Annotated in this window: 52 protein-coding genes, 14 tRNA genes, 2 rRNA genes and 1 pseudogene (1 of these 69 running past the window's edge); 47 read left to right on the top strand and 22 right to left on the bottom strand. The window is 37.8% G+C overall.

Annotation, left to right across the window (positions count from 1 at the left end; genetic code table 11):
* The 31 genes from LD272_RS11295 to LD272_RS11445 all read left to right on the top strand — a co-directional run.
* Positions 1-124, top strand: a 23S ribosomal RNA gene (locus LD272_RS11295); the annotation flags it as partial.
* Between the two features lie 141 nt (positions 125-265).
* Positions 266-381: ribosomal RNA gene (gene rrf, locus LD272_RS11300) — 5S ribosomal RNA — on the top strand.
* A 10-nt stretch (positions 382-391) separates the two neighbouring features.
* Positions 392-466 (top strand) — tRNA-Asn (locus LD272_RS11305).
* A 4-nt stretch (positions 467-470) separates the two neighbouring features.
* A tRNA-Ser gene (locus LD272_RS11310) sits at positions 471-562 on the top strand.
* Between the two features lie 14 nt (positions 563-576).
* Positions 577-651: transfer RNA gene (locus LD272_RS11315), tRNA-Glu, on the top strand.
* Positions 652-660: 9 nt separating this feature from the next.
* Positions 661-736 (top strand) — tRNA-Val (locus tag LD272_RS11320).
* A gap of 34 nt (positions 737-770) precedes the next feature.
* Positions 771-847: transfer RNA gene (locus tag LD272_RS11325), tRNA-Met, on the top strand.
* 9 nt (positions 848-856) lie between these two features.
* Positions 857-933, top strand: a tRNA-Asp gene (locus tag LD272_RS11330).
* A gap of 25 nt (positions 934-958) precedes the next feature.
* Positions 959-1,034, top strand: a tRNA-Phe gene (locus LD272_RS11335).
* Between the two features lie 12 nt (positions 1,035-1,046).
* Positions 1,047-1,132 (top strand) — tRNA-Tyr (locus tag LD272_RS11340).
* Between the two features lie 37 nt (positions 1,133-1,169).
* Positions 1,170-1,240: transfer RNA gene (locus LD272_RS11345), tRNA-Trp, on the top strand.
* A gap of 14 nt (positions 1,241-1,254) precedes the next feature.
* Positions 1,255-1,330, top strand: a tRNA-His gene (locus LD272_RS11350).
* Between the two features lie 6 nt (positions 1,331-1,336).
* A tRNA-Gln gene (locus LD272_RS11355) sits at positions 1,337-1,411 on the top strand.
* An 8-nt stretch (positions 1,412-1,419) separates the two neighbouring features.
* Positions 1,420-1,494 (top strand) — tRNA-Gly (locus tag LD272_RS11360).
* A gap of 6 nt (positions 1,495-1,500) precedes the next feature.
* Positions 1,501-1,574: transfer RNA gene (locus tag LD272_RS11365), tRNA-Cys, on the top strand.
* A gap of 11 nt (positions 1,575-1,585) precedes the next feature.
* Positions 1,586-1,666 (top strand) — tRNA-Leu (locus LD272_RS11370).
* A 152-nt stretch (positions 1,667-1,818) separates the two neighbouring features.
* Positions 1,819-2,790, top strand: coding sequence for a tyrosine-type recombinase/integrase (locus LD272_RS11375; RefSeq protein ID WP_226036728.1), 972 nt, complete (start codon positions 1,819-1,821; stop codon positions 2,788-2,790).
* Positions 2,791-3,390: 600 nt separating this feature from the next.
* Positions 3,391-3,774, top strand: a complete 384-nt coding sequence (locus LD272_RS11380) for a hypothetical protein (protein WP_226036729.1) — start codon at positions 3,391-3,393, stop codon at positions 3,772-3,774.
* Between the two features lie 1,471 nt (positions 3,775-5,245).
* A complete protein-coding gene (locus LD272_RS11385) occupies positions 5,246-5,854 on the top strand; it encodes a hypothetical protein (RefSeq protein ID WP_226036730.1) in 609 nt (202 codons plus the stop codon).
* Positions 5,855-6,141: 287 nt separating this feature from the next.
* Positions 6,142-6,399, top strand: coding sequence for a hypothetical protein (locus LD272_RS11390; RefSeq protein WP_226036731.1), 258 nt, complete (start codon positions 6,142-6,144; stop codon positions 6,397-6,399).
* Between the two features lie 119 nt (positions 6,400-6,518).
* Positions 6,519-7,358: a hypothetical protein gene (locus tag LD272_RS11395; RefSeq protein ID WP_226036732.1), complete on the top strand. Its 840-nt coding sequence runs from the start codon at positions 6,519-6,521 to the stop codon at positions 7,356-7,358.
* Positions 7,359-7,603: 245 nt separating this feature from the next.
* A complete protein-coding gene (locus tag LD272_RS11400) occupies positions 7,604-8,662 on the top strand; it encodes a DUF3102 domain-containing protein (RefSeq protein ID WP_226036733.1) in 1,059 nt (352 codons plus the stop codon).
* A gap of 325 nt (positions 8,663-8,987) precedes the next feature.
* Entirely contained in the window at positions 8,988-10,253 is a 1,266-nt protein-coding gene (locus tag LD272_RS11405) for a YonV family putative phage-derived protein (RefSeq protein ID WP_226036734.1), read from the top strand.
* 103 nt (positions 10,254-10,356) lie between these two features.
* Positions 10,357-10,569 (top strand): hypothetical protein, encoded by a 213-nt coding sequence (locus LD272_RS11410; RefSeq protein WP_226036735.1) that lies wholly within the window; start codon positions 10,357-10,359, stop codon positions 10,567-10,569.
* A 209-nt stretch (positions 10,570-10,778) separates the two neighbouring features.
* A complete protein-coding gene (locus LD272_RS11415) occupies positions 10,779-11,516 on the top strand; it encodes a hypothetical protein (RefSeq protein WP_226036736.1) in 738 nt (245 codons plus the stop codon).
* A 219-nt stretch (positions 11,517-11,735) separates the two neighbouring features.
* Positions 11,736-12,053 carry a hypothetical protein gene (locus LD272_RS11420; RefSeq protein WP_226036737.1) on the top strand — a complete coding sequence of 106 codons (318 nt, stop codon included), beginning with the start codon at positions 11,736-11,738 and terminating at the stop codon, positions 12,051-12,053.
* Positions 12,054-12,083: 30 nt separating this feature from the next.
* A complete protein-coding gene (locus LD272_RS11425) occupies positions 12,084-12,824 on the top strand; it encodes a hypothetical protein (RefSeq protein ID WP_226036738.1) in 741 nt (246 codons plus the stop codon).
* Positions 12,825-12,960: 136 nt separating this feature from the next.
* Positions 12,961-13,272 (top strand): hypothetical protein, encoded by a 312-nt coding sequence (locus LD272_RS11430; RefSeq protein WP_226036739.1) that lies wholly within the window; start codon positions 12,961-12,963, stop codon positions 13,270-13,272.
* Between the two features lie 13 nt (positions 13,273-13,285).
* Entirely contained in the window at positions 13,286-13,468 is a 183-nt protein-coding gene (locus LD272_RS11435) for a hypothetical protein (RefSeq protein WP_226036740.1), read from the top strand.
* A gap of 297 nt (positions 13,469-13,765) precedes the next feature.
* Positions 13,766-14,887 carry an adenine-specific methyltransferase EcoRI family protein gene (locus LD272_RS11440; protein WP_226036741.1) on the top strand — a complete coding sequence of 374 codons (1,122 nt, stop codon included), beginning with the start codon at positions 13,766-13,768 and terminating at the stop codon, positions 14,885-14,887.
* 13 nt (positions 14,888-14,900) lie between these two features.
* A complete protein-coding gene (locus LD272_RS11445) occupies positions 14,901-16,070 on the top strand; it encodes an HNH endonuclease family protein (RefSeq protein ID WP_226036742.1) in 1,170 nt (389 codons plus the stop codon).
* Between the two features lie 914 nt (positions 16,071-16,984).
* On the opposite strand, the pseudogene LD272_RS11450 reads toward LD272_RS11445, so the two are convergent.
* Together LD272_RS11450 and LD272_RS21635 are read right to left on the bottom strand one after the other, a co-directional pair.
* Positions 16,985-17,188: pseudogene (locus LD272_RS11450) on the bottom strand (ATP-binding protein); the annotation flags it as partial.
* 231 nt (positions 17,189-17,419) lie between these two features.
* Complete coding sequence (locus LD272_RS21635; protein ID WP_226036743.1) at positions 17,420-18,646, bottom strand: AraC family transcriptional regulator; 1,227 nt, start codon at positions 18,644-18,646, stop codon at positions 17,420-17,422.
* Positions 18,647-18,876: 230 nt separating this feature from the next.
* On the opposite strand from LD272_RS21635, the gene LD272_RS11460 reads away from it, so the two are divergent.
* From LD272_RS11460 to LD272_RS11480, 5 genes are all read left to right on the top strand, one after another.
* Entirely contained in the window at positions 18,877-20,301 is a 1,425-nt protein-coding gene (locus LD272_RS11460; RefSeq protein WP_226036744.1) for an MFS transporter, read from the top strand.
* 78 nt (positions 20,302-20,379) lie between these two features.
* Positions 20,380-22,143 carry a glycoside hydrolase family 3 protein gene (locus tag LD272_RS11465; protein ID WP_226036745.1) on the top strand — a complete coding sequence of 588 codons (1,764 nt, stop codon included), beginning with the start codon at positions 20,380-20,382 and terminating at the stop codon, positions 22,141-22,143.
* An 82-nt stretch (positions 22,144-22,225) separates the two neighbouring features.
* A complete protein-coding gene (locus tag LD272_RS11470; protein ID WP_226036746.1) occupies positions 22,226-24,526 on the top strand; it encodes a glycoside hydrolase family 2 protein in 2,301 nt (766 codons plus the stop codon).
* A gap of 234 nt (positions 24,527-24,760) precedes the next feature.
* Positions 24,761-25,369, top strand: a complete 609-nt coding sequence (locus LD272_RS11475) for a TetR/AcrR family transcriptional regulator (protein ID WP_226036747.1) — start codon at positions 24,761-24,763, stop codon at positions 25,367-25,369.
* A 154-nt stretch (positions 25,370-25,523) separates the two neighbouring features.
* Complete coding sequence (locus tag LD272_RS11480; RefSeq protein ID WP_226036748.1) at positions 25,524-26,540, top strand: zinc-dependent alcohol dehydrogenase; 1,017 nt, start codon at positions 25,524-25,526, stop codon at positions 26,538-26,540.
* 373 nt (positions 26,541-26,913) lie between these two features.
* On the opposite strand, the gene LD272_RS11485 is transcribed toward LD272_RS11480, so the two are convergent.
* From LD272_RS11485 to LD272_RS11545, 13 genes are all read right to left on the bottom strand, one after another.
* Positions 26,914-27,714: an ABC transporter ATP-binding protein gene (locus LD272_RS11485; RefSeq protein WP_226036749.1), complete on the bottom strand. Its 801-nt coding sequence runs from the start codon at positions 27,712-27,714 to the stop codon at positions 26,914-26,916.
* Positions 27,714-28,745: a FecCD family ABC transporter permease gene (locus LD272_RS11490; RefSeq protein WP_226036750.1), complete on the bottom strand. Its 1,032-nt coding sequence runs from the start codon at positions 28,743-28,745 to the stop codon at positions 27,714-27,716. Before LD272_RS11490 ends, LD272_RS11485 begins: the two co-directional genes overlap by 1 nt.
* Positions 28,742-29,782 carry a FecCD family ABC transporter permease gene (locus LD272_RS11495; RefSeq protein WP_226036751.1) on the bottom strand — a complete coding sequence of 347 codons (1,041 nt, stop codon included), beginning with the start codon at positions 29,780-29,782 and terminating at the stop codon, positions 28,742-28,744. Before LD272_RS11495 ends, LD272_RS11490 begins: the two co-directional genes overlap by 4 nt.
* On the bottom strand, positions 29,775-30,851 hold the full coding sequence (locus LD272_RS11500) for an iron-siderophore ABC transporter substrate-binding protein (RefSeq protein ID WP_226036752.1): 1,077 nt from the start codon (positions 30,849-30,851) through the stop codon (positions 29,775-29,777). Before LD272_RS11500 ends, LD272_RS11495 begins: the two co-directional genes overlap by 8 nt.
* Before the next feature lie 291 nt (positions 30,852-31,142).
* The gene (locus LD272_RS11505) at positions 31,143-32,192 is read right to left on the bottom strand and encodes an NAD(P)/FAD-dependent oxidoreductase (protein ID WP_226036753.1); all 1,050 of its coding nucleotides are present in this window, start codon (positions 32,190-32,192) and stop codon (positions 31,143-31,145) included.
* A gap of 459 nt (positions 32,193-32,651) precedes the next feature.
* Positions 32,652-32,831, bottom strand: a complete 180-nt coding sequence (locus tag LD272_RS11510) for a hypothetical protein (protein WP_226036754.1) — start codon at positions 32,829-32,831, stop codon at positions 32,652-32,654.
* A gap of 395 nt (positions 32,832-33,226) precedes the next feature.
* Positions 33,227-33,793, bottom strand: coding sequence for a hypothetical protein (locus LD272_RS11515; protein ID WP_226036755.1), 567 nt, complete (start codon positions 33,791-33,793; stop codon positions 33,227-33,229).
* A 114-nt stretch (positions 33,794-33,907) separates the two neighbouring features.
* Positions 33,908-34,093, bottom strand: a complete 186-nt coding sequence (locus LD272_RS11520) for a glycine zipper domain-containing protein (protein WP_226036756.1) — start codon at positions 34,091-34,093, stop codon at positions 33,908-33,910.
* A gap of 132 nt (positions 34,094-34,225) precedes the next feature.
* Positions 34,226-34,624, bottom strand: coding sequence for a YhfM domain-containing protein (locus LD272_RS11525; protein ID WP_226036757.1), 399 nt, complete (start codon positions 34,622-34,624; stop codon positions 34,226-34,228).
* A 269-nt stretch (positions 34,625-34,893) separates the two neighbouring features.
* Positions 34,894-35,115, bottom strand: a complete 222-nt coding sequence (locus tag LD272_RS11530) for a hypothetical protein (protein ID WP_226036758.1) — start codon at positions 35,113-35,115, stop codon at positions 34,894-34,896.
* A 664-nt stretch (positions 35,116-35,779) separates the two neighbouring features.
* Positions 35,780-36,514, bottom strand: coding sequence for a glucose 1-dehydrogenase (locus LD272_RS11535; RefSeq protein ID WP_226036759.1), 735 nt, complete (start codon positions 36,512-36,514; stop codon positions 35,780-35,782).
* Between the two features lie 45 nt (positions 36,515-36,559).
* Positions 36,560-36,994 carry a MarR family winged helix-turn-helix transcriptional regulator gene (locus LD272_RS11540; RefSeq protein WP_226036760.1) on the bottom strand — a complete coding sequence of 145 codons (435 nt, stop codon included), beginning with the start codon at positions 36,992-36,994 and terminating at the stop codon, positions 36,560-36,562.
* Positions 36,995-37,020: 26 nt separating this feature from the next.
* Entirely contained in the window at positions 37,021-37,776 is a 756-nt protein-coding gene (locus LD272_RS11545; RefSeq protein WP_226036761.1) for an SDR family NAD(P)-dependent oxidoreductase, read from the bottom strand.
* 333 nt (positions 37,777-38,109) lie between these two features.
* Here LD272_RS11545 and LD272_RS11550 point away from each other — a divergent pair, with 333 nt between their 5' ends.
* From LD272_RS11550 to LD272_RS11570, 5 genes are all read left to right on the top strand, one after another.
* Positions 38,110-40,152, top strand: coding sequence for a peptidoglycan D,D-transpeptidase FtsI family protein (locus LD272_RS11550; RefSeq protein WP_226036762.1), 2,043 nt, complete (start codon positions 38,110-38,112; stop codon positions 40,150-40,152).
* 603 nt (positions 40,153-40,755) lie between these two features.
* On the top strand, positions 40,756-41,460 hold the full coding sequence (locus LD272_RS11555) for a response regulator transcription factor (RefSeq protein ID WP_226036763.1): 705 nt from the start codon (positions 40,756-40,758) through the stop codon (positions 41,458-41,460).
* On the top strand, positions 41,457-42,458 hold the full coding sequence (locus tag LD272_RS11560) for a sensor histidine kinase (protein WP_226036764.1): 1,002 nt from the start codon (positions 41,457-41,459) through the stop codon (positions 42,456-42,458). Before LD272_RS11555 ends, LD272_RS11560 begins: the two co-directional genes overlap by 4 nt.
* Before the next feature lie 83 nt (positions 42,459-42,541).
* The gene (locus tag LD272_RS11565; protein WP_304511984.1) at positions 42,542-43,306 is read left to right on the top strand and encodes an ABC transporter ATP-binding protein; all 765 of its coding nucleotides are present in this window, start codon (positions 42,542-42,544) and stop codon (positions 43,304-43,306) included.
* The gene (locus LD272_RS11570; RefSeq protein WP_226036766.1) at positions 43,281-45,173 is read left to right on the top strand and encodes an ABC transporter permease; all 1,893 of its coding nucleotides are present in this window, start codon (positions 43,281-43,283) and stop codon (positions 45,171-45,173) included. The genes LD272_RS11565 and LD272_RS11570 overlap by 26 nt, the downstream gene beginning before the upstream one ends.
* 77 nt (positions 45,174-45,250) lie before the next feature.
* Here LD272_RS11570 and LD272_RS11575 read toward each other — a convergent pair whose 3' ends face one another.
* The 7 genes from LD272_RS11575 to LD272_RS11605 form a co-directional block, all read right to left on the bottom strand.
* The gene (locus tag LD272_RS11575) at positions 45,251-45,610 is read right to left on the bottom strand and encodes an SDR family NAD(P)-dependent oxidoreductase (protein WP_226036767.1); all 360 of its coding nucleotides are present in this window, start codon (positions 45,608-45,610) and stop codon (positions 45,251-45,253) included.
* 389 nt (positions 45,611-45,999) lie between these two features.
* On the bottom strand, positions 46,000-46,500 hold the full coding sequence (locus LD272_RS11580; protein WP_226036768.1) for a PadR family transcriptional regulator: 501 nt from the start codon (positions 46,498-46,500) through the stop codon (positions 46,000-46,002).
* A gap of 14 nt (positions 46,501-46,514) precedes the next feature.
* A complete protein-coding gene (locus tag LD272_RS11585) occupies positions 46,515-48,983 on the bottom strand; it encodes an ABC transporter permease (protein WP_226036769.1) in 2,469 nt (822 codons plus the stop codon).
* Positions 48,952-49,665, bottom strand: coding sequence for an ABC transporter ATP-binding protein (locus tag LD272_RS11590; protein ID WP_226036770.1), 714 nt, complete (start codon positions 49,663-49,665; stop codon positions 48,952-48,954). The genes LD272_RS11585 and LD272_RS11590 overlap by 32 nt, the downstream gene beginning before the upstream one ends.
* Before the next feature lie 10 nt (positions 49,666-49,675).
* Entirely contained in the window at positions 49,676-50,314 is a 639-nt protein-coding gene (locus LD272_RS11595) for a hypothetical protein (RefSeq protein WP_226036771.1), read from the bottom strand.
* Between the two features lie 257 nt (positions 50,315-50,571).
* Positions 50,572-51,798 carry an ABC transporter permease gene (locus LD272_RS11600; protein WP_226036891.1) on the bottom strand — a complete coding sequence of 409 codons (1,227 nt, stop codon included), beginning with the start codon at positions 51,796-51,798 and terminating at the stop codon, positions 50,572-50,574.
* Complete coding sequence (locus tag LD272_RS11605; RefSeq protein WP_226036772.1) at positions 51,791-52,717, bottom strand: ABC transporter ATP-binding protein; 927 nt, start codon at positions 52,715-52,717, stop codon at positions 51,791-51,793. Before LD272_RS11605 ends, LD272_RS11600 begins: the two co-directional genes overlap by 8 nt.
* Before the next feature lie 345 nt (positions 52,718-53,062).
* Here LD272_RS11605 and LD272_RS11610 point away from each other — a divergent pair, with 345 nt between their 5' ends.
* The 6 genes from LD272_RS11610 to LD272_RS11635 form a co-directional block, all read left to right on the top strand.
* Entirely contained in the window at positions 53,063-53,260 is a 198-nt protein-coding gene (locus LD272_RS11610; RefSeq protein WP_226036773.1) for a helix-turn-helix domain-containing protein, read from the top strand.
* On the top strand, positions 53,257-54,045 hold the full coding sequence (locus tag LD272_RS11615) for a DnaD domain-containing protein (protein WP_226036774.1): 789 nt from the start codon (positions 53,257-53,259) through the stop codon (positions 54,043-54,045). The genes LD272_RS11610 and LD272_RS11615 overlap by 4 nt, the downstream gene beginning before the upstream one ends.
* The gene (locus LD272_RS11620; RefSeq protein ID WP_226036775.1) at positions 54,042-54,377 is read left to right on the top strand and encodes a replicative helicase loader/inhibitor; all 336 of its coding nucleotides are present in this window, start codon (positions 54,042-54,044) and stop codon (positions 54,375-54,377) included. The genes LD272_RS11615 and LD272_RS11620 overlap by 4 nt, the downstream gene beginning before the upstream one ends.
* On the top strand, positions 54,364-55,659 hold the full coding sequence (gene dnaB / locus LD272_RS11625) for a replicative DNA helicase (protein WP_226036776.1): 1,296 nt from the start codon (positions 54,364-54,366) through the stop codon (positions 55,657-55,659). Before LD272_RS11620 ends, dnaB begins: the two co-directional genes overlap by 14 nt.
* Positions 55,646-56,176, top strand: a complete 531-nt coding sequence (locus tag LD272_RS11630; RefSeq protein ID WP_226036777.1) for a thermonuclease family protein — start codon at positions 55,646-55,648, stop codon at positions 56,174-56,176. The genes dnaB and LD272_RS11630 overlap by 14 nt, the downstream gene beginning before the upstream one ends.
* Positions 56,177-56,959: 783 nt before the next feature.
* A protein-coding gene (locus tag LD272_RS11635) for a 5'-nucleotidase C-terminal domain-containing protein (protein ID WP_226036778.1) crosses the window boundary here: on the top strand, positions 56,960-57,671 show its start. It continues 4,760 nt past the right edge of the window; only the first 712 of its 5,472 coding nucleotides appear in the window; its start codon is at positions 56,960-56,962; the stop codon falls past the right edge of the window.

Below are 57,671 nucleotides of genomic sequence, written 5' to 3' on the forward strand. Positions count from 1 at the left end.
GATGAGACTTCCCATCATTTTAAATGAGTAAGATCCCTCAGAGACGATGAGGTTGATAGGTTCGAGGTGGAAGCGTGGTGACACGTGTAGCTGACGAATACTAATAGATCGAGGACTTAACTAAAAATTATAAAGATTGATGTCTTGTTCTTCTTATCTAGTTTTGAAGGTGTAAATGAATTTACCCCTTGATTTTTATTGAAAAACAGGTATAATATTTGTTGTCACTAAAAATTAAAAATGCATTTGGATGTAACTCAATTAGTCTGGTGGCAATAGCGGAGAGGTCACACCTGTTCCCATGCCGAACACAGTAGTTAAGCTCTCCAGCGCCCATGGTAGTTGGGGCTTTGCCCCTGCGAGAGTAGGACGCCGCCAGGCATATATCCATTCCACAGTAGCTCAGTGGTAGAGCTATCGGCTGTTAACCGATCGGTCGTAGGTTCGAATCCTACCTGTGGAGCCATAATGGAGAGCTGTCCGAGTGGCCGAAGGAGCACGATTGGAATTCGTGTAAACTGCTAACGTGGTTTCGAGGGTTCGAATCCCTCGCTCTCCGCCACTTTTAAATATATCGGCCCGTTGGTCAAGTGGTTAAGACACCGCCCTTTCACGGCGGTATCACGGGTTCGAATCCCGTACGGGTCACCAATTTAATATGGAGGATTAGCTCAGCTGGGAGAGCACCTGCCTTACAAGCAGGGGGTCGTAGGTTCGAGCCCTACATCCTCCACCATTTAAATTATTATTGTAGGTTATTCCCACATTATCGCGGGGTGGAGCAGTCTGGTAGCTCGTCGGGCTCATAACCCGAAGGTCGCAGGTTCAAATCCTGCCCCCGCAACCAAAAAAAATTGGTCCGGTAGTTCAGTTGGTTAGAATGCCTGCCTGTCACGCAGGAGGTCGCGGGTTCGAGTCCCGTCCGGACCGCCACTTTTTTATATATCGTAACAATTATGGCTTGGTAGCTCAGTCGGTAGAGCAACGGACTGAAAATCCGTGTGTCGGCGGTTCGATTCCGTCCCGAGCCACCACTTTTAAATAGTGGAGGGATAGCGAAGTTGGCCAAACGCGGCGGACTGTAAATCCGCTCCCATCGGGTTCGTAGGTTCGAGTCCTACTCCCTCCACCATTTATTTTCTCATATATTTTAGTTTTTTAATTATCATAGGGGTATAGTTTAAAGGTAGAACAGAGGTCTCCAAAACCTCCGGTGTGGGTTCGATTCCTACTACCCCTGTTTTTTTAATTATGGCGGTTGTGGCGAAGGGGTTAACGCACCGGATTGTGATTCCGGCATACGTGGGTTCAATTCCCATCAGCCGCCCCATGAAATTGGGCTATAGCCAAGCGGTAAGGCAACGGTTTTTGGTATCGTCACGCGCTGGTTCGAATCCAGCTAGCCCAGCCATTTTTCCTGCGGAAGTAGTTCAGTGGTAGAACATCACCTTGCCAAGGTGGGGGTCGCGGGTTCGAATCCCGTCTTCCGCTCCAAATTATGGCGGTATAGCCAAGTGGTAAGGCAGAGGTCTGCAAAACCTTTATCACCGGTTCAAATCCGGTTACCGCCTCCATATAGTATTATGCCGGTGTGGCGGAATTGGCAGACGCGCACGACTCAAAATCGTGTTCCTCTGGAGTGCCGGTTCGACCCCGGCCACCGGTACTAGATAAACGTTATTATAGCGGCGTTCTAGCGAGTTAATCCTCGTTGGAACGCCGCTATTTTTTGTTATATTTAACGTAAATTAGTCGTGCAACCATACGAGCAACCTTAGCGTCTCTTTCCGAAACTTACGGAAGGGGGCGCTATTTTTATTGACTAGACGCAAGAACGAATTACAAGGTGCTGAGTTAGACGTTATAGAAAAGACGTTGACAAGCGAAATTTTGCCATTTGATAAGGCTATGACGATATTTATTAAGGACGCTAAACGGAAGGCGTTACGCGAGTTTACGATTAAATATTACTTGCGAGAGTGTAACGATTTCAGAAACTACCTAGCGCGCGAAGAACACTCGCTCATTATTAACGAGGTCTTACGTCGTCATATTGATGAGTTTATCGAAGACATGCAACAACGGCGGCACTTGCAGACCGTAACAATAAACACGAAACTACGGGCAATCCGTACACTATTCAATTTTCTATACGATAGAAAGTTTATTTCGGAAAACCCTATGCAAAAGTATCCGCTATTAAAAGATCGTAAAGCGAACATATCAACGTTTAGTAATAAGCAATTACGGCAGTTATTCAACGCGCCAAATATGCGGACTTTCACGGGTCAACGTGACTATACGTTTATGTTGTTGTTATTAGATACGGGTATCCGATTAAACGAAGCAGCCGGGATATTGGTAGAGGACGTAAAGTTGTCGGAAGGTTCTCTATTTATCCGAAATACAAAAAACCATTTTCATAGATACGTACCGATTACGGCAAAAACAAAAGCACAGTTGAGCCGTTACTTAAAATTACGGGGTACATGCGAAACGGATCATTTATTCGTAACCATAGACGAAACGGCACTCACTAGAGCCGGCCTTCAAAAGGTTATCCCGAAGTATGGGAAACTAGCCGGAATAAAAGGCGTTCGATGTAGCGCCCATACCATCAGGCATACCTTTGCTAAGTTAGCGATTATGAACGGGGCCGGAATCTTCGAAGTCCAAAAAATACTTGGTCACTCGTCAATGGAGATGGTTCGAGTTTATGTAAATTTATTCAGTAGTGAAGTAGCAGAAAAACATAAGGGGTTTAGTCCGTTAAATAATTTTGATTTTTAGACAAAAAAAGAGTGCATGCAACGAATATAATTCGATACACACACGTACTGGTAACGTTATTGTATCGAAAAAAGAATCGGAATGCAAGGCTTATTTCGTTATATGCCTTAAACCGAACGTATATTCGTGTGATTGCGCCTCTTATAAATCGGAGGTATGAACGACATGAAATTTAGTTTTCTAATCGACAACACATCGAAATTTAAGCAGTATTCAAACTTTAAAAGCGTTAAGGACTTTAACAATAATATCGAACAACACTTAGCGGTCCATAAAGCGATGTTTACGAAATCAGAACTAATCGCATTCAAACGCCTTGTTCGCTTGTCGGTTAAGGTGCCGGGCGTTGCAACCGCAAGCAAACGATACATATTAAAAGCAATCAACGACATAGGCAACGGCTACGGCGTAAGCGAAAGCACGTTTGACCGTATGAGACGTAAAGCCGTAAAGCTAGGCATACTAAAAGTAGAAACATCGGAAAGGCACGACGGCAGCCAGTCGAGCAACGTTTGGATCTTTCAACGGGTGCAAGTGGGCGAAGTTGTCGTAAATAATAACACTAATGACACCCCCACGGAATCGGAGAAAACGCCGGAAGTGGCAACGGTAAAGGAAAAAGTTGTTTACCGATTGAAGCCCCGTAAAGCTAGTATTATTCTTAAAACTAGCAAGCATTTAAGTAATACGTATTCAAGCACGCCGTACAATCGATTCAAGACGGCGGTAATGCAATTTATAGGTAACGACAACCACAGAGCCCAGTCGACCGTATCAAAGCTATATGGCGTTTATTTAGGGCAGACAAAGGCACTACGCAAGGCATACGAGGACGACGAGTTAATGAACGTTGCTATCCGTGCAATCTATACGACTTTTAACGCTACCAAGACAAAGAAGATCCGTAATATTCCTGGATACTTTAACGGTGTTTTTGACAGCTATTTAGACGATATGTACGACGAATTAATGACGTTGAGTTAGCTCGGAGAGTTGTTGACATTTACAGTTGCGAGCGTTGTTTACGTATTGGCTTAATATTATTTATGTTTTGTGGTAATAGCACATATAGCCATAATTGAAAAGTAATCAAAAATATAAAAACTTTTTTCTTGATATAATTAAAATCTTAACAAAGATAGAGTAATATAATAGTAACGATACATATTTTGTCGAATTTTGTCGGAATTGTCCACGTAACAATATCTAAAGTTGTATTGTATAATAGAGTTTAGAGAGGGGATGGACAAGCATAGTAAAACGGAACTATAAACGAAATACTGTAGGGAGAGGATGGCGAAGTTGGTTGATACACTAAATATCGTAATCGATTTATTAATGCTAATAGTCCAGGTTGTGCTAGTGTGTGTTACCGCAGTTGCTACAATAAAAATAAAAAATGACTCCAACAGATAGTCGGAATCACTTTTTAAACAGATGTTTTGAGTCGTCCAGTTGGAGCTGGCGACTTTCTTTTTTAATTATAACAATTCATATATACGGATGTAAACAAATAGTTAACGTTGTAACTGGTGGTCCTCCTTACCAATTATTTCCTAATTATAGTAATTTAACGTCATAACGCACAAAAAATTCGACTTGTTTGTTGATTGTGGTGGCATCGGTTAACCCAGCAGTCGAAAAGCTAAACGAAATGACTAATCAATAGGACATGGCAGAAAACGAAAAGTTTACGAGTGGCTATTGGCAGTAATTCCGTTTACCCTCGGTTTCTTAAATTTTGTAAGAATTGATTGTTCGCCCGCAGGCGGTCGGTTGAAAATATGCCCCCTGGGGTTATTTTTGATGTTCAGATATACTGTATTTATACATTCCGCATACATAACGACAGTGAATCGGTTATACATTTCTTGGCGATTTCACATGTAGTAACAGACGCTAGAAACGGCGGTATATATACGATGTATAAAAACGTGCATAAATGATAATTTTCGGGTAGTTGTGAAACGTTGTTATATAAATGTTTATAAGATTGGTTAACTACCAATAACTTTGATTATGTTAACTGTTTTTGAATAATATATACAACGATATACATTGCGTCATACAGTCGGATGAATGAATACTCGGAGTCTTGGCCGTGAAATCAAACAAACGATTGCCACTTGAATGGCAAGGTTATGTTCTATCCCCTCGATGTTTCCGGTGGCTGTGCATCGTGGACGGCACGTCCGGCAAAAATTGCACCCTAACCGCCACTCATTCGCAACCCTAACATTGCATATACGTGTAATTATGTGTACGTATTTTTACGTCTATTTTTTACAAAAACTATCGACATATTATAGTAGAAAGTCGTCACAGAATACGAAAAAGAAAGATTCATGACGTGAAGTTAGCTTTACACATCAATACGAAAGAAATTTAATAAATAAAAGGTATTAACTCTTTATTTGTCGAAAGTATAAAAAAATGATAAGGGAGTTGAATGAATTTGGGGTACTTTGATGATATTGCCAATAGAAGTTATGAAGAGGATGAGATTAAAGAAATTGAAAGTGAAATAGTTTCCTTGTATCGACAATATTTACAAGAATTTAGGATGCTAGAAAGATCACCATTGTATCAAAGTAGGCATAAGGAGGCCATGGACCAGGGTATTAATGATTTCACAAATTTCTTTGAGGGAAAAGGACTAAAAACTATATTTCAAAAGCAATCTAATTTTGATAATGTTACAGTATTTGCTAAAAAAGAGGATATTGTTGCTGAACTCCAAATACATAACAATGAATTTATTCTCAATTTACCTAAGAAATTATATGAAAGTATAGTTGTAGAAGATAATAATAGTGGAACACCAAACTTCAACGGTATAGTGAGTAAAAACGGTGATATACAATTATTAAACCGTTTCGATGAAAAAGATAAACTAAGTGTCTATAAGAAAGCAGTAGAGAATATTAAAAAAGATATTCAAATAGTGCAGAAGAAAGTTGAAGATAATTATGAACCGGATTTTATTTACTATTTAGCAGAACGTCAAGATTACGTTAAAAGTATAAGAGAATTCTTGGGGATCCTTAATCAGGAATTGAAATAATCACTTAATATAGTTTCTATTTTCCAAGATACAGAGAACTTGAAGATAATATCTTTTAATTTAGTTATTTTAATGCTATTTTTATGTAAGTTTTACCTGCCGTAATTCACGGTGGTTTTTTTTTGTCGTGCAAAAGGTTCTCCGTTATTACTCCGACATGTTAACGTCCTTTTTCTTCTCTCAACGTCAGAGAATCGCCTATATTCGTAAATTTTGTGGTATTGAAAGGAAATAAAAGGGGTTTGTAGTATTTTTGTCGAAATAAGTGACAGAAGGGAGTGGATATATTGAGAGATAAGGATAGAGATACTGGTACTGAGGAGTTTATCAATTCCTTGCCGATAGTACAAACTAAGGTCTATAAGTATATGCGTTCTAAGTATGAAGAGTTAACTAATGATGGAGATAACTATGAAGTGGAATCGGTTGATTCGCTAGTGGCTCTAATGGCTAGTAAAGAATTTAGTATAACGGAAGAAGAAGCTGCAGACCTCTATATTAAAACAGAAAATCAAATTCATAAATTCCACATAAAGAGGCTATAGCAAAATTAGAATAATGCTTTGACACTCTTCGCAGGGTGTCTTTTCTATTTCGATAAGTGTTTCGTTTGTTTTCGTACTGTGCTAAAAATAATTATTTGAAATTTATAGGATGTGGTCAAATGATTGAGGTACACATATATATAGGGGTTGCTGTTGATCCTCAAAACAAAAAATCTGCCCACGCAACTTTGTTAAGGGCGTTAAAAGACGGAAAAATTGCAAAAGAAGAGCGAGTGACGGGCATAACCAATCCTGGCGCGGTAAAAGCTGCTCTTATCCAAGGCGTTATTGATTCTGTCAGAAAATTGACTAAGCCGTCTACCGTGAAAGCTTTTGCTTTGCAGCAAGGTATGGATACCTATTTTAATAAACCTGTAAGGAAACCTAATAGGTATATTTCGCAGGAACTTTGTGATGGAGCAAAAGAGATCATGAATAAAGAACATCAAATTTCATTCTCTGTTTGTTTGGACAATGATGAAGGTACAGTGATAATTAGAAGGCTGAAGAGAGAGGCAAAAAAGATACTTCTAAATGATAATGATGATAGAAAAATAGTAATAGCTAATTTATCCAATAACCTCAAAAATGTGATAATTATTGTTAGTGGACATCAATACTTTCTTGAAGATGGAAAACCAAGTTCCTATGACTATGTACTAATTGAAAGGGATACTGGAAGAACTCACAAGGACTCTTCAATGAAGATGAAAGGTGAAACTTCTAATCGTGCCATGATTATCGGGATGATGGATGCCATAAATACACTTAGAAAAGACGAGAAATACAACATCCAGATTTACACAAAAGGTTCTTGGGGATTTGTTAGCATGATAAAGAAAAAGAGTAAAGGAATTAACGGTGATCTTCTTGAAACGTTAAAGAAACTAATAGATGATAGAGAATACACAGTAGAAGCATTTGAGGACGCTAATTTAGTAAATAAGTATATTCCTTAACTAACTATCTTACTAATTACTCAGTTTGCTCAATTAAATAGAACTAATATGGAAAGCTCGATCGGTTAGCGACGGTCGTGTTTTTTTGTGTCTCACGAAACAGGTAGAAGGGCTCAATCTTATTAACATAGGATTGAGCTTTTTTGCGTTTGATGTCCCACAAATAGTGTTCGATTGGTATTAGTTAAGTAAAGAGGACGGTATTAGTTCTTAAAAAAGGAAAAACAAAAAGGGGATGTTACGAATTGATTAATCTTAATGAATCTAAAAAAGAGTTGATTGAATGGCAACAAATTGAAGCCGGCGCAACGTTTGAAATAGGTCGCATATTAAAAACGGTAAGAGACAGCGAAATTGAACGCGGAGAGTGGACGAGATGGGTTGAATCGGTCGGATACAATCCACGTACGGCACAACGCTATATACAGATATATGAACGATTTAACGGAATCCCACAAGCAGAGGGCATACCTATTAGTAAACTAACGGAATTACTTTCGTTACCTATCGAAACGGATCCGACTTCACTGTTAAGCGAAGCAAAAACGGCCACAAAAAAGGTTGTTAGGGAACGGGTGAAGGAATTTAAAGGAAAAGCAAACCCGTCGCCAGCGACGGAACAGAAGGCCAAAAGAAGTCGTAAGCAGTCAAGTTCGTCGAAGATAAAGAGTGCTGTAGAGGCGTTGCAAAATCTGACCGAATTTTTTACGGAAGAAATTGAATCGGATCGAGTAGGTTACGATCAGGCGATAGAGATAGGAAAACTAACAGAGTGGCAACAGGGCATAATGCAAAACGTTTACGAAACGGAAGAAGTAGATAACATCGAGTTATTAACAAGTTTATGCTCGCGTGAAGGAAACATAGACGTTATCAAACAAATAATGTACAAAGTATCCGTGATTTTATTGAAGTCACATCATATTAAAGCAAGTACAGAGGGGTACGAACTATTTGTCAAACTTTATGAGATGGACGAAACCGTTAACTACGAAGAGTTAAAGAGCCTTGTAAACGAGATTTACAGCAGATTAGACGAATTTGAACAAGAATACTCGCGTCAAAAAGAACAGGGAAGCAAAGGCAGATATGAATGGGATGACTTTTTTAGCGGTAGTAATACACAGAAAGTGAACGCCGAGAATGGTTCACCTATGAAAATACTGGACTTGTCGGAAAATGTAACACCAGCAGAAACTAAGAAACGTTACCGCCATCTAGTAAAGATATTACACCCGGATGTAGGCGGTAGTGCTTACTTATTCGACATGGTAATCAAGGCTTACGATGAACTAAAGGAATGAAACGGCTTGAAGTATGTTAGAGCAAGCCAAGGAATAGACCGTCTGCAATCATAGACCGATTGCTATTCTACTATATCGGATTGACTTTATCATACAAGTATTTCCGTTAAAGGTATTTGACAAATAGCGGCTGAATGAAATGAAGGCGCAAGGGTTTAGAGTAACGCTATATAACGATAAAAAGTGTACCTTTTCTTTTTAAGGAAGAGGCGCTATAACCACCGTCATATCAACGTTTTGAAATAATTTTAGGACGGTAACTTCCTGAAAACGTAATGAAACGGAACACGTAGCACGAACCTAAACGGATGAAAGGATGGATTGAATGACGGATGAACGCAAGGTAATAAATGTAATCGACTCGATCATGGGGAGCGGTAAAACGCAATGGGCAATACAACAGATGAACGAAGCAAGCACGCTAGACAAGTTTATCTATATAACGCCGTTTCTTGACGAGGTAGCACGTATTAAGGAAGGCGTAACCGGTCGTAGTTTCAAGGAACCGAACAACGCAAACAACGAGGGTCGCAAGTTACGTAGCTTAAAGGAACTTATCGTACAAGGGGCGGACATAGCGTCTACACACTCGCTCTTCAAGACGGCAGACGATGAACTAATCGAACTATTAACCGACAGCGGTTATAAGATAATTCTTGACGAAGTGATGGATTGTGTCGCGCCGGTAAGCGTTAAATCGTCCGACATAAGGAAGTTAGAACGAGCCGGCGACATTGAAATAAACGACGGTAAGGTGGTATGGACGGGCGACGCGGACGACAACAGCCGTTACATGGATATACGGTTAATTGCACAAGCCGGCAACCTCTTCTATTATCGCGGCAAGTTTCTAGTTTGGGCATTTCCGCCGAGTGTTTTCAACGCGGTTGACGACGTAACAGTTATGACGTATTTGTTTGATGGACAAACACAACGGTATTACTTCGACTTGTACGGTTTTACTTATAAGTATCGTTCAGTCAAGCGAGTAGGCGATCGCTACGAGTTAGCAGACTATAACGTTAAGAGTGAAAATAGGGCGGAATTATTAGCGCTGATTAACATATATGACGGCAAGATGAATGACATTGGCGAGCGTAAGAATGCGCTAGGCGTCATGTATCTAAAACGGATTAATAAGTCAGGAGAAACCGACTTTTTGAAGCAGATACAAAAAAACCTAAAGAACTACTTTCAAAATGTTGTAGAGGCGAAACGTGATGACGTTTACTACTCAACGTTAAAAGAGATTGAAGGCATTATACAACCTAGAGGATATAAAGAGCCAAAAAGGACCGCTCAACAAAAGGACACAACGCCAAAAGTCGTTATACCACATAACACAAGAGCAACCAACGACTACGCGCACAAATGGGCGCTGGCTTACGTGTTTAACCGTTACATGCAACAAGATATAAAAGTCTTCTTCCAGGACAACAAAATAAAGGTTAATGACGATTTATTGGCAGTTAGTGACTTGTTGCAGTGGATATATCGTTCACAAATCAGAAACGGAAAGGAAGTCGAGTTATATTTGCCGTCTAGTCGTATGAGAAAACTATTAAAGCAGTGGGCTAATTATGAAATATAGGCGTTAGCTAAACGCGAGGCATTTTTATTTTGGAAATTACAAAAAAATGTCCCATAAACTTTAATTGTTTTGGTATTAGTTAAGTGAAAGGGGGAATTAAAACATGAGTTACTACGAGAGAGTGGAACAAGAAACAGTCTACAATTATAGCGCGATTGACGGCGATTGGCGGATATATTCGACCTATCCGCCTCATATCCGTAAACTACTAGAATATGCAGTAATAGCAAATAAGACAACCGATGGAAGCGGTCGAGTAATTAGCGTTGACGGTAACGTAGATAAGAACCAGGTTAGGCTTTTTAGACCTCGATAACAACCGGATTATAATCCTGTTTTTCAAGGCTAAAATGTTATTTATACCTAGTACACTATCGGTGATAGAAAGGGTTAAATAATAGGGTTATAAGCCTATAAAATAACGGTAAATACGATATTCACCTTTTAATGAAGGAGTTGAGACTATGAACGGGAGGCAAACGCAGCAACGATTGAAACTAAAAAAAAACAAATGGGGGTAATTTGATGTCAAAATTTAACTGTATTTATCGAGAACACACCATCAATTATAACACGTTATCCGATAGCCGGTTGATCGGGGAATCAAAAGAAGGCGAAAGAGCGCCGTTGCTACAAGAACAACTAACGCTAACAATCGCAGACGGTCGATATCGATTAACTAATGGTAGAAACGGTGAAGTATTAAGGCAAGGATTATCGGACGGTACACCTGAAAGCATATTCGGAATTTACGATAGCGCCTCGTTAGTATTACCTAACTTGCGAGTAGTTACGGCAGACTTCGAAGGCAGTTTTGATCAATACGAATTTAAGCATGGACACGGGAGGATTGAGCGAACGAAATTAATTAAATATTTCGCCTTTACGGAAACAACCGACACGGACACGGTAATAGGGATCACGCAAAAGGCAGGAAATGGAACGGGGGCAATTTACTCGACATACTTCGATTATCCGTTAAATCGTCGGGAGAAGGCGCAAGCAATCGCAACGTTTCTCCTTCCGAAGTTGAAACCGAACGAGAGGGCGACCGTAACCGCCGTTGGGGTAACGCCAGACCAAGTAAATATAAAATATCAGGGGGTTTTACGGATATACAATGACGGCTACGAGGACAAGCACGAAGAGGCGCGCTTATTAGCGGAAGAGGCAGCAGAACATAAAGAATCGACTAGCGAGGTATTCGATGAGGCGATGTATTACCAAATCGAAGGCTTATACAGTAAGGAAGTGAACGCATGATCGAGGAAGAGGAAGTAAAACCGGATATTAACTCAGACAACTCGAATTTAAGCCGAGCACGACGTTTTCAGACCGGCAACCGGCGAGGATATCGCGCTATTGTATGGAGAAAGGTCTTAGTTCACTTAGTGAAGCCGGTCAAGAAATGGCGACCGCCAAGAGGACGGCCGTTTCATTACTCAACAGTTAAGCATGGCAAGCGCGAGAGGGGGCGAACGAGTGGGAATTTTCGGAAGGAAAGGCGAGATACAAGACGACACGGTAAAGGATAAAGGGGTAGTAATTGGCACCGTAACGATCAAGCGAGAAAACAGACAGAATCGCAGTGTTAAGGCGGTTGTCGTGGAATGCGCTACAAGTGAAGAGTTATTCAAGGTAACGTATAAATCGAACAAGAGTGATGTCTTCACCTATAACGTAGCGTGCGAGTACATTCATAAGTTTATCAAAGATAATGATTATGTATTAACGGGCGACATAACAAGCGTAGGCGTAGATTTACCAAGTATTACAACTATAAGCAAGCGAACAAGATAAACAAAAAAACTAAAGGGAGATTGATTTTTAATGACAAAAGTATTTTTAACTGAATCAGTAACAACTGTAGGTAATAGATATAAAGGTAATGAGATTTATGACTTAGAGGGCACGGAACTACAAAGCACACTAGACACAGGTTATGCTTATAAATTCGATGTACCGGAAATCAACCAGTACAGCAAAAATGTATCAAGTGCAGTCAGTAAGTTTAAGAAGGAAGTTAAGAAATTAGACGAAAGTACTGATCCGCGCTACAAAGATGTTGACTTTAAAAACGAAGCTATCGAAAAGTTAAAGGCAGAGTTAAAGACCGAAGTTGACCGGACGCAAGCGGACTATAAGGAGATGTTAGATTCAATTAGAGAAGAGGCAGCGCAAGAAGTCGCAAACGCAGACGTGCACATCTCAGAAAATGACAGTAGACAAGCGAGTATTCGCGCCAAGCAATTAGCGAGCGAGGTTTTACTCGGGCAAGGCGCGGACGCATTAGACCAATTAGCGGAAGATATGAAGCATATGAGTGCCGGACGTAGACAAGCGTTGTCGTTAGAGTTACCGCAAGTTATGCAAGCGGTCAAAGGTGACGAAAAGTTGGAAAGTCGAGTTAAAAGTATATACACACAATCCAAAGGAGGTTATACCGAAGAAGTTATATTTGCGAAAGGAGTTAAAGCCTTGCCGGATAGTTGTACGTTAGCATACGACCAAACAACGATGATTAACCCACACTTCACAAAAGAAAATCGTTCGAATATCCACGGAAAATAATTAGATGTTACACGCTGCGATGAAAGCGATCGGATACGCTGGAGCAGTGAGTTATACCCGTGTTCAAGCCGGCGTGGACGGTTCGCCCGAACAATAACCCGTCAAAATACCACAATACAAAGGGGATTATTATATTATGAATTTAACAACCAATATTGAAATGAACGACTTTAACAAGACACAAACTCGAGGAGGCTATCGCTCACTAGCAGCAAAGACAGTCTATGATAACGGAAGAGAATTAAACTATTCGACCGTCGTTAGCACGGACATAATTAGCTTTATCGAAGAGGCGTTACAAGATATCGTTCAAAAGTCAGTAACCAATGGCGAAGATCCTCACGACATAACAGTGAACTTGCCGGTTACGTTAAGCGCCGGGATCAAAACGAGCCTATCCGATAAATACCAGGCGGATACTAAAGTTAATTCGATCACGTTTGCGTAAAGGGGGAAAGTCAATGAACAGACCGAATCAAGTACAAGCGTTCAACGAATATAACAGAGTGGTATTCACAACGGAAGAGTACGCACAGTTTATCAAGGCGGTCAAGCAGGAGAACGGCGAGGTTACGAACTCATTCACCATGACTAACGGGCAAGGCTTGTCGGTACAGTACCGTTTGCCTGCCATAAATAAATAGCACGAAGTATTGCGGTGCGCTAGTTAAGTTCGCGCGCAACCAACTCTATAATTACGGGCAGCCTTGACGAGGGTTGTCCGGCTTTTTTTTGCCTAATAATACAGAGATTGCGAATGATTATCTTTCAACAATCGGGCCATATAATTGAATAAAAGAAGGGATTATCCGTAAGCAGGTCAAGAAAAATCGCCAGACTTTTTATTTGAAAATATGATATGCTTGATAAAACAATTTCTTAAACCTGCCTCCAAGAGTTCTGCCACGGATGGTGGGGTAAAGGAGAGAGAGGGATTAAACTTGACGAGGAATGCAACAAACAAATTATTACATAAAGCAAAAAAATCAAAAAGTGATGAATTTTATACACGATATATTGATATCCAGAAAGAGATTGAAGCATATTTAGAATACAATCCTGATGTATTTAGAGGTAAAGTTGTGTATTGCAACTGCGATGACCCATTCGAGAGCAATTTTTTTCGTTATTTCGTTCTAAACTTTGAAAGAATTGGTTTAAAACAGCTTATTACGACCAGTTACAAACCTTCGCCTGTTGCGAATACCCAACTGGAATTATTCGGTAATGACGAGACTCTTACAAAATCAAAAGGCCGTCCAAAAATAACAGCCAACAAATTTATTATTAATGAAGTTGGTGACATAGATGGCGATAGTGAATTTAACTTGAAGGATGTAGCATTACAGCTAAAGGAAAATAAGCGAAATGAATGGACACCGTTAAACGGTGATGGCGATTTTCGCAGTGATGAGTCCATATCGTTATTAAAACAATCTGACATTGTAGTAACAAATCCACCATTTAGTCTGTTTCGTGAGTATATAAAACAACTTGTTGCTTATGATAAAAAATTTTTAATCATAAGCAATATTAATGCCATTACTTATAAAGAAGTTTTTCCTCTAATTAAAGAAAATAGAATTTGGTTGGGTACTGGAATGGGTAGGTGGATTTCTGGTTTTATTGTGCCTGAATCATATGAATTATATGGAACAGAAGCTCAAATTGATGAAGAAGGGAATCGAATCGTTGCCACTAACAACTGTCTATGGTTTACTAATTTAGATCACGGCAAGAGACACCAATCATTACCACTAATGACCATGAATGAAAATATTAAGTTCAGTTCTCATAAGAGTATTAAGGGAAAAGAGTACAAAAAATATGATAATTTCGATGCAATTGAAGTTCCTTATACTAATGCTATTCCAAAAGATTATGAAGGCGTGATGGGGGTACCAATTACCTTTTTAGATAAATACAACCCTGATCAGTTTGAGATAATTGGTTGTTCTTATGACTATGGAAGACCTGCTGGTTGGGATAAGAATATTAATATGTCAGTTTCTGTGGAAGGCGTAAATGTTTATAAAAGAATTTTAATTAAACATAAAAAATAGGAGGTGTAACATAATGCAAACAACATTAAGAACAGATATTACAGTAAAGGATATATGTGAAGGTTTTGTTTACAATCAGCTTGAGGGAAGAGGACTGTTTGGGCTTTCAGGGAAGCTTGTCATACAGCCGGAATACCAAAGAAATTATATTTATGCTTCTGATAATAGTAAAAGGGAGATTGCTGTTATTGAATCAATACTGAAAGGCTACCCAATTGGTTTAATATATTTTAATAAAGTTAGTAATGATAATTTTGAAGTCCTAGATGGACAACAGCGTATTACAAGTCTGGGTCGTTTCGTTACAAATAAATTTGCTATTAAAGATGAGAACGGTATGGAACAAACTTTTGGCGGTTTAGCCTTAGATAAAAAAGCTAAGATTCTAAAAGCACCCCTTCTAATCTATGAATGTGAGGGGACGGAAAGTGAAATAAAAGAATGGTTTAAAACAATCAATATCGTTGGTATTCCTCTTAATAATCAGGAACTACTCAATGCTGTACATTCTGGTCCTTTTGTTACTCTTTGTAAACAAGAATTTAGCAATAGCCAGAATGCAAATATTCAAAAGTGGAGTGCTTATATAAAAGGAAGTGTTAATCGGCAGGATTTTTTAGAATGTGCTCTTGACTGGGTGAGCAAAGGGAATATTGGCGAGTATATGACCCGACATCGCTTTGAAGAAAACATTAATGAATTAAAAACTTATTTTAATACGGTTATTGATTGGGTTTCTGGCGTATTTATAGATGTTGAAGATGAAATGAAGGGTTTAGAATGGGGTAGACTTTATGAAGCGCATCATAGTAAATCGTATAATCCAATAAAAGTTTCTGAAGAAGTGAGGGAACTTTACGGAGATCCATATATTAAAAAACGTAAAGGAGTTTTTGAGTACATTCTTGGCGGTTCCTTAGATACAAAATTACTTGATGTACGAGTTTTTGATGAAGCTACAAAAAAAAGTATTTATTCGAAACAGAAAGTAGAAGCAGAAAAAAAAGGTAATTCAAACTGCCCACTTTGTGCGATAGGTCATGATTCGAATAAAAACAAAATCTGGAAACTCAAAGAAATGGATGCCGATCATGTTACTGCATGGAGTAGAGGTGGTGCAACAGATGCTAAAAACTGTCAGATGTTATGCAAAACTCACAACCGTGCAAAAGGAAATAAATAATTTTCCGTTGAAAACTCCATACAACGAAATTAGTTACGGAAAGACGTACATAGTATCGTTCATTGCGAAATCAGGCCTTGTCTTATCCTAATACATAACGTATAATAGCGTACAAAGGAAAGAGGACGTAAGGTCATACGACTAACTACGCTAGTTTTTCCGCTATATGTACGTTTAAATGAACGGTAGCAACCAACGGGCAACCTTCCGAGTTAATAGCGATATTTGGAACGACTCAAAATCGTGTTCCTCTGGAGTGCCGGTTCGACCCCGGCCACCGGTATCTTATAAACGCTTGCCAATGCGATGAAATCAACGTTTCTTACACTTTGTAAGGAACGTTTTTATTTATCTGAAATACGATTCTTATAAAAAGGCTCTATACTGAATGTGGTGGTATTCAAATGCATATGATTTTCACATTTGTAATACATTATTGTAGCAAAGGTGTTTCATTAAATAAAAAATATTTCTTCTTGAACTACTATCATGACATTCCCTCAGTCATATTTGTTTAGTCTAAATTAATCTTTATAGATGTTTTCAAAAACTTTGTTTGACTGTAGCCATCGATGCTCAAATAATTCGGTACAACATCATCCTCCGTTTCAGGATGCAATGATACTTGGTGTACGGTTGTACATACGAGGCTGTTCCAATTCATTGATACGGAAAAGGTACTCCTCGAAAGGATAATGATTTCCTTGTTTATCTACAATTACGCCTGTTGCTTGACTGCTACTGCCGCGACTAGATTCGCCTGCGATTCGAAAGTCTAATGCTTCATATAGTCTATCTTTCTTTAATTCCGTTGTAACTCTTAGCGTCGTTGGATCTCCAATACTGATTTGATCAATTGAAATGTCGGTACCAAGATATTCAAATGTCTGACTTTCTCTTTCAATATCAATATGTCAAGGGAGGACTATGCAATTGTAACCGTCAAGTAGTTTGAACACTTTCTGCTTGAAAAAGAGATTCCGATATTTAATTCTGTGACTTGATCTATCAAAATGGATGATTTCAGAACGGTGGAGAAGGCGATCTAAAATCGCCGTTGTTATTTCTTGATCACCTAATAACTCTCCCCATTCCTCTGGTTCTTTATTTGTTGTTAACCAAAGGAACGTCAAGATCTATCAGCTTCACAAATTTCAGGTTGGCTAGAAGAGCGCTGCTCTATTACCGAAGTTGGTGACAGCACTGTTCGGACTTATGTCAGAGAATTACGGGAAAAATACCATATACCTAAAACAGCTACATTCCGTAGTTACGAAGCAGTGGAAGAATTACTAAAGGTTCTCGATAAATTATTACGGGTATTAACTATACACGACTATCTGCGATATCTAATCTTTATCTTTTATAACTTCTTTTCTTGTCTGCACCGGTGAGATACCATGTATTTTTTTATATACTTTTGAGAAATAGCTATAGTCAAAATAGGAAATTTCTTCAGCAATTGCTCGAATAGACATCTTAGATTCCCGTAACAAACGTTTTGCGAGATTCATTTTTTCTTGTTGTATGTATTGCGTTAGAGTTAATCCCATTTCTTGTTTGAATTGATTAGATAGAACAGAAGAATTAATATTTATAATTTTAGCAATAGTAGAAAGTGAGGTAGGTTCATTAAGCATATTTTGACATATTTGTAATGCTCTTCGGATAATAAAACTATTATTGGAATAGTCGTTTATATTCACCATCCTGCAACATTCTGCAATAATCTCGTCGGCAATCGCTCCAAACTCTGATCGATTATGACACCGCTGAATTTTATACTCAAATTGTGTAGATGATTTTTTTATTAATCCATAAGGGACATGCTTTTCCAAAAGAGTATCCTCACATCTAATCAGAAGTTCAAATAAGGATCGTTTCCATTTTGATGCTGATTCTTCTTCATATTGAGATTGTAGATTTTCTAATATCTGAAACGATTTGATTGCTTCGTGAGTTTTACCTTTTTTAAGGTTTATCAGCAATGATCGTTTTTTTTCTGCAAAATCCTCCAAGTATTCTTTTGCAAAGAAATCAAACACTTCAGGGTTATAATTTATTTCTTTCAATCTATCATTAGAAAAGTCATAGAATAAAATCGGTACTTCTTTTTCTACTAGATTTTCTAGCAATAATTGAACATTATGCAATAGTTTCGATACATTTACACATGGAAGTTGATTAAAATAATTACGTATAATGTCTTGCGATTGTCGTGGAAAACGATTTTTTTTAATGATTTCTATTATTGCCTGTTCTGAATGCTTATTTGTCAAAAAGGGACCTATAAGCAGGATACTGTCAGATAAGCGTGCAGGTAATCGAAATGCGATATTTTGATATCCTATTAAGCTTTTTGCCAAAAAAATTTGAGATTCTTCTATTACATTCAATCGTTTACTGATGGATAGTTCTTGCTGGTCGTTTAAATAAGGCCAAATGATCTTCCGAAAGTTAAGGTCAACATCGGTGTATGTGCTATAAGGGTAATGTACGGTCTTTATTTTTATACCAAAATTGCTTATTAGTAGCTTATTTGTTAACTCTAACTTTCTAGCTATTTGTTCTTCCACTTAATCACCCCTTTAAAAAAAGTAACCGTTTTCAAAAATAATACCATTCACACAAAAATTTAACAATAATATATTTTTAATCAATAGTACAATGAAACCCATTAGGAGGTAATTCAATCTTACAACATATGTACAGTAAATCCCTGAAGTAAACTTGATTTGAAATAGAACTCCTTTTAGATAATTGATTGTTTGAAGCAAATCTAACGGAATTAGGAGGAATGAGTAGGATGGCAGAATTACAAAGTGCAATAAGTAATGTGGAAACAGCTGCAAAACGTCCATTTGGTGTTAGGGATAAACTTGGGTACATGTTTGGGAATTTCGGTAACGATTTCACTTTTCAATTAGCATCTATCTATCTAATGGTCTTCTATACAAAGGTTTTTGGACTAAGTGCAGGTATTGTCGGAACCTTATTTTTGGTTGCAAGATCTCTTGATGCGTTTACTGATATAGGTGTTGGAACCATTGTAGACAGATTAAAAGGTGGGAAGAAGGGAAAGTTTCTACCTTGGATTAAATATCTCGCTATTCCAATAGGTATAGCAAGTATTTTTATGTATAACATCTTTATAGTGGATTGGTCTTATGCAACAAAAGTGATTTATGCATTTATAACTTACCTAATTTGGGGAAGTGTTTTTTATACTGCCATCAATATTCCATACGGTTCTATGGCAGCTGTTATCTCACAGAAAGCTGAAGATCGAGCTAGTTTATCAACATTCCGTACTATAGGTTCTTTAATAACGGGTTTATTTGTTGGAGTGGTAGTTCCACTCTTTATTTACTCAACAGATAGCACTGGAAATAGCATCGTAGATGGAAATAATTTTTTTATGGTTGCGGTCCTATTTGGAATAGTTGGCACTATTAGTTATTTTGCTTGTTACAAGTTATGCACAGAGAGAGTTACCATAACGAAAGAACAAGAACAGAAAAACATAGATAGTAAAGTATTAGTAGATTTAAAGGAACTTTTCAAGGATCGAGCATTCGTTATTGTTGTTGTAAATACACTTTTTGCTCTAATTGCATCACTGGTTACTGGTACGTTAAATCAATATATTTTCCTAGATTACTTCGGCAATACAGCACTTCTTCCACTTGTGAGCCTGACACAGATCGTAGGAATGATAGCGATGGCTCCGTTAGCAAGGATTATTACAAAAAGGTTTGGAAAAAAAGAAGCTGGGACAGTTGGTCTAATCATATGTGGTGTGATTTTTATTTTAACTGTTCTCGTAGGACAAGGTTATCCGTGGTTGTTTATTATTCTACGGGTTCTAGCAAGTTTTGGACTAGGTTATTACACCATGGTTAGTTGGGCATTTATTACGGATGTTATTGATAGCTTCCTAATTAAAACTGGAAAAAGAAAAGATGGAACGGTTTATTCTGTGTACTCCTTTACTCGAAAATTAGGGCAAGCGCTTGCTGGAGGTATTGGTGGTTGGGCATTAGCATGGATTGGCTACGATTCATTAGCAACAGTTCAAACCGAATCCGTTCAAAATGGAATTTTCTTAGTTTCAAATTTATTACCAGGAATTTTATATATAGCAGGTGCAGTTTTATTATTTACTCTTTATCCATTGTCTAAAGCAAAAGTTAAAGAAAATGAAGCAATTATTGAGGCAATGCAAAAATAAAAGTGTTTTAATTATTAAAGCAGATAACCATCGATTCTTCCGTTGTTTAGAATCACATACTACTTGGAGGTAGACATAATGGTGAATTTAAAAGCAAAACCTTATTACTTAGATGATGAGGGTGTTAAATGGGTAGAAGAAACAATTTCGAAAATGACTATTAATGAAAAAATTGGCCAACTATTTATCGATCGAGGTGGGCATGATGAAGAATCATTGAGAAATATTTCAGAGAATTATAGATTTGGTGGGACTCGGTATCATCCAAGTTCAAGTGAACAAGTGCTAAAACAAAATCGCTTTTTACAAGAAAATAGCAAAATACCTATGTTAATAGCTGCCAATACAGAATCTGGTGGGAATGGTGCTTTTAGTGATGGAACTTATATTGGCAATCAAACTAAAATAGGTGCAACAAGGGATGTCGACTATGCTTATGAAATGGGACGTATTTCAGGAATTGAATCAGCTGTGGTTGGGTGTAATTGGTCTTTTGCACCAGTAGTAGATATTCAAAAGAATTGGAGAAATGCAGTAATCTCAAATAGAGTTTTTGCTGATAATCCGGAACTGGTACTGGAAATGAGTAAAGCGTTTATGAAGGGAATGGGGGAAAGTGGTGTCGCGTGCGCGATGAAGCATTTTCCAGGTGACGGAATTGACGAAAGAGATCAACATTTAAGTAATTCAGTCAATGACCTTTCATGTGATGAGTGGGATAGTACATTTGGTAAGGTATATGAAGGAATGATAGATGCTGGGGTGCATTCTATAATGGCTGGGCATATCATGCTACCCGCATACAGTCGTAATTTTAATGCTCAATTGACAGATGAAGATATGCTTCCGGCTACACTTTCAAAAGAACTTATTACCGATTTGTTGAAAGTTAAATTAGGTTTTAACGGCATGGTCATAACGGATGCAAGTCAAATGATTGGATTCACCTCTGCCATAAAACGAAGCGAGCTCCTACCAGCCTCTATTGCAGCTGGGTGTGACATGTTTTTGTTCTTGAATAACCAGGAAGAAGATTTCGGCTACATGATTGACGGTTATAATAGCGGTGTTATCACAGATGAACGTCTTCATGATGCACTACAACGTATATTGGGGATTAAGGCGTCACTTGGTCTCCACAAAAAAGAAAAGAAAGAGATAGTACCATGGAAAGAAGGATTGAACGTTATTGGTAGTAAAGAGTTTACAGAGATTGCAAAGGAAATTTCCGATAAGTCTATTACCCTTGTGAAAGATGTTGGCGTTAGTCCGCTTCCATTAACTATAGAAAAGCACAAACGTGTTTTACTTGTTCCACAAAAAGGTTTTGAGAATCCGTTAGTTCAGTTTTTCATTGGTAATAAAGGAAGGCCTGCTATTGAAATGATTAAGGAGGAATTAACCAAAGCTGGCTTTGAAGTAACGATTTATCAGTCGGAATTTGAAAAACTATTAGACTTACCAAAGGAAGAAATGTTACAAAAATTCCAGCAGCTCTTTGGGAATAAAATGACAGTAGCTAAATTAACTGAACCATATGATTTAGTTATCCATGTTGCAGATGTTAATAGCCTTGGCCAACAAGTACAGCGGATTAATTTTCAAATGGGCTATGATACACCTGATATCCCATGGTATGTTCACGAAATTCCGACAATCTTTGTTTCTGTTAACAGTCCATTTCATCTAGTTGATGTTGCGAGAGTAAAAACGTATATCAACACATACGACAATAAAGAACATACGATGATTGCCTTAGTAAAAAAACTTATTGGTGAATCTGATTTCAAAGGTGAAAGTCCAGTGGATGCTTTCTGTGGTTTGAGTGATACACGTGTTTAATTTAGAAATTTAATCTTCAATTAACTATAGATTGATACAGAATTGGTAACTTTATTAATTTCTTAAATGGAGGATTGAACATATGAGAAAACTAATTAACTTTAATGATAATTGGAAGTTCATTAAACAAGATGAAAAACTAGCTTCGAGCAGAAATTATAATGATGTTGGGTGGGAAGAAATCGATCTACCACATACCTGGAATGCCGTTGATGGGGCAAATGGATTTGATTTTTATAAAGGTGCTTGCTGGTACAGAAAAGAATTCGAAATGAAGTCATTAGAGTATGGAAATCGTGTTTATATTGAATTTAATGGAGCTAATAGTATTACAGATGTGTACGTTAATGGCTATCATATGGGACAGCACAAGGGTGGCTATTCCATCTTCCGTTTTGATATTACAGACGCAATCAGGTTTAACCAAAAAAATACGGTTGCAGTTAAAGTAGATAATATGGTGGTAGATGACGTCTATCCACAAATGGCAGATTTTACATTTTTTGGTGGTATCTACCGTGACGTAAATTTAATTATTACTAATCAAATTCACTTTGATTTAGAGGACTACGGTTCTAAAGGGGTGTACATTGTTCAAAATGAAGTATCTGAAGAAAAAGCTGAACTAACAATTAAATCATTTGTAGTAAATAAATTGGATGAAAGTAAGAAGGTGAGAGTATGGGCTAATTTATTAAATGCAGAAGGTAATAATGTTGCCTATGGTGTTAGAGAGATAAATTTGGCAGCGAAAGAAATAAAAGAAATCGAGATACCTGCATTAATTGATAAACCAATACTATGGAATGGTAGAAAGAATGCATATATGTATCAAGCTCAAATTATGATTCAAAGCTTTAATGATACTATTGATGAACTATTAATACCGTTCGGTGTTAGGTATTTCGAGGTGGATCCAAATAAAGGGTTTATTTTAAATGGGGAACAGCTGAGTCTAAATGGTGTCTCTAGGCACCAAGATAGAAAAGATATGGGTTGGGCTATTACCGCGAAAGAACATGAAGAAGATATGGAACTAATAAAAGAAGTAGGTGCAACATCCATTCGGTTAGCACACTATCAACATGATCAGTATTTCTATGATTTATGTGACAAAGAGGGAATGGTTGTCTGGGCGGAGATACCATTTATTACCATTATGTCTAAATCGGAATTAGAAGGTATAAATGCTAAGCAACAAATGATAGAGTTAATCAGACAAAACTTTAACCATCCCTCCATTATGTTTTGGGGAATACAAAATGAAATCCAAATAAGTGGAGATAGACCCGTAGTCCGTAAACTTGTTAGTGAGTTAAATGAGCTAACGAAAAAAGAAGATTCAACAAGACTGACAACCATGGCCAATGTCATGTTCGTCAAGGATGAAGATAACTATAACTATGTAACAGATACGATAGGATATAATAAATATTATGGGTGGTATCAAGGAGAAGCGGAAGATTTCGCAGATTGGATTGATAAGTTTCATAAGACAAACCCTAATGTTAATCTTGGTATATCTGAATATGGGGCAGAAGGAATAATACAGTACCATAATAACGATCCAAAAGTAAATGACTATTCTGAGGAATATCATTCACTATATCATGAAACAGTTTGGAAGATTTTCAGTGAGCGTCCATTTCTTTGGTCTACCTATGTTTGGAACATGTTTGATTTTGGTGCAAACATTAGGGATGAAGGTGGCGTAAAAGGTAGAAACAACAAAGGGTTAGTCACGTATGATAGAAAAGTAAAAAAAGATGCCTTCTTTATGTATAAAGCACATTGGTCTGATGAGCGCTTTGTTCATATTACAAGTAAACGCTATGTCGACCGTGATGATAACCAAATCAACGTAAAACTATATACAAACTGTGAAGAGGTAACTCTTGTTGTTGATGGTGAGAAGGTTGCGACTCAATCATGTTTAGATCACATCGTAACATTTGAAGGTATTAGACTTACTGATAAATGGACAGAAATTAAAGCGGTCGCTAGCCAGGAAGGTGAATTGTATTACGATGTAGCTCATTTTCATAAAGTAAAGGAACCAAACTTTAGCTATAAAGCACCTGAAAAACAAGGAGGACCAGTAGATAACTGGTTTGAAATACCTGACCTGGAAGATGTTAAAATAGAAAAATTAACTATAAGTGAAGATGTATATTCAACAAGAGATACATTTAAAGAATTGCTCGATAATGAGAAAACAAACGAGATTATAAATAAGTTTCTACCTGGCATTACGGATAACCCGATGCTAAGTATGATAGAAGGTAGTACTATTGAAGACCTAACACAAATTTCACCAGAAAAGTTTAATGAAAAATTACTATATGCTTTCAACAAAGAATTAATACAGGTGAAGAAGAAATAAAAAGAGACTACATCAGAGTAATAAAATAAGTCTTTTAAAGGACCCCTTCGATGTTGAAGGTAGAAGATTATAAGATAATAATTGTTTCTGCTAATTAAAGATAGCCATTTTATCCATACAGGATAGAATGGTTATCTTATTACACTCATAACTGCCTTTGCTCTTTTAGATGCTAACTGTCACTTTAATCTTTGTAGTATAATAGACATAGTGTAAATTAAGGAGGGGCTAGGGATGAGTAACGAAGAAAGCGTTGATTTACGTGTAAAAAGGACGAAGAGATTAATTCGTGATGCATTTGTAGAGCTTTTACAGGAAAAAAATCTTAATAAAATTTCTGTAAATTCTCTAGCTAAAAGAGCAGAAATCAATCGGGTCACTTTCTACTTACACTATAAAGACATCCATGACATGATGAGAAAAATAGTAGATGAGTTGATTGCGGATATCAAAGAAATTCTGCAATCCATCTATGATGATCCTTACGACCCAGGGTATGAACTGAGCACACTTACCGTGCTATTGGAATACATTGCAAAACATTCCCATGTCTATAAAACATTTCTTGTTTACGGAAATCTTCCTCGTTTTAAGGAGAAGTTAATGGATTTTTTATATGATTCGATTGTTGATGTTACGGAAGAACAATCTCAGAAAAAAATTGATTCCTTTCCTGGCATGAACATTTCAAAGGATATTGCGGCATGGTATGGTACTTCTGCCTTAGTTGGGACAATTGCAATATGGTTAGGAAATGATATGCCATATAGACCTAAGCATTTGGCGGAACAACTTGTGAAGCTCAATCCATTCCGTCCAGAATACCATGAAAAAAATATATAGATGTTTAAGATTACATTTATTTTTTACACTTTTCTAGTAAGTGTTGCTTAATTTATAGATTGTGCTTTTTTGTTACTTGCTTATTAGTAGAAAAAATTTTACGATAAAATATGTAAGCGGTATCTTTTATCTTTTATGGGGAGGGGTCTTTATAATGAAAGCAGCGGTCTATTATGGTAAAGAAGGAATTCGTGTGGAAGAAAAAGCGAAACCAGAAATAGGAAGTAAAAATGTGTTGATTCGCAATCTACGCGGTGGTATCTGTGGCACGGATATAAATATTGTAAAAGCAGGAACAGATCAAATGGGAATCAGCTATGGTGCTGAATTTGGTCATGAATTATTTGGTGAAGTAGTGGAATTAGGTGCTGAAGTCCCAGATGATATTAAAGTAGGAATGCGCGTAGGTGTTAATCCTATTACAGCACAAAAAGGTGGTCCTGCAAAATCACTAGAATGTGGAGCTTTTTCGCAGTATGTCATCATTGAGGATGCTGCATTAAACTACAATTTGTTTGAATTTGATCCAAGTGTTCCTCCAGAGGCGGCGGTGTTGATGGAGCCGATGAGTGTTGGTTTCCACGGTGCATTTAGAACGAATCCACAACCAGGCGAAAAAATCGTTGTGTTAGGAGCCGGTCCGATTGGATTATCAGCAGCTGCCGGGTTAATCGGGGAAGGTATCCCAGATGTTTGTGTTGTTGATATCGATGACTGGAGATTGAATAAAGCGAAGGAATTAGGAGCACTAACGCTTAATACAAAAAACAAAGGACTAGCTGAAGGTTTGGTGGAACACTTTGGTAGTGTAAGTCGCTATGGCATGGAACTTCCTGACATAGATGTTTATGTGGATGCTGCGGGTGCTCCAGCACTGTTTAAAGAAGTAATGAAAAATGTAAGAACCAATACAAGAATTTCCGTTATTGCGGTTTATAAAGACGAAGTACCTGTTAATTTAGCGCAAGTCATGTCAAATGAAATTCGCATTCAAGGATCCATGGGGTACACTACGGAAGAAATACTTAAAGTGGTTGATCACTTATCAAAGAAGAAAACAAACATCGCGGAGATTGTGACGGACGTGTACAAGTTAGATGAGGTACAAGCGGCTTTTGATAAAGCGATTGATGCGAAAGAAACGCTAAAAGTAGTTGTAGACGTAACTTAATTGTATAATAAACAGTGCTTGTTACCGCCTATAAAGTGTTCAATTCGATAAATTTTGAGTAGTGACGGTGAACGTATAAATGGCAATGTATTTATCTATTAGAAGAACAAAGACAATCTAAGGATAGCAAAAGTAGGTATTTTACTTATTAATGAATACGATGCAAACATAAAACGTGAGGAAGTATCTCCCTCACCTTAGATTGACTTTTAATTGAGTATTAAAAGTAGCAGCCCATAAGTGGAAATGTTTAAAATTAAAAAAACTTTGATAGGGATCGTAAAATTCGCTCATGTTTCGCATCTTTTAACGACCCTTATCAAAGTTTTTCACGTACTGAATAGTTAATCTGAATTTAAGGATTTGAGCCCCACTAAATTACATGATGTCGTCCAATTGGTACTACATAAGGAGAACCGGAAATAGGGTCTTTTATTACAGTGCAATTAAGTCCAAAAATGTCTTTAATCAATGTGCTTGTAATAACAAGCGATGGAACACCTTCTGCCACAAGCTTTCCTTGATGGAGTGCAAAAATATTGTCTGCATATCTCGCGGACAAATTGATATCATGAAGCACCATTACAATCGTGGTTCCGTATTTTTTGTTAAGGTCTGTGAGTAGATCCAGAATTTCGACTTGATAGGTGATATCTAAAAAGGTAGTCGGTTCGTCGAGAAATAGAATATCGGTTTGTTGCGCCAAAGCCATTGCAATCCAAATACGTTGTCTTTGACCACCTGATAGCTCGTCAATGTGATGATTGGCAAGGTCAGTAATATTCATTATTTCCATAGCTTCAGCCACCGCATCATAATCCTCTTTTGTCCATCCGCTAAACATCGATTGATGTGGAAACCTTCCTCGTCCAACTAAATCTGCGACAGTTATTCCTTCCGGGACAATAGGAGATTGTGGAAGAAGTCCTAAAATACGAGCCAATTGTTTAGACGGGATTTTACTAAGTGGCTTTTCATCAAGAGTTATTTTCCCTGATATAGGTTTGATAAGGCTTGCCATTGTTTTAAGAAGTGTAGACTTTCCGCAGGCGTTTGCCCCAATAATAACGCTTATTTTATTACTGGGGATCTTAAGGCTTATTCCTTGGATAACCGGTTTATTATCATAGCCTGCAACGATTTGTTCCCCTTGGAAAACATGTGTCGGTTTCATTATAAATCTCCTTTTCGATTCATTCGGATGAGCAAGTAGATCAGATAGGGTGCTCCAAGTATTCCGGTGATGATACCCACAGGATATCTGACTTCAAACGCAAATTGACCGATTAGATCTGCCAATAAAACCAAGTTTACACCAACAAGCCCGGCTGGAATTACATTTGAAAATCCAACTCCTACTAGTCTTTTCGCGATTGGTCCTGAGAGGAAAGCGACAAATGCAATTGGCCCGGTAGTAGCAGTAGCAAGAGCAATCATACAGACGGAACTAACAATAAGCGTAATTCTCGTCTTGTTCGTATTGACTCCAAGAGAAGTTGCTGATTGTTCTCCGAGCTCCAACATGCTTAGATGTTTTCTCAGTACTATAATGATAGGAGCAAAGACCAGAACTGTTATAATAAGCGGCGGAAGCTCGTGCATTTGAGAGCCATTAAGGCTACCGCTGAGCCATCTGATCGCTTCAGGAATATCTTGTTGTGCGCCAACAAGTAGAAGGTACGATACCACGGCGTTAAGCATGGCCTGTATGCCTATACCAATAAGAATTATTCGTCCAACTGAAAATGACTTTCCCCTGGATAATAAATAAATCACTATCACTGTAGCAAGACCCGCAATTACCGAAGCAATGGAAATAAAAGCTCCACTCGCATGAAGGATGATGATGCAAAAAACAGCCGCTGCGCTTGAGCCAGAAGTAATGCCGATTACATCTGGACTCGCAAGGGGGTTACGCAATATCGTTTGGAATGTGTTTCCAGCAAGACCAAAAGCGAATCCAGTAAAAAGACCTGCTAGCATTCTTGGTAGCCGTATCGTATTAACCGCAAACGATACACCTTGAGCTTGCTCGCCCAAAAGTGTTCGAACTACAACTTCAATAGGATAAATAGTATTTCCAAGTATCAGCATGGCACAGCATAGAATAATTGAAAGTAACGTAAGAAAGCCGGTTACAAGTATCCATCGACGGCGTCTTTGACGTCTGCCTGCCTTTATAAACGCAACAGAGTTATTTTTCATAATGAACTCACTTTCAATCTCATCACTAATAATATTAATAATGGAGCTCCTATAAACGCTGTAACTACGCCTACTTCAAGCTCTCCAGGATTGCCAATAAGCCTACCTGTTACATCTGACACAGTCAAAATTATTGCTCCAGAAATGGCTGATAAGGGTATAACAAAACGTAGATCGGGACCAAGCATAAGGCGGATGGTATGCGCTGATAAAAGCCCGATAAAACCAATAGGACCTGCCAGCGCAGTGGTCGCCCCACACAATAGAACAGCTGCAACAGCCGCAATCAGCCTAAGTAATCCTGTTCTAACGCCCAATCCGCTCGCCAATTCGTCTCCTAGTGCCAGCGCATTTAGTGCCGGAGCTGAAATAATAGCTATCACTATTCCAATTATTAAAAACGGGGCGAAAGTAGCAATAGAACTCCAATTTGCTGAGCCAACACTACCCACTTGCCAAAACCTGAATTGATCCATGACATAAGTGCGAGAAATCATGATGGCAGTGATCAGAGAAGTAAGGGCGGCACTTGTGGCAGCTCCAGCTAGAACAAGCTTAAGGGGTGTAGCGCCGCCACGTCCCATAGACCCGATTCCAAATACGAAAACAGCCGTAATCGCAGCCCCTGCTAAAGCTAGCCATATATATTGATTTGCGGTAGTTATGTTCAAGAATGCAATTCCTAAAACAACAAACAATGATGCACCTGTGTTTACTCCGAGTATACTCGGATCTGCAATCGGATTGCGAGTGACCGCTTGCATAAGTGCTCCTGAAACGCCGAGTGCAGCACCGCAAAATAAACTGAAAATGGTTCGGGAAACCCTCTTACGAACTACGTTTGCCCCATAGGAATCTACATTTTGGTGAAATAAACCATCTATTAATTCATTAAATCTCACTGGTCTGGAACCAAAGACCAGTGAGGCAATCACACATAAGACCAACATGATAAAACAAATCACCAGTACCGCTTTAAAATTCCTGGGAACGTGTGGGTTTAGCAAGTTTTTTTTTGAATCTAATAAACTAGTCATCTATCTTTTCAATAGCTCCCCCGATTAATTCTAGATACTCATCAATGGTATAAGCAATCGCAAGCGGATTTGGGTTTCCAGATGCCGCAAGGGGCGTATTATTGCCAATGAATACAACAGAACCTCTTTCAATCGCTGGAATTTTTCCAAGCAGGGGATCCTCTTTAACGGATTTATATAAGCTTTCGTCACCATAACCAATTAGGATATCGGCATCATTTAGGATATCGGCATTCTCAGCGCTTAGTGTCAAGGAGAAGCTACTTGGATCCGTAATCTCATTCTTTATACTCTCAGGATATTCCATTCCTAGCTCGATCAAGAACGCCCCACGAGGATCTACAGGTGTATAAACATGGACGGTAGACAAATCATCAGCTGAGAAATTGGCAAAAGCAACCGTTTTTCCCTGAATCTCAGGATATTCGCTTACCTTTTCTTTAATCAGGTTTTCAGTATCCGAAATGAGTTGTTCGCCTTCCTCTTTCATCCCCATACCTGTTGAATTATAAATAACTTGCTCACGCCAGGTTGTGATCCAAGGACTGGTCTGATAGGCCACAACCGGTGCAATTTCACTAAGAATATCATAATCTTCCTGTGTGATACCGGAGTAGCTTGCAAGAATGACATCAGGGTTTGAATCTGAAATTGCCTCAAAATCAAGGCCGTCTGTATCCTGATAAACGTTAGGGTCTTCCACGCCAAGCTTCTCAAGCTTTTCAGCAGTCCAAGGCAAAAGTCCACTATCATCCTGAACACCGTAATTCGCTGCTGAGAATCCTACAGGTACAACTCCTAGAGCAAGGGCAACATCATGATTTGCCCATTGAATGGTGGCAACACGTTCAGGCTTTTCTTCAATTACAGCTTCACCAAAAGCATGTTCGATCACAATTGGATATTCATTGTCATTGGTAGAAGACGTTTCAGTTTCAGTCTCAGTCTTTTCTGCACTACTGTCAGTCGATGTTGATTTGGATTCCTCCGCTTGGCAACCAAATAATAGTATGATGCTGATAGACAAAATAAATAAAGTCGTTAATGAAATTCTTCGTTTTGCATTCATTCGATATCCATCCTTTTTATGAATTGTATTTTTATGTATTGCTGTCTAACTTTGTCTTTGATGATTTGCAGATTCTCGTTGAACATGTGGAGAGTTGTTCCGCAATAGCTAATCATCCTATATGCACTAAGAGCTAGCTTTCAGTTCACCCCATTCATTGATAATGATTATCATTATCAATGATAGTTTTTCATTTTCTAATTGTCAATGAAAATTCGTGATTAGAGATGGGGTTCTTTTATCTGCACAAATAATTGACCGGTATTTCAGTACATAAATGGCCATATGCCATTATTTTTCTAACTGTCTAGTCAATTCTTTGTTCTTCTGCTGAAAGACTTCATTGTGGGAGGACACCATACCTATTTGATTAGCACCGGGTTCAACATACTTTTTTGCTTTGTTTACGGCATTAACCGCATCTTGAAATGCTCCAGCGATTAAGTGGACTTTACCATCGTACATAAGAATATCACCAGCTGCATACAAGCCGTCCAAAGAGGATTGACTTTTTGAATTACCGTCAATATAGTAATCATTTACTCTTTTAATGTCTAAGGTACAATGATCTAGTAATACAGCATCACGTTCATAGCCATGGTTGATTATTACCTCATCGATGGGTAGCTTAGCCACTTCATCTGTATAGTGGTTCGTTAATTCTACACTTTGGATGGATTCGTTAGTATCACATGCATCAAGTTTGGTTATGGAAGTATTATAGAAGAGCTTAGCTGAACTATTTTTCAGCAGTTCTACCTGGGCTTCATGGCCATTCAAGGAGTCTTTTCTATAAGTGAGGTACACTTGTTTGGCAAAGGGTAATAATTCAATAGCCCAATCAACTGCTGAATTTCCACCACCAGAAATAAGAACAGTTTTATCTTTGAATTGTTTTAAGGATTTAACGGTGTAATGTAAATTAGAAGCCTCGTATCGCTCAGCATCTTCAATGTCAATTTTTTGTGGTTTTAAAATCCCCGCGCCGATAGCTACAATAATTGTTTTTGAGAAATGTTTCTGCCCTGATTTACAATGTAACACAAAGCTTTTATCTTTATTTTGCTCAATTTTAACTACTTTTTCATTTAAAATTACAGTCGGATCAAATGTTAATCCTTGAGTAACTAATTGATCAATGAGTTTTTCACCTGTAATAGGAGTTAGTCCACCGATATCCCAAATCATTTTTTGAGGATAGACATGTATTTTTCCTCCTAATTGTGGCTGAAACTCAATGAGTTTCGTTTTCATCGATCTTAGTCCACCATAAAATGCAGAGTATAAGCCTGCAGGACCACTTCCAATAATGGTGAGGTCATACAATTCTTGAGTATCCAATTTCTATTCCTCTTTTCCTAATAGTTATTTATTCTTTCTGAAATCATACGAATGCAAGTGATTTTCTGATGGGAATATTCCGAAACAAAGGTATTGATCGAATAAATTAGTAAAAGCGTTTCGAGTTCGTTGTAATTGATAATGATTTTCAGTATCAATTGATTTTATCATAAATAGAAATTGATAACAATTAACAAAAGTTAATTGTTAGAAAATTATAAGTATTTATAGTTAACAGTCCATGCAATTTTGAAGGGATTTGATTGATTAAAGGGCATTCATGTGCGAGGATGATGATTTTTCTGGAGAAAATCTGAAATAATAGGTGAAATAACATACTAAAACACACGATGTAAGCACCATAAATAACAAACAACAAACGCTTGAACATTTTAATGTCCAAGCGTTTGTTGTTTGTATTGTCTTGTTCAACTAAACCTACTCTTTAGTTCAATATTGTTATTCATTTTTTTTATATAAATTTAAGCCTAATCTAAAAAATAATATTAAGAAAGTTGCAGTCAATAGAAAACCTATTGTATCCCAATCTATTTGTCCTTCTCGAATGATACTAATAATCATAATCCCTACAAGTACACCCAAAATACCAGAAAGGAACGATTTCAATCTGGAAGTCAAATAATCTCCCCCTTTTTTAAAACTATCCTGCTCTTTCGCACAAGAAGCGGTTGCTTTCTTATTAAACTAAAGCGCCCGTTACTTTAAGATGAGACTAATCCGAAAAACCTTAATAAAGCGTACAAAGTAAATCCTGTACCGATAAATATGATAATAAATCTAATGATAAACCTAATTATCCAATGCAGTTTAGAACGAATAAAAAAATCAATAATACCAACAGCTAAGAACAAAATCCCTATAATAAAAATAATTAAAATTTCCAACGAACTCACTCCTTACGTAAAATCTTATATGTATTTACAGATTATCCAATCAACAATGTTCTTTATTGAATTATCCTGCTGCATGAGTTCAACAGTGGCAGCGACAGTTTGTTCCACTATTGCCACCCGTTAGTTAAGTAACTCTGATAATTCAATTACAGAATTTTTCTTGTCATAAATAGTTAGTTCACCAGGAAAAGGTTTTTCTATATCAGCAGGAATTTGTTGGTACCTTATAAACTTTTCATCAGCGTTTACGTTAGATTTAAAACTAAAATCTTCGTAATATAAACTAGCTTTAATATGGTCAATTTTTAAATCTGGATTTTTTCCAACCAATATACCATAAATCCCTTTATTTGTTTTTATTTTTTGATACTGTACTATATTAGTTCCATGTCCAGAATGCTCAATTTTAAATTTTCCATTCCATCCTTTAATAAAATGAGCATAGCCAATATTTTTGCCTTGTGTCTGGAATAAAACTATATAAGAACTTGTACCATCTAACTGAACAACTTCTATAACATCAGGGTCAATACTTCCCGAACCCCTATTACTCCACTCCTTTAAGCTAGATTGAATAGTTGCTCTTTTATCTTCGATGTTATATTGATTAAAATAATAAAAAGAGTAACCGATAGAAATAATTGTAATAATTGCAATAATTGAAAGCAAATTTATTACTTTTTTCAAACTATTCCCCCCTCAATAAATTGAAAGTAACTATTCTCCTCGTTTGCGATACAAGGTCAGTGACAGCTTGTTCCACTATCGCACCCGTTAACGGAAGAATGGAAAAGTATTTTTTTATTCCTTTTTAGTTTTATGTGAGTCAATTGTTGTTCCAACTGTTATTCCGAAAACCAAACCTATACCAACTCCGATTGCTATGTCATCAAATATTGTTAACCCAAGCACTGCTCCTAAAGGTAATCCTATACCAATTCCAGCCGCTAAATAAGTATCCCCTGTTGCTTTTCTATTTTTGCTCAACATTTACATCCCCTTTCTTATAATTTTATTAGCTTTTATTTTTCAACAAACCTGCTGCATGAGTTCAACAGTGGCAGCGACAGTTTGTTCCACTATTGCCACCCTTTAGCGCAATAAGATGAAGACTTTTATTCACTTTATGAACTCTGTCAACTTATCAGTTAACTCTGATGAAACATAGTAAATAGTTTCAGTGTTTTCTAGTTCCATCAATGTGGATTTTTCACCCAACCATAAATGAAAGTTATGTTTGTTTCCATTGGCATATACAATTCTCATATCATATTCAGGGTCAATCATATCAAAAGTACCCATTTGTTTTTCTGATGTTGTGATTGCTTTTGTAAAGACTTGAACAGCATTATCATCGGTTAACTCAATAAAGAAATTAGGGTTAGTTTCATAAAAACCATTGGATTCGGATATATTGATTTTTGCTATTTCCCCCTCCAATTGAAAAGTCGAGACTTCTTTTGACTGACAGCCAAACAAAACAATCAATAGTAAAATACTCGCAGTTAACTTTTTCATCAATTCACTCCCAATATATAAAATCTTATTTAACAAACCTACTGCGTTAAGTACAACTGTTCACATACTAATTTTAACATAATATTCCAATTACTCTTTAAATACAAAAATAGGATCACCGAAATCGATGATCCCTTTTTAACCTATTGCTCTCCGTTACTTTAAGAAGAAAAGCAACGTTTACTCCGCAATTGCGCCCATTTTGTAGAATAATCTAACTGTATTTATATAAATGATGCGCTACTTTTTAAAAAAATCATTACATTAAACTATTCTTTATTTTTATTTAAATCCATTATTGAGCCAATTACTATTCCAATAAGCATTCCTAATCCAGGTCCAAAAGCCCAAATTAGTGGAAATTCAAAAAAGATTCCGACAATTGATGAAAATACAGCGCCTCCAAGCAATCCGAAGGCAACTCCAAAACCCACATATGAGTTCCTATCATTATTGTCTTGTTTTTTATTACTATTATTTTTGTCAGTCATATTTACCCGCCTTCGTCAGATTTTAACTTTTACTGTACACTTTTCCACAACTGCGCTAAAGATTTGCACAACAATATGGCTCCGTTTGTTGAACAAAAGTAAAACAACCCTCTATTCTATATTTTACCATAAATGCATTTAACCTTATTAAATTCTTGTGCTTTGTTAGTTTAAGAAAAATCCATTACAAACACTACATTTATTATTTATTTTAACAGAAAATTACAATTACCTACTTGGTTAATGAAAATCAACATAGCAAATAGAATACCAATTAACTTAGTAAAATAGTACGTTGACAACAGCTATTGTCATTGTGTTATTTAGTGTGCGATTTCGTAGTTTCTCCACCGAAACGGAATTACTTAGTTTTAAAGGAATGTATTTATTTTATTTTGATTGACTATATTTGTGAGACGTCCAAGTGAAGGGAGAAGGATATGTTGCTGAAAATCCGGTGTTTGAGCGTGGGTGAATAGGCTTAGAATAGTTGCCTCGGTACCATTTTGTCATTGTTCAGTGAGTGAACTAATTCTTATTTATCGTACAAAACAGGATTTTGGAATAACCACGATTGCAAGAAAATTATTTTCAGAGCTTGTTACGGTATGATAATAGCATGCAAAAAGAAGCAAGGGATTCCCCTTGCTTCTGTCCTGCTTCCTTATTGAGCGGTTATGCCCCCATCGACGACAAATTCAGCGCCGGTGCTGTAACTTGAATCATCTGAAGCAAGATATAAAACAAGATTTGAAACTTCTTCAGGTTTTGCAACTCTTTTATTAGGTATATACTTTGCGAATTCTTTTACTGCGTCTTTTGAATCCCCTTGTGCAATCATTGGCGTTTCAATCACTCCTGGGTGGACAGAGTTTACGCGGATTCCATACTGTGTTAAGCCGAGTGCAGCAGCTTTTGTCATACCTCTTACAGCGAATTTTGAATCGGTATATCCAATCGCACCACCAACAAGACCGTTAATTGAGGAGATGTTTATAATGGAACTAGTGTCTCCCTTTTTCATGGATGGGATAACGGCCTTTATACCAAGAAATACAGACACTTGATTGATGTCAATAATTCTTCGATATTCCTCTTCTGTTATCTCTTCAATTGATTTATTCATTGTAATACCAGCATTATTTACTAATACATTAATAGGGCCAAATGCTTCTTCGGTTACAGTAATCGCTTGTTCCCAATTCTCTGAGTTTGTGACATCAAGCTTTGTGAATCTAGCATTTTCTCCAAGTTCATCAGCTAAGGCTTGTCCTTCCTCTTCAAGGATATCAGCAATCATTACTTTAGCACCTTCATTGATGAATAAGCGTGCATGTGATGCTCCCATTCCACGTGCTCCACCAGTAATAATAACAATTTTTCCACTTAATCTGTCCATGTTCATTCCTCCTATTTGAAAATGATAATGCCTATAATTCTATCTTCAAGTTGTTTTTTTATCTTTATGTTTTAGTAGTTTTTCTTGAATCGATAAATATTGGTTGATTTCTTCTTCAGTTAAGACTTCAAAATGTTGCATAAACAATTCTTTTCCAATTGTCTGTGCTTCAGACAAAGCTTTTTCACCAGCAGGCGTAATCTTTAATTTTGTAGCTCTACGATCATGTTCATCAGATGATTTTTCGGCTAGTCCTAAATGAACAAGTTTTGTTGCAATGTTCGTCATAGCCCCATTTGTATAGCCAAGTGTATTAGCCAGCTCTACTTGTTTTTGGAAGCCATTAGAATTTAATTCAGCTAATACGAGAATTGGTGATATTCCAAGTGGGTATGGAAATGCTTTTGTGAATCTTATAATATTTTCATTATTTATTTGTTCAATTGCGTGAATTAGTTTGAAAATATTTGTTTCTCTCAAAGAATCCTCTCCGATATTGGTTATTTTTAATGAAGCATGATGGACCCGCCATCGACCATAATAGTTTGCCCGGTAATGTATTGTGAATCCTCTGAAGCAAGGAACACAGCAACACTTCCGATATCTTTTTCAACATCGCCAAAGCGTCCCATTGGTATCTTGTTCTTAACTGTTTCGTAATATTCTGGTTGTGCTTTTGCCCATGCTTGGACCCCTGGGGAATTAGCAAGGGGGCTAATGATATTAACATTAATGCCAAATCTACCCCATTCATTTGCGGCTACACGTGAAATTCCGCGAATGGCTTCTTTTGCTGCTGCATATGCAGCTTGTGTTTCGTGACCATTTAACCCTGCACCTGAGGCAAAGTTAATGACATTTCCTTTTGATTCTTTTAAATAAGGAAGTGCTGCTTGCATTAAATAGAAAGTTGGGTAAAATCCCGTGCCAAAAGATAGGTCTAAGTCTGCCTGTGTTGTATTTTCGATAGATGTTTGTTTGGCCGCATGTGCATTATTGACTAACGCATCAAGTTTACCGTATTTTTCCACAACGGTTGTGATAATGTTTCCGAGGTTTTCTCTGTCCATTAAATCAGCTTGAACAAACATAGACTTTGGAGAAATTGATTGTAGTTCTTTTTCCATTGTTTTGCCGGTTTCTTCGTTAACATCAACAATTGCAACGATAGCGCCTTCTTTAACCATTGCTTTTGCCATACCACTTCCAATTCCACCAGCACCGCCAGTAATAATGACTACTTTGTCTTGTAATTTACTCAATTCTCTCATCCCTTCGTAAAATAGTTTAGCGTTAAACTAATAAAAGTAGTTTAACATTAAAGTATTTTCAGATGCAAAAGTATGAATTGTAAAAAGGTACGATTGGACAAACAAAAAGGTGCTGTTTTAATAATGCCAATCTTTTTAAATTTACAGCCACGTACAGCTCCGGCGCTTTTGTTCTTGGATTTTTTTCAAGTAGAATAACGGAACGCTATTATTATTACTTTATTCAGTTAACTATGGGAATTAACTGGAAAAGTATGATAAACTTTAGGGGGTTGGAATTAATTTACAGGTTTTCGAAAAAGCAAGTGTGAGAAGGAGTTACTCATGACAAAAAAGAAAAAACAACAGCAACAAATACCTTTTAGATTAAATCTCCTATTTCTTATTGTTTTCTTATTGTTCTCATCTTTGATCGTTCAATTGGGCGGTGTGCAGATTTTAGGTGGTGAAGAAGCACAAAATGAGATTGATAGAACCGTTCAAGATAAGATCGAGCTTCCTGTCCCTAGAGGGAAAATTTATGATAGAAATCATAATGAAGTTGTTGCTAATCAACCCGTTAGATCGATAACTTATACTCCTGCCAAAGGAGTTCAAGCTAAAGATAGATTAGAGGTTGCTAAAAGTCTTTCAAAATTCATCTCGATGGAAATAGAAGGAATAACAGAGAGAGATAAAAAGGAATATTGGTATTTACTAAATACAAAAAAAGCGAACAATCGACTTACTACAAAAGAAAAAGAAGAATCAGATGATGGTAAGCGATACAATAATACGTTGGACAAAATAACAGAAGATGAAATTAGTGGTTTTTCTGATAAAGAAAAAGTAATCATAGCTATAAAAAAAGAACTTGATAGGGCTATGACCTTAACCCCTCAAATCGTAAAAAACGAAGAAGTAACTGAAAAGGAATATGCTGAAGTTTCAGCACATCTTGGAGAAGAACTTCCAGGTATCAACGCTACAATTGATTGGAAACGAAACTATCCTTTAGATAATGGTACTTTTCGTAACTTAGTCGGTTCTATTACTGATCAAGGAATACCTGCTGACAATCAAGATTATTATTTAACAAGAGGTTATAGTAGAAATGACCGAGTGGGAAAAAGTGGTTTAGAAAAGCATTACGAAAGCTATCTACGTGGTAGAAAAGAGGTAATTGAATATACGACTGATAAAAGTGGAGATGTAATCGGACAAGAAACAATTGTGGATGGTAAAGCAGGAAAAGATTTAGTTCTAACCATTGATATGGATTTTCAAAGGGAAGTAGATCAAATAGTTCAAGAGGAATTAAATGCAATTATTAAAAGTAATCCGTACCAACATCGATTTCTCAAAGATGCAATTGCTGTAGTAATGAACCCTGGTACTGGGGAATTATTAGCAGTAAGTGGTCAATCGTATGATTCAGAAAACGATCAGTTCAAGGACACTTCTTTTAAAACCTTATATGATGCTCATCTTCCTGGCTCATCAGTAAAAGGTGCGACAGTATTAGCTGGCTATAATTCTGGGGCTATCTATCCTGGTCAAGTTTTTCTTGATCGGCCAATTAAAATAGGAGCTGATAGTAGAGGGAAAAGTTCATACAGGAATTTAGGTTCAGTGAATGATTATGATGCACTACGATTATCTTCCAACGTCTATATGTTTTACATAGCATTAAGAATGGGAGGAATAATGAAACATCCTTTTCCAGATGGAGATTCTGCTCCAATCGATATAGCTGCCTGGCAAGAGATGAGAAACTATTTTGATCAGTTTGGATTAGGAGCTGCAACAGGAATAGATTACCCTTATGAATCTAATGGAGTTACAGGAACAGAAGTTCTTCCTGGTCTATTGATGGACTTTGCGATTGGTCAATATGATTCATTTACGACCATGCAACTGGCTCAATATGTGTCAACGATAGCAAATGACGGTTACCGAGTGAAGCCACATTTTGTAAAAGAAATTAGGGATCCAAATCCAGTGAAAGGTGAATTAGGTCCAATAGATGAATATATAAAACCTGAAGTTCTGAACAAAATACAAATGGATCAGAGTAATATTGATCGTGTGCAAGAAGGATTCAGAAAAGTATTTCAAGTGGATGGTGGTACTGGATATAAGTATTTTGGAAATTCAGATTACCTGAAGTATAATGCTGCTGGAAAAACAGGTACAGCTGAGAATTCAAAGTGGGAAAATGGAAGACTTCAAGCAAATACAGAAAATCTATCATTAGTTGGTTATGCACCATACGATGATCCAGAAATAGCATTTGCAATCATTGTTCCCCACACTGGAATAGTTAGAAATCGCTATCCAGTTAATCATCGAATTGGTCAAAGAATACTTGATGCATATTTTGAATGAAAAATTCAACTAAGAAAGACTGTAATTTTATCAGACAAAGTGTCGATTTAAATGTATATTGGCAAGTGTATAATTTCAAAATAAAGATATCGGAGTGAAAAAACAATAGCAATTTTCCTTTGTTTGTATGTACCATTTACTTATTGTGTTGTTATTGACGAAGGAACAATTTGATAGACATACAATTGACGGGACAAATGTTTCGTCAATTTTTTATTTGTCTAGGAAATTATAAAATGGACTGCTGTAGATAATTGATTATTAAGTTAGCCACATCCAGCTCCGGCGCCTACCACCTCGAGGTCTTAAGTCAATCCTCTCTGTGGAAAAGAACGCCACGCCGAGGCTTGTCTTAAGCTTGTCGGTGGTGAGCAAGGCGCCTTCGCTTTTGTTCTGTTGTGAGTACATCACAAGGTGGCCAAGTGCCCCTTGGCTTCAACTAACACTCTAAATAAGAAGTGTCTATCACTTCCCCGTTAAGCCTCCGACAACGCTCTTTACCTATTAGGTGAATAGTCGTAATTTTTTACGGGTGATGCCTGTCTCTCTTTTTCATGTTACATTAAACGTGAATGAAAAATAGTTAGCAAGGAGAAACCAAACATGGAAAAAATCATGATCGTGGAAGATGATGTGAAAATTGCTGAATTTCTATCTACTTATATAAAAAAATATGGATATGAAGTCATTATTGTCAAAGATTTTGAAAATATAATGGTCACATTTCTTGATGAAAAGCCCAATCTTCTTTTACTAGATATTAATCTACCAAGTTATGACGGGTATTATTGGTGTAGGCAAATTCGAAAGGAATCCATTTGCCCAGTAATTTTCATTTCTGCTCGGACAGGTGAGATGGACCAAGTCATGGCATTAGAAAATGGTGGAGATGATTTTATTACGAAGCCATTTCATCCAGACATTGTCATGGCAAAAATTCGAAGTCAGCTGCGCCGTGCGTACGGGGAGTATGCAGCTAAGTATGAGGAAAGAGTGCTTAGTCAAGGGGACTTGCACTTTTATCCAGAAAGATTAGAACTTCGATTTAAAAGTGAAGTCGTACAATTAACGAAAAAAGAAACGGACATTATCGAAATTCTGATGGAGCGTTATCCTCGGGTTGCTGGTCGGCAGGATTTGTTGGAAAAACTTTGGGATGATCAAGCATATGTTGATGAAAATACCTTGAATGTTAATATTGCTCGCGTTCGTAATAAGTTTCAAGAGTTAGGGATAGAAGCAGCTGTGGAAACGGTTAGAGGTGCAGGATATCGTCTGCGCGTTACATGGAAAGAGGAGAAATCATGAAATTATTTTTACGTGAGCACGTATTACTCATTATACTCCAGCTTAGTCAATGTTTCATGATTCCTATCCTATTTTGGCTTGATGGCTATCGAGGTATAGGTGTAATGATATACGCTTTTTTTCTATCCCTAGTATTATTAACCGTATTTCTCGTTTATCGGTATGTTAGTAGAAGAAAATTGTATCAAAGGTTACAGAATCCGATGGAAACACTAGATGAATCGACAGAGACTACCGAACGAGCGCCAATATCAGAAGCTCTCGATCTGTTACTTCTGACGCAGTATCGTTTATATCAGGAAGAGCTTCAAAAAGCCGAAGAGAGGCAGGATGAGCATTTGTTATTTATGGATCGCTGGGTTCATCAAATGAAGACACCACTTTCTGTTATTGAGCTAACTGCTCAAACGTTGGATGAGCCGGAATCATCTAGTATGCGTGAGGAAACGGATCGCATGCGAACTGGCCTGAATACCGTCCTCTATATGGCAAGACTACGTACAATTGCAGAAGATTTTCAAATTAAGCCAGTCATTCTTTCCAAGCTAATCCATGAAGTGAATCAGGAGAACAAACGGTTTTACATCCGTAATCAAGTGTATCCCAAATTAAACGAGGAAAAATCAGGCATAGCAGTGGAGACCGATGTGAAGTGGCTTTTCTTCCTATTAACGCAACTAGTACATAACGCTGTTAACTATTCGACTGGAAAATCAAATCATCTTGTCCTATCTATTTATGAAAGGGAAGGGGAAGCGGTACTTGAAGTGAAGGACTATGGAATTGGTATTCCGGTTGTCGACCAGAAGCGGGTTTTTAACAAATTCTATACGGGAGAAAATGGCCGAAAATACCGGGAGTCAACAGGTATGGGACTTTATTTGGTGAAAGAGGTCGCTGAAAGGCTAGAACACGGCATTGAATTGGAATCAACGATTGGGGAGGGAACAACCATCCGAATAATCTTTTCAAAAACACAAAACCTTACATCCATGTAAGATTAGTGAAAGCATAATCGATAGTTTAAGGGTAAAGACTTCGGCTATACTTGTTCTAGAAGCTTTAGTAGAGGAGAATGTTTATGCTTAAACTTACAAAGGTAAGTAAAATTTACGAAGGAAAAGTGGCCTACCGTGCCCTTACTGATATCAGTTTAGAAATAGAAAAAGGTGAATTTGTTGCCATTATGGGCCCGTCTGGAAGCGGAAAAACAACACTACTTAATATTATTTCCACGAACGATGCACCGACTACTGGCGAAGTTGAAATCGAAGGGAAAAATCCACATAAGTTGAATAAAAATAGTTTAGCTGAATTCCGTAGAAACGAATTAGGATTTATTTTTCAGGATTTCAATTTACTGCATACATTGACTGTCGAAGAAAATATTGTATTACCACTCACATTAGATGGTACGCCTGTACAGGAAATGAAGGAAAAGGCGCAGAAGATTGCCGAAAACCTTGGTATCGCATCAATTATGACAAAACGGACGCACGAAATATCAGGGGGGCAGGCACAGCGGGTAGCAATTGCAAGAGCAATGATTCATGAGCCTAAACTGCTGTTGGCCGATGAACCAACAGGAAACTTAGATTCGAAGGCTTCCAAAGATGTTATGACAATGCTCGAATCGATTAACAAGAAAGAAAAAACAACCTTGTTAATGGTAACGCATGACCCGCAAGCGGCAAGCTATTCAGATCGCGTTGTTTTTATCCGAGATGGTAAGCTTCACTCTGAAATTCATCGTGGGGAGAATAGACAAGCCTTTTTCCACAACATAATTGACATGCTTTCGTTGATGGGAGGCGATGGCAATGACCTTTCGTCAGTTCGCGTTTAATAATGTACTACGCAACAAACGGCTTTATATTGCTTATTTCCTTAGCAGCATGTTCACGGTGATGGTATTCTTCACCTTTGCCATCTTTGCATTCCATCCAACGTTTTCAAGTGGTTCGATCAACCAAAATGCGCTACTTGGAATGGCTGTTGCTGGCGGAATTATTTATGTGTTTTCCTTCTTTTTTGTCTTATATTCGATGAGTTCTTTCTTACAGTCGAGGAAGAGAGAGTTTGGCTTGTTAATGATGCTTGGTGCCTCGAACAGGCAAATTCGCATGATGGTATTTTTGGAAAATATTTTAATTGGCTTTTTTGCGACCGTTGGTGGAATCCTGGCTGGATTAGTATTCGCAAAAGTGATTCTCTTAATTGCTGAGAATGTATTAATTATCAGTGAATCACTTGATTTTTATTTTCCTACACTTGCTATTGTTGTGACGTTTATTAGCTTTACCTTTTTATTCTTCTGTATTTCGATTTTTGTCTCGTTTATTCTTCGTACGAATAAATTGATTGATTTAATTAAAGGGGATAGAAAGTCGAAAGGAGAGCCAAAAGCTTCTATTATCCTATCCATTCTCGCAGCACTATTACTCATCGTTGGATATGGATCTGCTCTTTATGTTAAAGGAGAAGCTGTTGTCTTCGCAATGATTCCAGTTATTGTAGTTGTTACACTTGGAACTTATCTTTTATTTACTCAATTAAGTGTATATGTCATCCGAATGTTAAAAAATAATAAATCTATCTTCTGGCGTAAAACAAATATGCTGCTGTTGTCTGATCTATCGTTTCGAATGAAGGATAACGCAAGGACATTTTTCATGGTTGCAATCATATCCACGGTTGCTTTTAGTGCAATTGGTTCCTTGTATGGTTTCGGGTCCTACCTTACAAAAGGAGTAAAGGAGTTTAACCCATTTACGCTTACCTATAGTCCATTTCGGGATGACAGTCAAGCTATTATCAAGGAAGATATAAGTAAAATTAATGCTATCCTCCAGGACGAAAAGATCGATGCAAAGATGGAAGCGATGGAGCTGACCTATTTTGAGACACAAGAACAAGACAATACTGTGTTAATTGTGAGAGCTTCTGACTACAATCGTTTTGCGGCATTAATCGGAGAAAAGGAACTTCATCCAAAGGAAAATGAGGCAATTGTACTCGGACAGAGTGATACAGGGAAGAAAGTTAGTGAAAGGCTAATGAAATCAAGTATCCTACTAGATAACGGGGAAGAAATTCAACCAAGTAATGTGGAAGCATCCCCAGTATTATTAGCAAATAACGGCTTTTATGTTGTGAATGACAAGGTCCATGAGCAGCTTGGATTACCAGTAAGAAATGATTATAGTGCTGTATGGAAAGCGCAAGAGGGACAAACGGAACAAATGATTGAAGTGGGAAGAAAAATAAATGAATCCGATGGTGATTTGCAGCATAAAGCCTTTTCCATTGATTATTCACTATATGAAATCAATAAAGCGTATGGACCAATCTTATTTATCGGCTTGTTCATTGGAATTGTGTTCTTCGTATCTGCAGGTAGTTTCCTATACTTTCGATTATTTACTTCTTTAGATGAAGAAAAGCGTAAGTTAAGTGCCATTGCAAAAATAGGATTGACACAATCGGAGTTGAAGAAAGTAGTAAACCGACAAATTGCACTTCTCTTTTTCTCACCAATTGTTGTCGCATTAATTCACGGCGCCGTTGCACTTACCGCCTTATCCCGTCTGTTTGATTACAATTTAATAGTAGAATCTTCTCTTGTATTAGGAGGTTTTGCTTTAATTCAAATCGTTTATTTCTTGATTGTACGATTTTTCTATGTGAAGCAGGTGGAAAGGGAGATATTTTAAGAAAGGTGAGTCACTTTTAATAATTGAAAAATGATAGCATAATTTTTGCAATCACTTTTAATGTACAGTCTTGATTATCATTTCGAATCGAGGGTGCTAGACCCTAATATGGACATACGATATTGAGCACTTGTTATAATTGAACTTTCATCTGATGCTAAGAATACAATTAGGTTTGAAATATCTTGTGATTCACCATAGCATCCTAGCGGAATAGTTTTGGCTAATGCATCTTCAGCTGTATTCATTCCGTCTTCTAGGGAGCGCATCATCCTTGTATGAACAGGAGAAGGATGGACAGAATTGACCCTTACATTAAACGATGCAGACTCTACTGAAGTCGCTTTTGTTAATCCAACTAATGCGTGTTTCGATGCAATGTAAGGAGTAACGCCTGGACTTCCATCAAGGCCTGCAACGGAAGACTTGTTAATCAATAGTGAGTATGATTCTTATTGTTTGGTGTTTTCATACTCACTTTGGATAACTGTGGGGAGTTTTTAAATAATTCCTTGGACACAGAATTGGGAACGGAGATTAAAATTGAAAAAAAGATAATCCAAAACAGAATTGGAGATTTTACAGTCGCTATTCACCATATTGGTAGACGGTTCTAATTGAGGAATTCACTGTTAATAGAGAAAAAAGTTTAAATAAAAGCCACCAACGAATGCTATGCTTTCATTGGTGGTATCTATTGGTTAATTATTATGTTCTTAGCACTACATATTTAGTCCTAGTAGCTTTTTAAGCTCATTTTATCGGAAAAAATGGGGGAATTGCCAATGCCTGAAGAAAGATTGTTTGTAGAACATTGGTATTTGGTCTACAACTCTTCCTCTATCCTTTCCAGCCACTTCATATCTGCTTCAAGATGTAGCAGCGCCCCTTCAATCAACAGTTTCATCGTATCATTCCCAGAAAGCGACATTTGCTTCCGTAAATGAGTGAGGTGTAGTATATCTTTTAAAATTGTTTCCTTTTGATCTCTGATCATGGATTTCTTGTTGTCATAGGAAACATGACTCGCACAAAGAAATTTAATGTAAAACTCATCTTTAAATAACGACCGACCAACAGGTTCATTCAGCCAAAACCAGAGTTCTTCTTTTCCTGCCTGTGTAATCGTATATTGTTTGCGGTCTTTCTTGTCATGGCTGAGGGATTCTACAAATGAATCCCTCTCTAGCCGATCGAGTGTTGTGTACACCTGACCTGCATTTAATGGCCATAAACCTTCGACCAAAGCCTCAAATCCCGTCTTTAATTCATAGCCGTGTCGTGGTTTTTCATATAATAAAGCAAGTAATGAATGTTTAACTGACATATCTATTTCCCCATTTACTCATAATGAATCGCCTCTTTGATGGAAATTCGAGATGCAGCCTGACTTGGTAACCAGGAAGCGAGCAGAGTAAATAGAATTCCACCTAGGGTGGCAAGGACCAAACTGACCCATGGAATGATAAAGTCTAGTAAACCTTGATTATCAGCAGAAATAGAGTTTAAGTAGATGACCAGAATTCCATATATAGTCCCTACTACTACCCCTGCAATACCAATGAATAGTCCTTCCGCAATAATCATAAGTCTCAATTGTCCTTTTGTAAACCCAAGCGCACGCATTGTTCCTATTTCCTTTACTCGCTCCATCGTGTTCATGAATAACGTATTGCTAATTCCAATGGAAGCAATTCCGATAATGAGAAGCAGTAATACTTGGAATAAATCATCAATCCCAGTTACACCACTGGTGTTTTTTTCAACCGTTATGGGTAACGTATTTACACTCGAAACGCTTGCGTCGTAATTTCCCCATATCTCCTCTACAATTACTGGAATGCTTTCTTCATTTTGGGCATCAATCACCACTTGATAACTCCATGGCCAGTCCATCATTTCCTGTATCGTGTTTTCTTCGGCAAAGGCAACGTAATTCGAATAATGGGAAGTGAACACACGTCCTTTAATGAATACGTCCTGCACTCCAGCAGGTAGATGGAGTGTCCATATTTCTCCTACTTCCACTCCAGCTTCCTTTAAAGCACGATCCCCTATATAAATTTCCGGATAGCCACTATGGTTCGTTGTTTCCTCCTTCACTATAAACTGCTGTGGAGCCTCTTCAGAGAAAGACATGATGGAAAACTCCCTAAGCTCCTCATCCTCACCATTGGAATACCAAGTGACGTTTGGTACTTCATATGCAGGATAGACGTTTTCCACATTAGGAAATTGTTGCAGCGACTCTAACTCTTCCTTCGACCATGGAGTTTCTTTTTCAAAATGAATTTCTCCACCGAATGTCGCGTGAATATCTTCTTCTATCCCTTGAGGTAAAGACTGCAAAGCCGCACTAATGAATAAAGCTAAACTCACCCCGATGGCAAGCATGGCTGCCGTATTGGCGTTTCTTCCTGAAAATTGTTTCATGGAATGAAGTGCCTGTTTCCCTGAAAAGCCAAATAATAGTGATAGAAAGGGACTGATTATCAATTGCAGTAACCGCATCCAGAACGGCAATAAAAGTACAAGTCCGACAAATAAGAAGAGAAATGCCCACACATTATCGATTAAACCAATCAAGGTAAAAATGATACCCAGTAAGATTCGCGAAAGTTTTAAGTGATTAGAACGAATTGAAGAATCTTTCTCTAACATCGCCTGTAAAATCGGAATCTTTCCTGCCTGATATACTGGAAGCCCTGCAGCAACAAATGGGAAAAGCAATCCGACGATGATTGAAATAAGGACCGGTCCTACGAGCACCGCATCATACTCAATATTTTGCGTGGCAATTGCAGTAATTAAAATTTCCTGAATCGCATCACCTAGCCAGACCCCAAGGCTGACACCGAGAACTGTTCCAATCAGGGCAAGGATACTAATTTCCTGAACGAGCAGCCGAACGACATGGCCTCCTGTGTAGCCTAGACTTTTCATAATTCCAATCTCTCGGTTTCTTTCTACAATGCTTGTGTGAATCATGTTAAAAGTGATAAACGCACTGATGAAGACAGCTAAGATGGCAATAAGATCAAAGACATAATAAATACTAGCCACATCGTTGTTTTGCTGATTATCCACTACTACGGGTTGAATGAATAAAGAAGAATCCTCCAACTTGGCTTGATAAGAGTCGAGAAATTCTTTGGGGGCGATATCCTCTCTTACACTAAACCGATAATTTGAAATTTGATTATCAAGTCCACTCCCCGATTGAAGAGTTTTCAAAGGAAGCATAACTCGGAAGTTTTGGTTTAAAGCATCTTTAATTGTCCTCGGGCTATTTAACATCGGTCCTTCATATACGATTGCTGTAATTTTTAAAGTTTCAATCCCTTCGAAAGTGACAGTATCTCCTACTTCTTTTCCCCAAAGATTTGCTGCATTTTCTGTTATGATTAAACCTTCCTCAGTCACGTCGCCATCTTTTACAGGTAACGTAATGATATCCGATTGAAAGTCTGAAACACCTGTAAATCGTACCGCACGCTGGGATAGGGTGTCGGTTTCCATATCAACAAACCCTTGTTTAATTAGAGAAGTAATTCCTGTATCCACTTCCACCGCTTGCTTCAGCCAAACAATATCGGATTCATGAAAAAATCCATCACTACTTTGAATCCAAAAGTCAGCTTCTCCTGCATATAACTCCTCTTGCTCATTCATAAGGTTGGAAATGGTATATTTTGCAATGAGCATACTCGTCATGACGGTGACACCTAGAGTGAGTGCAACCAGGGTGAAGAGAAAGCGTTTCTTATGACGCGTGAGATTACGCCATGAAACGAGCCAGGAACCTAGCATAGTCTTCATCCTCCCTCTTCACTTCGGCTTCAATCACTCCATCTTTAAATAAAATAATCCGATCCGCATATCCTGCGGCAAACATATCATGCGTCACCATCACTATCGTTTGTTTCTGTTCATAGTGGAATTTTGCGAGTAAATCCAAAATATCACCACTACGCTTCCGATCTAAATTCCCAGTCGGCTCATCAGCCAGTAGGATCGACGGCTGATGAATGAGAGACCGGGCAATGGCTACCCGCTGCTGCTGACCACCGCTCAACTCATGAGGAAAGCGATTCTCGTATCCTTTTAATTCGACAGCATTAAGTAATTCATCTACATCTCCGGGAGAAGCTTTCTTCCCATCGGCATGCAGCGGAAATATAATATTTTCATATACTGTCAACGTTGGGAGTAGTTGATAATTTTGAAAAACAAATCCCATTTCTTTACGCCGCAATAAGGTGCGATTTTTTTCCGATTGGGATGTGAGTTCTTTACCGTTTATTTGAATCGATCCGGAAGTTGGGGTATCCAGACCTCCCAATAGGTGCAGGAGTGTTGTTTTTCCAGAGCCGCTTGGTCCCATGATACAAACAAATTCCCCCGCTTTAATCGAGAGGTCCACCCCTTTTAAAACAGGCACAACTTCCTTTCCTGTTTTGTAATCTTTAGTTAAACTGACCACGTTAATCATGCAATTCACCTCATTCTTTTAATAGGAAAATGGTATAAGACCAGGAATAGATAAAATCAACAATAAAGACGATTCCCCAAATCATGGAGATTCCGTAAATCACTTCATTTGGATAAGGTGTTTCAAGATGATCTTCAGTGCCAAGCCATGATAGATCGGTAATATAATACATTGCTTGAGTAAGGCTATCCACCCCATAACCCCAAAAAATCGTTTGTAATACAACGAATATGAGCAGATGAAGCATGGCACTATAACGATTGACTTTAGCGATATGTTTCGGATCTTTTTGCCTTATCATTATCCTTCTGTCTTTCTCGGTAAGTAAATCAACGCCGCGCCAATCGCCAACTTTCTTCTTCATCCAGCGGTCAAGTTTATTAAAATCATTAATCCCAAATGTACAAGCATAAACAATGAAAATCATAATAACAATTTGGAAAGGAGAGATTTCTCCAGTTTCCCGATAAATCACGAGGGCAAGTGCAGCTTCTAAAATGAGCAGAACTAAGAAGAAGATCAAGAAAATGAAGCTCATTTTTCTTTTGTTGAATATATACCTAACAACACCAAATAGTATTAATGAGAGAAATGAAAGTACTTCCGCAAGTATAAAAATTTCCCATTGGAAATCTAATAAAAATTTCATTCGCTTTCCACCTTTTATATATACTGAGTAACTATATACTTAGTATATAGTTACTCAGTATATATATCAATAGAATTGTTTAGAAAATTGTTATTTTTTACCTCTGGGGTGTTGATCCTACACTTAATGCCATGGGGTCAGTTTAATGCGATAAGTTAAAGTTATGGTTTTGTACTAAAAATCATACTTCTATCTATTATTGCTAGATTAGATAAAGGGCATTGCTAGCTACTTGCTAGCAATGCCCTTTAGTAAGATTATGCACGTAACCACTTTATAATTTCTTTTGGAGAAGCATTCTTGCCATACATTAATATTCCAACTTTAAATATCTTACCTGCTAGTTTCATAAATAACCAAGCGCTAATAGTTAAAATAGCTAAAGCAATGATAATTTCAACCCAAGGCCATTCTTCCAATAAGGAAAGGCGTAGAATGAGCACTCCTGGTGTTGTAAATGGTATATAGGTGCCGATTTGTGCCATAAGTCCACTTGGGTCACCAAATACTGGCCCGATAAATATAAAGGGAGCAAATGGTAGCATCATAATTAGACCTTGGAAGTTACCAGCGGTACTAATATCTGCCATCGTAGCACCGACTCCTACAAATAGTGCAGCAAAGAGTAAATATCCCAACAAAGCTATAATTATTAGAATCGCTAGTTCTGGAACAAATAAATACTCTATGAATGGAATATCGATGCGCCAACTAATAACCGGGAGTACTAAAACAATAGAAACGACGGTCTGAATGATTCCTAAAGCAAAATAGCCAACTATTTTTCCTTTCATTAATTCTGCAGGTGTTAGTGAAGATAGGATAATTTCAGCAATTTTATTTTTCTTTTCATCAGATGCGCTTTGGAAAATCGCCATTCCTGTAAAAACAATGGAAAGCATAATGAATCCGGCAAAGGCTCCTGGTACCATCCGTTCTAGTTCTTTTGTTGTCATGCCACCACTAGATTCTTCAGATGAGGATTCTTCAGATGTTGGTTCGATGAAGGTAATACCTTTAGTAATCATTTCTAGTTCATCTGTAGACACACCCAGTTGCTCCATTTGCACAGCTTGAATGGGTGTTGCTAATAGTTGAACTTGATTAATAAAAAAGGAATCTATTTCATCACTCATATAAACAGGAACTACTCCCTCATTGAGTGCTCGCTCGTCAATGAATAGATATGCCGTATCTTCTTTTTCTATTAGTTCGGTTTCTACATCTGACTCTTTACTATCGGTCGCTTCTAAATTCCAATTAAGCTCACTTTGGTCTACCATCATCTCTAATTCTGTATACACATCTAACTGATCATTAACCAGTACATTCGTAGGTATTGCTTCTTCATCGTCACTAAAAAAACTAGGTACTACCATAAATAAGATAAAAATTACGGGTGTTGAAAATAATCCAATTAGAAAGGTCTTATTTTTAATATTACGTTTAATTTCCCACTTCGCTACTTTCAGGGTATTACGCATTTGATTCACCTACTTTCTCCATTCCACTTTTACCTGTTGCAATGTCAATGAAAATTTCATGTAGGGTAATTCGATCAATGATTAATTCATTTATTATTAATTGTTCTGGTAGATGTTTTATCCATGTGGCTGGGTTCACATTATTGGTTAAGTATAAAATCGATGTATTCCCATCTTGTTCCACTCGCTGTACTTCTGGGAGCCGCTCTAGGATGCTTTTTTCATTTTCCCCTCGGATGGTGCATTTGAAGTTGGCATATTCCGTTTTAACTTCATCCATCGTTCCATAAATAACTTTTTTCCCTTTGTTTATCATGAATAATCGATCAGCTAACTCTTCTACTAAATTCATTTGATGAGAGGATAATAGAATAGCGGTTCCATTTTCGGCTAATTTACGAATTTCCTCTTTGAAGATATTTTGACTAACTGGATCAAGGCCTGAGAATGGCTCATCCAGAATAAGGAATTCGGGTTCATGAATAATGGAAGCTATAAATTGTACTTTTTGCCCCATCCCTTTTGAAAGTTCTTCAACAGATACGTTTTCCTTTCCTTCTAAGTCAAATTTTTTCAAGTAATCTAATGCTCGTTCTTTCGCTTTCTTAAGTGGATAACTTTTTAGTTCTGCAAGGTACAATAAAATATCCATTACTTTTACATTCTTGTATAATCCACGCTCTTCAGGCAGGTAGCCGATTTTGTTTCGTGGGATATCACGGTAGTTGTGAAATGTAATGGATCCCACGTCTGGATACATAATGCCCATAATAGTACGTATTGTTGTTGATTTTCCAGCACCATTAGGGCCTAATATCGCCATGATTTCCCCCTTTTTAACTTCAAAGGAAATATTCTGAAGAACTCTTGTTTCTTTAAATGACTTGCCCAAACCTTCTATGGTAAGCATTGTTTCCATCGAACACTCAACCTCTCTTATTCTTTAGATTAAGGTATAAACTACTTCTTTTACGTTATAGTAGGAAAAAGGTTTCAGAAATGATAAAAAATTCGACATTTTCTGTGAAACCTTATAGCTGACCATTACTGCGCAACAAACTGTTAGGAACACATTATTTTTCTAGAGATGCCAGAACAAATGTCCACGCGATGTGCCTGGCATTTTTTTATTATTTAAGCCACGTTTGTCCCCTGCAAGGCTAACCATATCCTCATGTTCCAACCAATTTCACCCGACATAGACACCGAACACTACCTCCGGAGCGATTATCTAATGGAGAGACAACTAAAGGAGGATGAATTAATGGAACGTTGTACAATCACGGTTCAGCAAGTGGCAGAATATTTAGGAGTACACACGGATACGATCTACGATTTAGTTCGCGCGGGGAGCCTACCGCATATCCGGTTCGGACGAAAAATTCTATTTTCCAAGGAAGGCATTGATGGATGGGTTCGTGATCAAGCAAGTGCATCGGTAAGGAGAGGGGACGTGGAGTGAGGGTGAACTATATAAGAGAGTTAACTGCTTTTAAAGAATGGATGTCCTTCCATGAGATTCCGCCTAATGCGGCGCTATTATGGCACACGTTAATGTTAGTGAACAATACGGCAAGATGGATGGAATCCTTTAATGCCCCCAATTGTATCATCGAAAACCTATCCGGATTGTCTAGCCAACGAGTATCTGAATCGAGAAAAATACTGATGGAGAACCAATTGATCAGCTACCAACCAGGCGTAAAAGGAAAGGCACCAACCTATCAAATGAAGTCACTCGTTTCCTATTTTGCACAGTTGTCACCAGCTGCACCCGGGTCAATCGAGGTGCCAATTCACGACTCATTCCAGGGGCAATATCAGGACTCATTCCAGGGACCATCCCCGGTGCCATTTCGTAACAAAACCCGGGACATATATAAAGAAAAAGAAATAGATAAACAAAACAGAGGAGGAAGAAAAACGCCAAATGCTTACACCGTCTATCAACAAAATTTTGGCATCCTAAAACCAATTGTACAAGAATCGTTTCTTGCGTGGTGTCGTGATTTAGGGGATGAGCTAGTCATTGAAGGGATCACGCTTGCCGTCCAAAAAGGTGGAAGGACCTACAGTTATCTCGAATTTATTTTAAAAGAATGGGTCCAAGCAGGCGTCACTACCTTGGAACAAGCAAAGAACTATGAAGCCCAGAAAAAGCGGTCCCAATCGACACGGTTTCTTGTCCAACATAAAAGCAAGAATAAGGCAGTGTTAGATGAATTCAGAAGGGAAATGCAGTCATGAATCATCATCAGGCATTAGATATTCTAGATACCATTGCCGAGCTTTATCCGAAGTATCTGTTAACGAAACGAAAAGTGGAAATTCTTTTACCACAGTTAAAGCGAATGGACTACGACCAAGTGCTGGAGAAGCTGTCTGTCTATGCGGCAGAGTATCCGTATCCACCGACGCTTGCTGAAATTGCTGCCTATCCCCCTGCACCGAACACCTATCTAAAGCAAATGCAGCAATGGGAAAAAGAAGCGGCAAAGGTACCCCAGGAGACGAAGCGCCAGTTCAAACAGCAACTCGAGATATTTTTTAAGGGGTGTGGAGTCAATGAATCTTGTTAATTACGAAGCAGAAGCCTCGGTATTAGGCTCCGTTTTATTGGAAGGTAGTCTGTTTCAGAAGTTAACGGTCACGGAAAAGCAGTTTGACTCCAATCAGCACAAGCTCATTTTTCGGGCGATGAAACAAGCAGCGGACCTTGAGCAAACGATTGATCTAGTGACGGTGACCACGAATCTAAAAGACGCGATTACTCAAGTGGGTGGAACGACTTATCTGTTAGACCTTACAGAGTCTGTACCTAGCACCCAAAGCCTGCTTCATTACGAGCGACTGATGTTCGAAGCTTATCGCCACCGCAAATCTCGTGAATTAGCCATCCGTTATGCCGAAAACCCTAGTGATAAAAAGTTAGAACAACTGATTGTCTACCTGCAAACGTGCCAGGAGCTAGGCCTGGATAAACAAGAAACCGATAACTTCGATTGTCTAAAAGAAATTACCAACATGATCTTTGCAGGCGAAAGTGCATGTGCTGGCTTGCCAACCTCTTATACTGATTTTGATCAGATGACTGGTGGCTTACAACCAGGTGAATTAATTATCATTGCCGCTCGTCCATCCGTTGGTAAAACAGCTTTTGCCTTAAATCTAGCAGCAGGGCATTGCCGAAATCTCGGCATGAGTTCGTTTTTTAGCTTAGAGATGGGAAAAAAACAACTGCTGCAGCGATTAATTTCCGCCGAGGGAAATATCCATAGTCAAAAGTGGCGCAGCTTACTATTCAATGAACAGGACTACGCGATTGCAGCACGAGCGGTTGGTGAAATTTCAGACTGGAAGCTGAGGGTTCAAGAGCATAACCGGACCATCAGCGATATCCGCGCGAGTTTAAGAAAAACGGTTCATGATCACCCAGATGAAAAGCACCTAGCGATTATCGACTATTTACAGCTAGTGACACCATCCAGCCATAGGCAACGACGTGATCTAGAAATAGGAGAAATAACAAGGGAGTTAAAACTATTAGCGATAGAATTAACTATCCCAATCGTGTTACTGTCGCAATTATCTAGGAGTGTCGAGCAGCGCCAGGATAAGCGACCGCTCATGTCTGATTTGAGAGAATCAGGAAACATTGAACAGGATGCTGACGTGATTGCCTTTCTTTACCGAGATGATTATTACCACCGGGAAGTAGAAAGAACGGACCTGGTGGAGGTTATTCTAGCAAAACAACGGAATGGTCCAACCGGTATCGTGGAGCTTGCCTTTTTTAAGGAATTTGGTAGCTTCCAAAATTTGAAAAAGAAGGAGAAGAGGGAAAGATATGAAGGAGCCTAACATGATCGTTGATAGTAATAGTTTGGTGAACGAGAGGATAGATTCACAAGTGGACGCTAAGGAGCAGGAAACCTTGGTGCAAGTCCCGGCATCGCTAGATATAACAGCGGTGAAACGAGTGATTGATGCTGACACGATCGAAGTGTATCTAAACGGAAACACGGTTGATGTGCGGCTGCTGTTAATCGATGCACCCGAGACCACCCACCCCGATATTCCAGACGAGCCCTTCGGTGCCGAAGCTGTCGCTAGGGCGAGACAGATACTGACAGGAAAACACGTCCAGTTGGAATACGACGGCCCGCGATATGATGCCTATGGTAGATTGCTAGCTTACGTATGGATCGATGGGATGATGTTAAATGAGCTGTTGCTCGAAGAAGGATTAGCCCATGTCGCTTATATCTATCATCCGCCTTATAAATATTATGACAGGTATGTGAAGGCACAAATGAGGGCTAGGGATGGGTGGAAGGGGATATGGGGGAGAGATGGTTTGAGATCTGGTATGTTCTAAAAAAGCATTTTGAAAAGGACGAGGATGAGATAGACTTAAAAAGTGCCTGTACTTCCCGTTTTAGAGAATCAAAACCCATTAGGTCCGTAAATCTGTTTCACCTCCTCAAGTTTTGCTTGAACAAAAGGGGCAAAAATTGTATCAATCAATACGCGTTTAAGGATTTTACGCTCGTTCTTCAATTCATTTCCTTTACAAGAAGAAACATATAAAGTCTAGTTCAATGGGGAACATTTCTTTATTGAAGGAAAGACGTTTTACCTAGATTAATATAGATTTTGTTAACCTTGCGTAAAGTGAGTAAAAGATAGAGGAATAGTCTGTATTTAGTTTACAAATTAGACAATATTATTTCAAAAATTTGTAAAATTTACTTGCTAGTTCAATTATACAAATATATAATTACGTTGGGAATAATTTGCTGGAAAATATTTGATATTAAGGAATTTATAGGAGATTACCATCTGGTTCCTCCACATGTGAATCCACAAATAATATTGTTTAATATCATACTACATTTAAATAAAAGGATGTGAAAAAATAACTAGTCTTTTAGACTTAAGATTGATTAGATAATGTGAAAATCATGTGTGTGAAGCAGCATCTATGAACCTTTGTATTTTGAAGTGCGAATATATGAGAAACAAACAGCAAATTTCCCAGAAGATCAAATTTATGCATTAAAAAGTACAATGGGTCTTGTAATGGCATTTGCCATATTTTAACGAGATAATCTACAAACGAGCTAAGCCCACATGAATTAAATCTAAGAGGAGTAAAAATATGAAAAGTAGACAAAAGAGGAAAATAAGTATTGTCACAATACTTGCTTTGTTACTAAGTTTTTTATCACCAGTTGCTAGTGTTCACGCTCAAAGTGAAAGCGCTGTAACTACAGATTTAATTATCTCTGAATATATTGAGGGTTCAAGTTTTAATAAAGCAATAGAGTTATATAACGGGACAGGTGCAGAACTAGATCTAACTGGTTATTCACTTGAATTATATAACAATAATGGAAGCGTAAACATTGGTACTACAACTGCTTCTAGAACATTGGATTTAAATGGTAAAGTATTAAATGGTGACGTTTATGTCATTAGTCATCCAGATGCTCATGCTGATATGCTTAAAGAAGCTGACATAAAGGATAATTCAGTCATTAACTTTAATGGAAATGACCAAGTTGTTCTGATGAAAAATGGACAAGTTGTTGATTCTATAGGACAAGTTGGATCAGTTGATGCTGTTTTAGCTGACACAACTCTTGTTAGGAATAACGATGTGACATCAGGTGATACAAATACTTCTGATGAATTTGATAGAAACAAGGAATGGACTCACAAAGGTAATAACGTATTTACTGAGCTTGGAAAGCATGAATTCGGAATTACCGATGATTCTAGCGAACCGACTCCAGAACCTACTGCGATTTCAGTTGAAGATGCACGCACATTAGGTGAAAATAATACTGTAACAATTGAAGGTATCGCAA

Origin of the sequence: Aquibacillus saliphilus (genome assembly GCF_020404745.1) — a bacterium.
Classification (GTDB): Bacteria; Bacillota; Bacilli; order Bacillales; family Amphibacillaceae; genus Aquibacillus; species Aquibacillus saliphilus.

What these genes read in the sequence shown, in the direction of transcription:
- LD272_RS11395 (WP_226036732.1), top strand. Translation starts at nt 6,519, where the DNA reads ATGATTGAGGTACACATATATATAGGGGTTGCTGTTGATCCTCAAAAC.
- LD272_RS11405 (WP_226036734.1), top strand. Translation starts at nt 8,988, where the DNA reads ATGACGGATGAACGCAAGGTAATAAATGTAATCGACTCGATCATGGGG.
- LD272_RS11410 (WP_226036735.1), top strand. Translation starts at nt 10,357, where the DNA reads ATGAGTTACTACGAGAGAGTGGAACAAGAAACAGTCTACAATTATAGC.
- LD272_RS11415 (WP_226036736.1), top strand. Translation starts at nt 10,779, where the DNA reads ATGTCAAAATTTAACTGTATTTATCGAGAACACACCATCAATTATAAC.
- LD272_RS11425 (WP_226036738.1), top strand. Translation starts at nt 12,084, where the DNA reads ATGACAAAAGTATTTTTAACTGAATCAGTAACAACTGTAGGTAATAGA.
- LD272_RS11430 (WP_226036739.1), top strand. Translation starts at nt 12,961, where the DNA reads ATGAATTTAACAACCAATATTGAAATGAACGACTTTAACAAGACACAA.
- LD272_RS11435 (WP_226036740.1), top strand. Translation starts at nt 13,286, where the DNA reads ATGAACAGACCGAATCAAGTACAAGCGTTCAACGAATATAACAGAGTG.
- LD272_RS11445 (WP_226036742.1), top strand. Translation starts at nt 14,901, where the DNA reads ATGCAAACAACATTAAGAACAGATATTACAGTAAAGGATATATGTGAA.
- LD272_RS11460 (WP_226036744.1), top strand. Translation starts at nt 18,877, where the DNA reads ATGGCAGAATTACAAAGTGCAATAAGTAATGTGGAAACAGCTGCAAAA.
- LD272_RS11465 (WP_226036745.1), top strand. Translation starts at nt 20,380, where the DNA reads ATGGTGAATTTAAAAGCAAAACCTTATTACTTAGATGATGAGGGTGTT.
- LD272_RS11470 (WP_226036746.1), top strand. Translation starts at nt 22,226, where the DNA reads ATGAGAAAACTAATTAACTTTAATGATAATTGGAAGTTCATTAAACAA.
- LD272_RS11475 (WP_226036747.1), top strand. Translation starts at nt 24,761, where the DNA reads ATGAGTAACGAAGAAAGCGTTGATTTACGTGTAAAAAGGACGAAGAGA.
- LD272_RS11480 (WP_226036748.1), top strand. Translation starts at nt 25,524, where the DNA reads ATGAAAGCAGCGGTCTATTATGGTAAAGAAGGAATTCGTGTGGAAGAA.
- LD272_RS11485 (WP_226036749.1), bottom strand. Translation starts at nt 27,714, where the DNA reads ATGAAACCGACACATGTTTTCCAAGGGGAACAAATCGTTGCAGGCTAT.
- LD272_RS11490 (WP_226036750.1), bottom strand. Translation starts at nt 28,745, where the DNA reads ATGAAAAATAACTCTGTTGCGTTTATAAAGGCAGGCAGACGTCAAAGA.
- LD272_RS11495 (WP_226036751.1), bottom strand. Translation starts at nt 29,782, where the DNA reads ATGACTAGTTTATTAGATTCAAAAAAAAACTTGCTAAACCCACACGTT.
- LD272_RS11500 (WP_226036752.1), bottom strand. Translation starts at nt 30,851, where the DNA reads ATGAATGCAAAACGAAGAATTTCATTAACGACTTTATTTATTTTGTCT.
- LD272_RS11525 (WP_226036757.1), bottom strand. Translation starts at nt 34,624, where the DNA reads ATGAAAAAGTTAACTGCGAGTATTTTACTATTGATTGTTTTGTTTGGC.
- LD272_RS11530 (WP_226036758.1), bottom strand. Translation starts at nt 35,115, where the DNA reads ATGACTGACAAAAATAATAGTAATAAAAAACAAGACAATAATGATAGG.
- LD272_RS11535 (WP_226036759.1), bottom strand. Translation starts at nt 36,514, where the DNA reads ATGGACAGATTAAGTGGAAAAATTGTTATTATTACTGGTGGAGCACGT.
- LD272_RS11550 (WP_226036762.1), top strand. Translation starts at nt 38,110, where the DNA reads ATGACAAAAAAGAAAAAACAACAGCAACAAATACCTTTTAGATTAAAT.
- LD272_RS11555 (WP_226036763.1), top strand. Translation starts at nt 40,756, where the DNA reads ATGGAAAAAATCATGATCGTGGAAGATGATGTGAAAATTGCTGAATTT.
- LD272_RS11560 (WP_226036764.1), top strand. Translation starts at nt 41,457, where the DNA reads ATGAAATTATTTTTACGTGAGCACGTATTACTCATTATACTCCAGCTT.
- LD272_RS11565 (WP_304511984.1), top strand. Translation starts at nt 42,542, where the DNA reads ATGCTTAAACTTACAAAGGTAAGTAAAATTTACGAAGGAAAAGTGGCC.
- LD272_RS11570 (WP_226036766.1), top strand. Translation starts at nt 43,281, where the DNA reads ATGACCTTTCGTCAGTTCGCGTTTAATAATGTACTACGCAACAAACGG.
- LD272_RS11580 (WP_226036768.1), bottom strand. Translation starts at nt 46,500, where the DNA reads ATGTCAGTTAAACATTCATTACTTGCTTTATTATATGAAAAACCACGA.
- LD272_RS11585 (WP_226036769.1), bottom strand. Translation starts at nt 48,983, where the DNA reads ATGCTAGGTTCCTGGCTCGTTTCATGGCGTAATCTCACGCGTCATAAG.
- LD272_RS11590 (WP_226036770.1), bottom strand. Translation starts at nt 49,665, where the DNA reads ATGATTAACGTGGTCAGTTTAACTAAAGATTACAAAACAGGAAAGGAA.
- LD272_RS11595 (WP_226036771.1), bottom strand. Translation starts at nt 50,314, where the DNA reads ATGAAATTTTTATTAGATTTCCAATGGGAAATTTTTATACTTGCGGAA.
- LD272_RS11600 (WP_226036891.1), bottom strand. Translation starts at nt 51,798, where the DNA reads ATGCGTAATACCCTGAAAGTAGCGAAGTGGGAAATTAAACGTAATATT.
- LD272_RS11605 (WP_226036772.1), bottom strand. Translation starts at nt 52,717, where the DNA reads ATGGAAACAATGCTTACCATAGAAGGTTTGGGCAAGTCATTTAAAGAA.
- LD272_RS11610 (WP_226036773.1), top strand. Translation starts at nt 53,063, where the DNA reads ATGGAACGTTGTACAATCACGGTTCAGCAAGTGGCAGAATATTTAGGA.
- LD272_RS11620 (WP_226036775.1), top strand. Translation starts at nt 54,042, where the DNA reads ATGAATCATCATCAGGCATTAGATATTCTAGATACCATTGCCGAGCTT.
- dnaB (WP_226036776.1), top strand. Translation starts at nt 54,364, where the DNA reads ATGAATCTTGTTAATTACGAAGCAGAAGCCTCGGTATTAGGCTCCGTT.
- LD272_RS11630 (WP_226036777.1), top strand. Translation starts at nt 55,646, where the DNA reads ATGAAGGAGCCTAACATGATCGTTGATAGTAATAGTTTGGTGAACGAG.